Source organism: Deinococcus yavapaiensis KR-236 (assembly GCF_003217515.1).
In the GTDB taxonomy this organism is placed as follows: domain Bacteria; phylum Deinococcota; class Deinococci; order Deinococcales; family Deinococcaceae; genus Deinococcus_A; species Deinococcus_A yavapaiensis.
In genome coordinates this window covers 1-48,429 of sequence record NZ_QJSX01000025.1, presented here as the reverse complement: position 1 = coordinate 48,429, position 48,429 = coordinate 1, and the positions used below count along the sequence as shown (strand labels likewise).

Genomic DNA, 48,429 nt, shown 5'->3' with positions numbered 1-48,429 from the left:
AAAGGCAGGCGTCTAGGCTGTGAGCGATGACTGGGGTGAAGTCGTAACAAGGTAACTGTACCGGAAGGTGCGGTTGGATCACCTCCTTTCTAAAGCGCTTCCTCACCCACCTTGCAACACACATCCACTGTCCCCCGGCCAACGCTGGGGGACATGCTTTTGTATCCGCGCAACAAGAAGGAGGCACTGGACTTCTTTGCCCAGTGCCTCCTTCTTGTTGCTATCACTGCAAGAACAACTTGTACGCGGGATTGCTCGTCTCGTCGTGAGACGGATAGCCCAGGGTGTCGAGAAACGTTTGGAATTTGGCGAGGTCGCTCGGCGATACCTGAATTCCGGCGAGAACTCGGCCGTACGCGCTTCCGTGATTACGGTAGTGGAACAAGCTGATGTTCCAGTCTTCCTGCATGCACTCCAGAAAGCGTAACAGGGCACCGGGACGCTCCGGAAAGGTGAAGCTCAAGAGACGCTCGTCGTGCGCTTCCGGCGCACGGCCGCCCACCATGTGCCTCAAGTGAACTTTCGCCAGCTCGTCCTCGGTGAGGTCGCACACCGAGTAGCCGTGCTCGACGAGGTGCTGAACGAGCTCCTCGCGCTCTCCCGGACGGCTCAGCTGCACACCTACAAACACCGTCGCGTTCGCACGCGGGGCGTAACGATAGTTGAACTCCGTGATGCTGCGCGCGCCGATCGTACGGCAAAACGCCTTGAAGCTTCCGGGACGCTCGGGAACCGTGACGGCCAAGACGGCTTCCCGCCGCTCGCCGACTTCCGCGCGCTCCGCTACATGACGAAGACGATCGAAGTTCACGTTCGCTCCCGTCAAGATGGCCACGAGGGTGTCGCCCTGCAGACCGTGCTCGCGCGCGTACTTCTTGAGGCCTGCCACCGCGAGCGCACCGGCCGGTTCCATCACGGCGCGCGTATCGTCGAAGACATCTTTGATGGCGGCGCAGACTTCGTCCGTCGAGACCCGCACGATTTCCTTCACGTGCTGCCTGGCGAGGTCGAAGGTGTGCCGCCCCACCTGCTTCACGGCCACACCATCCACGAAGATTCCAACTTGGGAAAGCTGAACCCGCTCGCCGAGCAGCAAGCTTTGATACATGGCGTCCGAATCGTCGGGTTCGACACCGATCACCTCGATCGCCGGATCCAGTGCTTTCAAGAAGACCGCGATGCCTGCCAGCAAACCCCCGCCCCCGACGGGAACGAACACTTTCAACGGGCGTCCCGAAACTTGGCGTAGAAGCTCCAAGCCGACCGTGCCCTGCCCGGCGATCACGAGCGGATCGTCGTAGGGATGAATGAACGTCAATTCACGCTCGGCTGCGAGTTGGAAGGCGTGTCCCTCGGCGTCGCTGTAGCTGTCGCCGAACAAGACGACCTCCGCGCCACGGGCTCGCACGGCGTTCACTTTGATGTCGGGCGTCGTGGCGGGCATCACGACGACGGCTTGCACGCCGAGTTTTTGTGCGGCGAAAGCGACGCCCTGAGCGTGGTTCCCGGCGGACGCGCAAATCACCCCGCCTGCTCTTTCCTCCTCGGACAGGTGCGCCATCTTGTTGTAAGCGCCACGCAACTTGAACGAGAACACGGGCTGCGCGTCCTCACGCTTGAGCAGCACCGAGCAACCGAGGCGGCGCGAGAGGCTCGGCGCTTCCTGCACCGGCGTCTCGTTGGCCACCTCGTACACGCGGGACGTCAAGACGAGGCGCAGGGCGGTCGCCGTATCGAGGGTTGGTTCGAGGGTCGAGGTCATGTTGGTTCGGCGTCACTTTCTCGCCTTGCCGAATTGTGCCGCGCTCGCTCGCCTTCGCCGCTGCGAGGTCTAGGTGTACGACGAACGGAAAAGCGCCCTTTCGGGCGCTGATAGAGACAAGACGGCGCGGAATGGATCGCGGGCCGACTCTATCCAATGGTCGTGCTCGGCGATGCTGGCGAGTCACTCGCTTGGCCTGGAGCGCTTCATCGCCGGGGCGCGTATTGGCTTTGGGGCCGAGCGAGTCTCGGAGCACGCTGCAAGGCCGCTGGCGCCGACTGAGCAGGAGTACGGAAGGTCGCGGGCCTTGGAAGGCCGATCCGGAGGAGCTTCGACCGAGCGGTCTCGCGGGCAGCCTCGACGAACGAAGCGCCCTTTCGAGTGCCGAAAAAGAAAAATTAGCGTGCGATGCGCGGCAATTCTATTCAGTCGGCAGCGAGGCTGACGACGCTTTCGAGGGCGCGTTCGATGTCGAGAACGAGATCCTCGGGATCCTCGATGCCGACTGAAAGACGTACGAGGCCCGGCGTGACGCCTTGGCGAGCGAGAATGTCGGGCCCGAGAAGCTGATGGGTCGTGCTCGCCGGGTGGCACGAGAGGCTCTCGACGTCTCCGAGGGACACGGCCTGCACGAAGAGCCGTAGGTTGTTCAAAAACGCCTTGGCGGCGTCGTAGCCGCCCCTCAAGTCGAAGCTCACCATGCCGCCGAAGCGCTTCATTTGACGAGCGGCGATCTCGTGGCCCACGTGCGACGAAAGCCCCGGGTAGTACACGCGGGCGATGGCCGGGTGGCCGTCGAACGTGCGCGCGACGATTTCGGCACCGTCGCAGTGGGCGTCCATGCGAAGCGGGAGGGTCTTGACGCCGCGCAAGAACAGGTACGCTTCCTGTGGCCCGAGGCTCGCACCGACGTGCCGCAAGCCCGTGACGCGTAACTCCCGAATGGCGTCCGCTCGGCCCACGACCACGCCGCCGATCGCGTCGCCGTGCCCGCCGAGGTACTTCGTGGCGCTGTGCAGCACGACATCGAAGTCGTGTTGAAGGGGCCGCGTGAGGTACGGGGTGGCGAAGGTGTTGTCCGTGACGGCGAGGGCGTCGACAGAATGCGCGATACGCGCCGTGTTCCGCAAATCGGTGATGCGCAAGGTGGGGTTGGTGGGCGTCTCGACGTACACCATCTTCACGCGGCGAGTGACGCGCGCTTCGAGATCGGCGAGGTCCGACGCTTCCCAAGCGTGCACGCCGAACTTCTCCAGAACCTCGTGGAAGAAGCCTTCGGTGCCGCCGTACAGAGGCCCGAGGAAGGCGAGTTCATCGCCAGGCTTCAAGAAGGTGAGGGCGAGCGCGCTGATGGCCCCCATGCCGCTCGCGAACGCGACGGCGTCCTCGGCTCCCTCGAGGCTCGCCACTTTTTCCTCGAAGGCTCGCACCGTCGGATTGCCGAGGCGCGTGTAGAAGTAGCCGCTTTCCTGCCCTCCGAAGAGGCGTTCGCCGCGATCGGCGTCGAAGTAACCGAAAGTCGACGTCTGGTAGATCGGCGTGGCATGCGCTCCCGTGCGCGGCTCGACACCGCCGCCCGCGTGGACGGCGCGCGTCCGGAAGCCGGACGTTCGGTTGTTGTCGCTCATGCCTCAGTGTAGGCACGAACGATCGTTAGGAAACAAGACCTTCTTCACGCCCTGCCCGATCGGGCGGCGTGCCGCCGAGAACGCGGCGGTACACTGCTCCTCGTGCGTTCCCCTCCTGCTCCCGTTCCCACGCCCGTGCCCGGCATGCGGACGCGCGATTTCCTCGAGACGCTGCGCCTCGCGTGGAGTGCCAGCCCACGGCACGCCTCGCAGTTTGTCGCCGCGAACCTCTCGTCGTCGTTTTTGCCCGCCGCGAACTTGTACGTCTCCAAGCTTCTGCTCGACGGCGTGGCCGCCGCGACGCAAGGGCGCGAGACGTACGAACAACTGCTCGGCTTGCTCGCCGTGCAAGTCGGGCTCGTGATCGCCGGGAGTCTCCTGAACACGATTTCCAGCGCGGCGCAGCAACTGCTGGGAGACAGCTTGCAGCACAGCATCAGTCGGCACATTCTGCAAAAAGCGTCGGGCTTGCCCGTCGACGCCTTCGAGAACGCCGAGACGTACGACTCGTTGCAGCAGGCGTACCGCGAGGTCGGGACGCGACCTTTGGGCGTGGCGACGCAGCTCGTGTCGCTCGCCGGCGCCGTCGTGACGTTGGCGTCCGTCGGAGCGTTGATGGCACGACTCGGCTGGGCGGTCTTGCCGCTCGTGCTGCTCGCGAGCCTTCCGGGCGTGTGGGTGAGCAACAAGTACGGCATCGAGAACTACCGCATGCTGCGCCGCCAAACGCACGATTCGCGCGTGCAGAACTACCTCGGCAGCATCCTGACGTCCGACCAGCTCGTGAAGGAAGTGCGCTTGTTCGGCTTCGAGCCGTACCTGCTCACGAGGTGGAGAGAGTACTACGTCGGTTTTCGTCGGCAACTCGAAGGCTTGATTCGGGCGCGTAGCGGTTGGAGCCTTCTGGCGGCCCTCGTGTCCGCCCTGCTCGTCGGGGCGGCGTCCGCGCTCATCTTGCGGCGCGCGGCGGCGGGCGAGATCACCGTCGGCGACTTCAGCGTGTTCGTCCTCGGCGTGGCGACCGTGCAAGCGCAAGTCACGAGCCTTCTGACGGGCGTGACGGGCGTTTACCAGAACTTGCTCTACATGCGCAATCTCTACGAGTTCCTGGAGCTTCCCGCCCGAGACCTCGACGCGGGCGACGAGTGGCGCGGATCGATCGAGTCCATCGAGTTTCGCGACGTGAGCTTCGCGTATCCGTTCACGAAGCGCGACGTGCTGCGCGGCGTGACCTTCACGGTGCGAAGAGGTGAGAGCCTCGCGCTCGTCGGAGAGAACGGGGCGGGCAAGACGACGATCGTGAAGCTTCTGACGCGTCTGTTCGAGCCGACGGGCGGCACGATCCTTCTCAACGGCCAAGACGCCTCGAAGTTCAGCCCACGCTCGGTGCAACGCGAAATGAGCATCATCTTCCAAGATTTCGGCCAATACCAGATGAGCGTGCGCGAAAACGTCGGTGTGGCGGACACGACCCGCTTGCAAGACCACTTCGGCGTGGAGCGCGCCGTGGAACGCGCGGGCGCGGAGTTCGTCGAGGAACTGCCGGAGCGGGAGGAGACGATGCTCGGTCGCCTCTTCACGGGCGGGCGGCAGCTCAGCGGGGGACAGTGGCAACGACTCGCCCTCGCACGCCTGTACTTCCGGGACGCGTCGGTGCTGGTGTTCGACGAGCCGACGGCGGCCCTCGACGCCCGAGCCGAGTTCGAGACGATGGAAGCTTTGCGGCGTCAAGCGGGGGAGCGCATCACCATCTTGATTTCGCACCGATTTTCCACGGTGCGGCCCGCCAGTCGAATCATCGTGCTCGACGGCGGCGTCATTACCGAGCAGGGCGCGCACGACGACCTCGTGCGCCTCGGCGGAAAGTACGCGGCCCTCTACGAGTTGCAGGCGAAAGGTTACGCGAGCTGACGGCGAAGCCTCGTACGTAGCCGTACGTAGGAAGCCTCCACTGACAAATCAGGTTCGACCGCGAAACGGCCGTCATGCGGGCCTCGGGAGGTTGCCACCACTCGCCGAACGACGACGAAGCTCCCCGGTCGTATTTGCAAGGTGACCGCGCGCGTCCCGGTCGGCACCGGCGACCACGTGAAGACCGCCCCTCCCGGTTGGAAGGAGCGGTCGACGCGAAGAGCGCTTACTCGAGAGCGGGCGGGCCGCCTTGGCCGCGCTTGCGAAGCGGAAGTTGCGGCAGCAACAGCGTCACGAGGAAGCCCAGCACGACGATGAAGATGCCGACGCGGAAGACGCGCGTGACGCTGTCCGTGAACGCGGTCTTGACGCCCGCGCCGAGGTCTTCGAGGGCCCTGAAGACCTTCGGTTCGGCGGCCGTGATGCTGTCGCTCGCCTCGCGGACGATCGAAGCCTTCACCTGCTCGACGGTGGTCTCCTCGACCTTGTCGATTCCCGACAGCGCGTTTTGCACGGCGACCTGACGAGCGTTCCGAACCGCGCTTTCACGTGCCACGTCAAGGTTGCCTCGAATCTGCGACAGGACCGCTTGCCGACCTTGGGACGTCGAGATGGTTCGCGCGGGAAGGCCCGCCAGGTTTTGGCGCAGAGCCTCGGGCAGTTGCGGATTTTGGGCGAGGGCCGAGAGGCGCGCGGGATTGCCGCTCGTGACCGCTTCCTCGACCGACTTGAAGATTCGGTCGAAGCCCGCGTTCACGCTCGCCGCCACGCCGCCCGCTTCGAGGACGTCACGAAGTTGCTTCGGTGTCCGGTCGCTCGCCAGGAGCTTCTTCACGCTGGCCGGGTCGTTGTCGCGCAGGGCTTTGACGACCACCTCTTTTTGTTCTTGCAGCGACGCGTGCACGCTCGCCGCCACGCCGCCCTTTGTCAGCAAGTCGCGCAGTTTCTTGGGCGTCGAGTCGTTGGCGAGCAGCCGTTTGACGGCCGCCGGGTCCTCGTCTCGAACGGCGAGGGTGAGGTCTCGTTTTTGATCTTCGAGCTTGCGGCGAGCGTCGCTCTTGAGCTTTTCGAGGTCGAAGTTCGTGGAGGAAGCGCCTTCGCCGCCCGTCGTTCCGCCGCCGAACGTCAAGCCGCCGCGTGCGCCGCTCGGGAGTTCCGCTTCGACCTTCGCCTTCGTCGCGTCGAGACCCGCCGAGAGGGTGTTCGCGAAGACGGTTCCGAGAATCGCGACGCCCACGACTTGCCCGAGCGAGCGGAAGAAGGTGATGCTCGACGTCACGGCGCCCGTTTGCCGTGGGTCCATGGCGTTTTGCACGGCGAGGGTGTAGAGGGGAATGGACGGCCCGAGTCCGAGGCCGACGAGGATCATCTTGAAAGTCACGCTGGCTTGCGACGCGTCGGTAGTGAGGGTGAACGCCATGACGAGGAAGCCGACGATCAGCAGCAAGAGCGCGCCGATCATGATCGGCTTGTACTTCCCGAGGCGCGATACGAGCTGCCCGGAGATGACGTTGCTCGCGACGAGCGCGAGGGCGAGCGGCGTGATCGTGAGGCCGGAGTTCGTGGCGCTGAGCCCCACGACGTTCACCATGAACAGCGGCAGGAACACGATCGGTCCGAGGAAGGCCATGCCGAGGACGAATCCGGCGAGGCTGCCGATCGAGAAGACGCGATTCTTGAAGAACTTCAGCGGAATGATCGGGTCATGCGCTCGGCGCTCGGTGTACAAGAACGCGGCCGTGCCGACGAGGGCCGTGCCGAACATCGCCAGGATCTGCCAAGACGTCCAGAGGAAGCCCGTCTGTCCCTCGGCGACTTGGCTCTTGCCGAGCGTGAGGGCGAGCAGCAGTGGAATCACGGCGACGGCGAGCAGGAAAGCCCCGACGAAGTCGATGCGCGGACGCTCCTCGCTCCCCGTGTACAAGTGCCGCAAGGCGGGCATGCGCGTGATGATGAAGAACAAGGCGAGCGCGCCGACCGGAAGGTTGACGTAGAACACCCAGCGCCACGACAAGTGATCGGTCAGGAAACCGCCGATGAGCGGCCCGAGCACCGAGGACAAGCCGAACACGGCGCCGAACAAGCCCGAGTAGCGGCCGCGCTCGGCAGGTGAGAAGAGGTCGGAGATCACGGCGAAGGCCGTCGTGAACAAGGCGGCGCTTCCGAATCCTTGCAAGGCGCGGAAGGCGATGAGTTGACCTGCCCCGCCGCCGAAGAGGCTGCCGAAGAACGGCTCGCCCGCCGCGCCGCACAAGAACGAGCCCGCGAGAAAGGTGATCACGCCGAAGAGCAGCACGGCCTTGCGTCCGTAAAGGTCGCTGAGCTTGCCGTAGATGGGCACCATGACGGTGCTCGCCACGAGGTACGCCGTGGTGATCCACGTGTACAAGCTCGTGTCGATGTTCAAGACCTTTTGGATTTGCGGTCCGGCCGTCGCGACGATCGTCTGGTCGAGGGCGGCGAGCAGCAGGCCCAGCAGGGTTCCGACGAGGGTGAAGACCTTTTCTTGCCGGGAAAATTCCGGGGCGGGCGGAGCGTCGGAAAGCGTGGTCGGTGTGCTCATAAGGATTCCTCCTGCGAGGAGGGCTGGGCCATCAACTCGGCGAGCCGCGACAAGGTGTGCGTGAACGACTCGACTTGCTGCGGTGGAAAGTGCGCGAGGCTTTCGTCGAGCAAGGCGCTCATCGTGCTGCGCGCGGCGTGCAGTACGAGGTGGCCTTTCTCCGTGATTTCGAGCCGCACGCGGCGCGAGTCGTGACGGTCGAGGTGGCGCGTGACGAGGTCGCGCTTCACGAGATCGTCGAGCATGCGCGACACGCCGCTTGGCGTGACGGCGAGGCGATCGCAGACGAGGCGCGGGTAGTTCGCTCCGCCCGAGATGGCCTCCAGCGCCACGAAGTCCTTGAAATCCACGCCGTGTTCGCGCGCGAGCAACGGGGCAACGTGCCGCTTCATGGTTTGCGTGAGCTGCCACCACGCTTCGAGCAAGCCCGCGCTAACGGAGGGAGGAGGAGATCGTTCCATTCGGCAACAATTCACTTCTAAAATAATTACCTGCTGAAACCACCCGGGTTAGACAGCGTACGCGTCTTGGCACGCGGAGCGTGTTTCGATTCGTGTATGACCGACACGACTGCTTCCGTACCGACCGCCACCGCCGACATCGGCCTCGTCGGCCTCGCCGTGATGGGCGAGAACCTCGTGCTGAACCTCGAGAGCCGCGGCTTCACGGTCGCCGTGCACAACCGCACCGTCGCCAGGATCGACGATTTTCTCGCGGGACGCGCGCAAGGGCGGCGCATTCTCGGCGGCCGCTCCGCCGAGGAGTTCGTCGCTCTCTTGAAAAAGCCGCGCGCCATCATGATCATGGTGCGCGCCGGAAGCGCCGTGGACGACACCATCGAGTTGTTCACGCCGTACTTGGAGCCCGGCGACATCCTTATCGACGGCGGCAACAGCCACTACTTGGACACGGAGCGCCGCGCGAGTCGACTCGCCGATCGAGGGCTGCTGTTCGTCGGGACGGGCGTCTCGGGCGGCGAGGAAGGTGCGCTCAACGGCCCGAGCGTCATGCCGGGCGGCCACGAAGCCGCTTGGCCGCACGTCGGGCCGATGCTGCAGGCGATCGCGGCGCGCACGCCCGACGGAACGCCTTGCTGTGATTGGGTGGGGGCGGGCGGCGCGGGGCACTTCGTCAAGATGGTCCACAACGGCATCGAGTACGCCGACATGCAGATGATCGGCGAGGCATACCATCTCATGCGGGACGTTCTGGGCCTCTCGGCGCCCGAGATGAGCGACGTCTTCGCGCGCTGGAACACTGGCCGCCTTGGCTCTTACCTCATCGAGATCACCGCGAACATCCTCGCGAAGACCGACGACGTGACGGGCTTGCCGCTCGTCGACCTCATCCTCGACACGGCGGGCCAAAAGGGCACGGGCAAGTGGACGTCCGAAGCGGCCCTCACGCTCGGCGTGCCTGCCGCCACGATCGCCGAGGCCGTCTTCGCCCGCGCCATCAGCGCCCTCAAGGACGAGCGTGTCGCCGCGTCGCGCGTCCTAGAAGGGCCCGCGACGAGCTTCGAAGGCGACAAGGACGCGTTTCTCGCCGACCTCGAACTCGCGCTGTATGCCTCCAAGATCTGCTCGTACGCGCAAGGCTTCGCCTTAATGGGGGGAGCCGCCAGAGAGTACGGATGGCGCCTCGACTTCGGCCGCATCGCGCACCTGTGGCGTGAAGGCTGCATCATTCGCGCGGTGTTCCTCGACGACATCCACGAGGCGTACATGGAAGAGCCGCGACTGCCGAGCCTGCTGCTCGCTCCGTTCTTCCAGCGAGCGACGAGCGAGGCGAGCGCCGCTTGGCGCCGTGTCGTGTCGCGGGCGGTCTTGTCGGGCGTGCCCGTGCCCGCCTTTTCGTCGGCCCTGTCGTACTTCGACGCGTACCGCTCGGCGAAGCTGCCCGCCAACTTGCTGCAAGCGCAGCGCGACTACTTCGGAGCGCATCAGTACGAACGCACCGACGCGCCGCGCGGCCAATTCTTCCACACGGACTGGACAGGCGAAGGTGGCGTGACGGCGAGCAGCACGTACAACGTGTGACGACGTGGCGGGGGTGGGCCGTGACGGTTGACACTCCGCCCCCTACACCTTAGGATGTTAGGGCCTCTTTGAGGCTGCGTGGTGGGTTTAGCTCAGCTGGTTAGAGCGCCGCTCTGTGGAAGCGGAGGCCGTGGGTTCAAGTCCCATAACCCACCCCAACAATTTGTCCAGGTCGTGCGCATTCCCCTGGGGCCGGGTTCGCTCGTACGCGAGGATGGCGGAACTGGTAGACGCGCCAGACTTAGGATCTGGTATCGAAAGATGTGAGGGTTCAAGTCCCTTTCCTCGCACCAATCAGCGGCCCCTAACATCGGGGCCGTTGTCTTTTTGAATTTCCAGCACAAGAAGTTTCGCTCAACGCGACGGGAGTGTTATGGCAGAACTGCTCAAGAGAGAAGGCAACCAAGTCGAGTTTCGCGTGACGGTCGGCAAGTCCGATGTGCAAAGCGCGTTCAACCAAGTGTGGAGCGCCGTGTCGCGCGACGTACGCGTTCCGGGCTTCCGCCCGGGCAAGGCGCCTCGCAGCGTCTTGGAGAAGCGCGTCGGCCGAGGCTACGTCGAAGGCGAGGTGCGCGACCGCCTGCTCGACACCTTCTACCCCCAAGCGGTTCGCGAGCTGCAGCTCAACATCGTGGACGCCGAGATCACGCCCGAGACGCCGCAGGACGGAAACGACTTCTCGTTCACGGTGCGCGGCGAAACGTACCCCGCCGTCACATTGCCCAACTGGCGGACCTTCAGCCTTACGGCGAGCGCGCCTGACATCACCGATGACGTCCTCGAACGTACCTTGCGCGACTTGCAGGAGCGCAACGCGACCTTCGAAAGCGTCGAGCGGCCCGTCGAAGCGACCGACATGGTCACGATCGAGGAACGCGGCGAGGACGCCGACGGCGGCACGTACCCCATCTACCTCGACGTCGCCGAAGAGCACGTTCGTGACGCCCTGGTCGGCAAGAACATCGGCGACGAAGTCACGATCACGGTGCCCGCGCACAGCCACGGCGATCACGAGCACGCCGAGAGCTCCGTCTCCGTCAAGATCATCGACGTCAAGCACAAGCAACTGCAAGACTTGAACGAAGAGTTCGCCAAGAGCCTCAACTTCGAGTCGCTCGAGCGCCTGCGCAAGGATCTGCGCTCGGAACTCGAACGCCGCGCGAAGAACGAAGGCGAAAGCGCGCGCCGCGAGCAGTTCGTCAGCCAACTCGCCGACGACATGACGGTCGACGTGCCGAGCGCCATGATTCGCCGCCGTCAAGAAGCGATGCTCGACGAAATCAAGGACGACTTGTCGCGTCAAGGCGTGAAGTGGGACGAGTACGAGAAGTTCATGGACGAGCAAGGCAAGCTCGACGAGTTCGTGGCGGATTTGCGTAAGAACGCCGAGACGCGCGTCAAGCGTGACCTCGCGCTCGAGCAACTCGCCGAGGACCTCGGCGTGCGCGTTTCGCAAAGCGAGTTCGACGCGAGCCTGCGCGCCCTGGCGACCGCCAACCGCCTCAGCATCGAAGAGCTGCGCAAGCAACTCGGTGAAAACGGCCTCAACGGCTACCTCGCGACCCTCGTGCGCGACAAGGCCCTCGCGCGGGCCGTGGAACTCTTGACGGCCACCCAAGCCGACGCCGCGAACGCCGCCCAAGCGACCGAAGCGGCGCAAGCGAGCGCCGAGACGAGCTCGGAAGGCTCCGAGGCGAGCGCCGAGCAGGAAAACGCCGCCGCGATCGACGCGTCGGACGAGCCCGTGACGGAAGTCGGCTCGGGCGCCGTGGCTCAGACCGAGGCGAGCGACGAGCAGAGCGAGCTCACCCAACAGCCCATCGCCGAGTTCGCCTCCGACCAAGAGGGCGCCTCCGGCGAAGAGTCCTCGGGCGAGGCCAAGAGCGAGTAATTCGCAAACACGATTCCAAAGAAAAGGCTCCCCACGTTGGGGAGCCTTTGTCGTTTCCGACGTCAATCCATAGCGGCGGGCAGGGCGACGTTCGTGAAGTCCACGCGTGCGCCCAGGCGGCGCATCTTCGGCAAGAGGTCCTCGTAGCCGCGTTGCAAGTACGCCACGCCCTCGATGATGGTCTCGCCTTCGGCGGCGAGGCCCGCCACCACCAGCGCGGCGCCCGAGCGGATGTCGGCGGCCGTGACGTGCGCGCCGTGCAGCTTGCCGCCTTGCACGATCATCGTCTGTCCCGGCACCTCGATGTTCGCGCCCATGCGAATCAACTCGGCGACGTGCGTGGTGCGCGCGTAGATGCGGTCCGTCAGGACGCTCGTGCCCGGCACGGTCGCCAGAAGGGCGCCCATGATGGGCTGCAAGTCCGTGGGGAAGCCCGGGTACTCGGTGGCGGTGACGCTTACAGGCCTCAAAAGGCGTTGGCGAGCGTCCACCGTGAGCGTCGTCTCGTCGTGCTCGATGACGTCCGCACCGATTTCGCGAAGCTTGGCGCTCACGGCCCGCAGGTGCTTGGCGCGCACGCCGCTCAAGGTGACGTGGCCGCGTGTCGCCGTCGCCGCGATCATCCACGTGCCCGCGTCGAGTCGGTCCGGAATGACGCGGTACTCGCCGCCGCGCAACGCCGAGACGCCGCGCACGATGATCGTCGGGGTGCCCGCGCCGGTGATGTCCGCGCCGAGCGAGTTCAGGAAGTTCACCATGTCGACGACGTCGGTGTCGGCACTGGCGTTTTCCAACGTCACCTCGCCCTCGCCGAGCACGGCCGCGAGAATCGCGTTTTGCGTGCCGCCCACGGTCGGCATCTCGAAGAGGTAGCTGCCCGTGAGCGTCTTGGGCCGCGACGCGAGGAAGACGCCGCCTTCCTCGCGAACGTCCGCGCCGATTGCCCGCAAGGACTTCAAGTGCTGATCCACGGGGCGAAGGCTGAAGGTGCAACCGCCTGGCAATCCCACCTTGGCTTCGCGTGACCGGGACAGCAGCGCGCCGAGCAGCGTGATGGACGCGCGCAGTTTCGCGACGAGCTCGTGCGGCGTCTCGATCGACGTCAACGTCGGGGTGTGCATCGTCAAGCTGTGCGGCCCGGTCCACGCGAACCGCGTGCCGAGGCCGCTCATGATGCGCAGCAAGGTGTAGACGTCGCTGAGCTGCGGCACTCCGTGCAGCGTCACGGGTTCGGGCGTGAGAAGGCTCGCGACGATGATCGGAAGGGCCGCATTTTTGCTCGGCTGCACCGACCACTCGCCTTGCAAGGGTGTGCCGCCGTAAATCGTGACAGACGTATGTTGACTCATCAATGACTCCTCGTGATTCCGTTCGCCCGCAGACGTACCGGATGTGTTTTGAGTATCTTACACATCATACTCAACGCACCTCGAAATGCCAGGCCTCTCGGCGGCCCGATGATCCTCATCGAACCGGATTTCGCCCGTAGGTGTGTGAGGAGTGCTAGCAACACAACCTTCACACACCCGCCCGACAGCGCGAGTGCCGAGGCGACGCGCGTCACCTCGGCACGGAAACCGACTCAGAGGCCGAAGAACTCTTTGTTCTTGGCGATGAAGGGCGTCTCGTTGGACGGAACGTCCTCTTCGGGGAAGATCGCCGAGACGGGGCAGGCGGGCACGCACGCGCCGCAATCGATGCACTCGTCGGGATGGATGAGGTACTGATCTCCGCCGTCGTAGATGCACTCCACGGGGCACACTTCGGTGCAAGCTTGATCTTTGACTCCAATGCACGGGTTCGTAATGACATGCGGCATGGTGTTCAGACTACACGAACTCCGGTTCGGCAGCCAACGCCTGTCCAGAGCGCTCACGCCTGCAGCGGCTTGCCACCTCCACGCTGTCCCCACTGCGGCTTTTGCGGCGCGAAGCGTGCCAGAATCGTGCCGTTGTCGTACGCGAGGTACGCCGACGCCCACGCCCGGAACATGTCGTTCACGACCCTCAAGGCCCCCGCCCCTCCGAGGCCCTTGTCGAGCTGATACGTCACGTACTGCTCGCCCGCCAGGAAGCGGAAGTACGTCGGCAGGCTGCCCGCGTGTTCGTCCACCACGCTTTGGAACTCCGCGAGGTCCTCGGGCGTCGCGGAATCCAAGTCGATGTCGACGTACATCACCTTGGGAATGTCCGCCAACTGCTCGATCAGCACGACTTCCTCGGCGATCGCCCGCAAGCCGCCGTCCTCGCTTTCGAGCTCCACGATCACGAGCGCGGGCGTGTCCGCCACGAGCTTCTCGTGAATGCGTTCGTACGCACGGCTGAACGCCACGAGCTCGATCGTCGCCGACTCGTCGGCGAGGTTGAAGCGCGCCATCATTCCCCCCGACTTCGTGGGCTTCTTCACCACCGCCTCGATCATGCCCGCCAACACCGCCCGCACGCGTCCCTTCGCGTTTTGCGCGAAGAACCACGACTCGAGGTCAGCGATGCGCGTCGTGGCCGCCTCGCGAAGCCCCTCGTGCTGCTCGAGCGGGTGTCCCGAGATGTACAGTCCCAACGACTCCTTCTCGAGCGAAAGCCGCTCCAACTCGCTGAGCGGCGCCACGCCCGAGCGCAACTTCGGCTCGGGCGCCACGGTCGCCGCTCCGAACAGCGAGTCCATGCCCGAGTTGAACATCTGCGCCGCGCCTTGCGCCCACGCCACCGCGTCCTCGAGGCTGGCCAGCAACTGGGCGCGCTCGCCGAACGAGTCGAAGGCGCCGCTCTTGACGAGCGCTTCGAGACCCTTGCGGTTGCACGTCTTCGAATCGACGCGCTTGCAAAAGTCCGCCAGAGACTTGAACGCTCCGCCGCGCGTCCGCTCGTCGAGAATTCGCAAGACGGCGTTCTCGCCGAGCCCCTTGATGGCGTACAAGCCGAAGTAGATCTCCTCGCCTTGCACGCGGAAGTCCGCGCCCGACTGATTGATGTCGGGCGGCAACACCGTCACGCCCATCTTCCGCGCGTCGCTCACGTACTCGGACACCTTGTCCGAATCACGGCGCTCCACGGTCAGCAAGGCGGCCATGAACTCGACGGGATGATTCGCCTTCAGCCAAGCCGTTTGGTAGGTGATCACGCCGTACGCGGCGCTGTGCGACTTGTTGAAGCCGTAGTTGGCGAACGCTTCGAGCAAATCGAAAAGTCGGCTCGCTTCGTCTTTCGGCACGCCGTTGTCGACCGAGCCCTTGGTGAACAGCTCGCGTTGACGCTGCATCTCCGCCGCGTCCTTCTTGCCCATCGCGCGGCGCAGCAAGTCCGCGCCGCCCAAGCTGTAACCCGCCACCTCGGACGCGATCTGCATGATCTGCTCTTGATAGACGGGAATGCCGTACGTCTCGGCGAGAATCTTTTCGAGCCATGTCGCGGCGTTCGGAAAGCCGTCCTTGACGTAGTCGACTTCCTCGACACCGTGGTGACGACGCACGTACGTCGGAATGTTCTCCATCGGTCCCGGGCGGTAGAGGGCCGAAAGGGCGATGATGTCGGCGAGTCGACGCGGCTTGAGGCGCCTCGACGCGTCCGCGATGCCCGCGCCTTCGAGCTGGAAGACGCCTTTCGTGTCGCCGCGCGACAAGAGCTCGTACGTGCGCTCGTCGTCGAGAGGAATCTCGTCGAAGTTCACGTCCAAGCCCTTGGACTCCTTGAGGATGCGGTGCGCTTCTTCCAAAAACGACAAGGTGCGCAGGCCCAGGAAGTCCATCTTGATGAGGCCGATGTCCTCGACGGCCTTCATGTCGAATTGACAGACGATGCCTTCGCCCGACGTGTCGCGCATGAGGGGCACGAGGTCCGTGAGCTGCGTTCGCCCGATCACGACGCCCGCCGCGTGCACGGACGCGTGGCGCGTGAGGCCTTCGAGCTTCTGCGCGAAGTCGTACGCCTCGGCGAGCTCCTTGTCGGCTTCCAGCATCTGCTGGATGTCCGGAACGCTTTCGCGCGCCTGCTCGAGACTGTAACTCTTGCCGAACTTGATCGGAATGAGCTTGCTGACCTTGTCCACCTTGGCGTACTCGACGCCCATCACGCGCGCCACGTCCTTGAGGCACGCCTTGGACGCCATCGTCCCGAAGGTCGCGATCTGCGCGACCTTGTCGTCGCCGTACTTGCGCCGCACGTACTGAATGACTTCTTCGCGCCGCGCGTCGCTGAAGTCGATGTCGAAGTCGGGCATCGAAATACGGTCGGGATTGAGGAAGCGCTCGAAGAGCAGCTCGTACTCCAACGGGTCGAGGTTGGTGATGCGAATCGCGTAGGCGACGAGCGATCCCGCGCCCGATCCGCGGCCCGGGCCTACGGAAATTCCTTGATCCTTTGCCCAGTTGATGTAATCGGCGACGATTAGGAAGTAGTCGGGAAAGCCCATGTTGTTGATGACGCTCAGCTCGTACTCGGCGCGGCGCATGAGGACGACGGCGTGCTTGTACGCCTCTTCATCCATGCCAGGCAAGACGAACGCCTCGTCTTGCTCGATTCGCTCCAAGGCGGGGTACTTCGTGTACTTCTCGCCGCACGCCTTGCCAAGCGCTTCCCAGATGCTGCCCATGAAGGCGAGCGCCGTGTACAGGGTCTCGAGATCGGCGGTGTCGGAGTCGAACGTCGCCAGACGCCCGTGAAGGTGGGCCGCCATGCCGAGAAAGTCGATCGCGTCGAACTTCTCGCGGGTGAACTTGTCGCCGTCGATCTTCGGAGTGAAGATCGCTTCGCAGTACGCCCTCAAAGTCTGTGTGTCGCGGACGGCTTCCCAGGACTTGGCCGTGTAGAAGCGCACGAAGCTTTCCGTGAGGTGCGCGGGGTAGCGCTTCACGGCGCCTCGGTACGTTTGCACGCGCAGCTCCTCGGCCATCGTGCGGCCCTCGGGAATGGGCAAGGCGGGCATCTGGTACACGCGCTTCTTGCCGACGGGCAAGTCGACGTTGCACATGGCGGCGATGCGGGCGGTGTTGTCGAACGGTTCCTCGCCCCAGTCGCTCACGGGCAAGGCGGATTGCATCTCGTCGAGGCTCTTGACGTAGAACTCGTCGCAGGGGAACTTGAAGCGGTTCTCGTCGGCGAGGGTCGCTTTCGTCTGGATGGCGAGCAACGTCTCGTGGGCGGTCGCGTCGGTCTTCTTGACGTAGTGCCCGTCGTTCGTGGCGACCAAGCCGATGCCGAGCTCCTGCGCCCACGCCCTCAGAATCGGGTTGTTCTTCTTCTGCTCGGGCAGGCCGTGGTCTTGGATCTCGATGAAGTAGTTCTCGCCGAAGAGGTCGCGGTACCACAGCAGGCGCTGCTTGGCTTCGTCCTCGCGGCCTTGCATCAAGAGCTGCTGGACTTCCGAGCCGAGGCAACCGCTGAAAGCGACGACTCCTTTCGAATGCTCGGTGAGCAGTTCGTGGTCGATGCGCGGCTTGTAGTAGTAGCCTTCCGTGTAGCCGCGCGAGGAGAGGCGGCAAAGGTTTTGGTAACCGTCGAAGTCGCGCGCGAGGAGCGTGAGGTGGAAGATGCCCTTCTCGCTCTTGTCTCCCGCCTTGCGGTCGCGGCGCGTTCCGAAGCCCGGCACGACGTACGCCTCGTAGCCGAGGATGGGTTTGACGCCCATGGACACCGCGTAGTTGTAGAAGTGCACGGCGCCGTGCATGTTGCCGTGGTCGGTGATGGCGCACGCGGGATCGTCGGGCGTGACTTCCTTGACCCACTTCAAAAGGTCCTTGAGCTTCGCCGCGCCGTCGAGGAGGCTGTACTGCGTGTGCTGATGAAGGTGCGCGAACTTCTTCGGAGCGCAGCAACTGCCGTCCGGGAGGTGCACGAGATGATCGGGGGCGGGCGAAGACATGCCGATCATTCTACGGCGGCAGCAGAACGCGCGACGTGTCGAGTTCCCTTGACTGTTCGGCGTGGCGGGAGATCACTTCACGCCGAACAGTCGATCGTCCGTTTCTCGCCACGAAGGCCGAGAGACAGGAAACGCTCGCGGGCAGAATCGCGCCGCCACTTCCAGGGAGGACGCCTCGCGAACGCCTCGAAGGATGGGATCGCACCGTGCGGCCTTAGGCGGGTGGCCGCTCGGCTTTACAAGGGCCGAGTTGCGCGCTCGCCGCGCGAGAAGGACGCGAGCTCACCGTAGCCCGCTTCGCGCAGCAAGGCGGCGGCCCGTGGAAAGTCCGCCGCGACGTCCTCGGGGCGGTGCGCGTCGCTGCCGAGCACGACGGGAATACCGCGCTTCGCCGCGAGCTTCAGGATGGCCAGGCTTGGAAAGCACTCGTTCGCGCTTTTGCGCCACCCGCTGGTGTTGAGCTCCATGGCGACGCCGAGGTCGGCGACGGCGTCGAGCGTCTCGTGCAGCCTCGGGGTGTCGACGCGATCGGGCAGGTGCCCTTTGGTCTTAAGCACGTCGAGGTGCCCGAGAATGGAAAAGAGGCCCGTCTCGGCCGCTTCACGCGTCAAGACGAGGGCGCGGTCCCACAAGTCCTCGCGCGTCACGCCGTCGGGACGCTGTTCTTGAAAGAGGTGCCAGCCGTCGATGAAGTGAACGCTGCCGATCACGTAGTCGAAGTCGCCGCCCGCGAGCAACGCGCGGTAGTCGTCCACGGACCCGGGCACGTAGTCGGCCTCGACCCCGACGTTCACGACGACCCGCTCGGCGTACTCGCTCTTCAGGTCGTGCATTTCACGTACGTACGCGCCGAACTCCGACTTGGCCATGGCCGTGCCGGGCTGCGGATGGTCGCCCGGCAAGAAGAGCATCGGCGCGTGGTCGCTGAGGCCGATCGCGTGAAGATTCTGTTCGAGCGCGGCCTCCACGACGTCTCTCAAAGAGCCGCTCGCGTGACCGCAACGACGGTGATGGGTGTGGTAGTCCTCGAAGTTCACTCGCTCAGCTTATGCCGCCGCGGCTTCTCGCGTTCAACCCTACGAGCTCGGCTGCATGTACACGAGTTCGCACGCGCCGCTTCCCGAGTCCGTTCGCGTGAGCGAGGAGCGCCACGTCCACCCGTCGAACCGCGCAAGGTTCACGAGCAGGCCCGTGAGGTGAACGAGGTGGCCGGGTTTCAAGCGGCCGAGTTGCCGCGCGACCGTGTCGCGCGCCGGAATCAGGTGCATGTTCGCGGCGCACGCCGTGAGCTCGTCGGGCGTGAGCGGAGGCTCGCCCGACCACTCGACTCGGAAGAATGGCACGAGTTGCGAGACGTCGAAGCGCCGCACGACGCCGCAGTCGAACAGGCGACTCCACCCGAAGGCGACGTCGATGGGAGCGTACCTCGCGCCTTCGTCGGCGAGCGTCTTTTGAGAGAACGCGCGCGGTGAGGTCGAACGTCGCTCGCGGCCACACCGTGGTTTCCTTCAGGACGGGCGGGCGCCTTCCAGCGCGCCTTGGATGGGCGCGTCGAGTCCGTGATGCCGAACGCGCAGCGTGAGAAACGCGGCCAAGGCGAGCGTCACCAGAATCCAGACGGCCTTCATGCTTCACGGTACGCGACAATAGACACTTCCGCTTCGTTCGAGCGGGCTTAAGCTGACGCGGTGTCGTCTTCTTCCGCTTCGCCGAACGTGACGCGCCGTCTGTACGGACTCGTCTTGCCGTACAAGCGCACCGTGGCGCTCGGCATGCTGTGCCTCGTGCTCGCCGTCGCCGCCGAACTCTCGCCGCCTCTGATCTGGAAGAACGTCGTGGACGTCGGGATCGCGAACCGCGACGTTCGGTACATCGCCGTGCAACTCCTGCTGCTGCTCGGCGTCATCGCGCTGGGGCAAGTGCTCTCGGCGTGGCGAGGCGTGCTGCTCGAACGGGCGGGACAAGATCTCGTGTACCAACTTCGCTTGCGCCTGTACCGCCGCCTCGCCGCGCAATCGGCGTCGTTCTACGGCCGCAACCAGACGGGCGACCTCCTCGCGCGCCTCACCGGGGACGTCGAGAGCGTCCAAGACGTCCTCGTGCGCGGCACGGACGCGGTGATCGCCAACGCGCTTCGCATTCTCGGCGTCGCCGCCATCTTCATCGCCTTGCAGCCTTGGCTCGGCGTCGCGACGATCTTGCCGATGATCGCCGTGGCGTTCTTGCTGACGCGTTACAACAAGAACGTCCGCCCGACGTACCAGCGGGCGCGCAATCGCCTCGGGCAAATCGGAGCGCTCTTCGCCGATCAACTCGGAGGAATGCGCGTCATCCAGGCGTTCGCGCGAGAGCGACAATCCGAGAGCAAGGTGGAGGTTCTCGCCCGTGACCTCTACGATCAGCAGATCGAGGCGGTGCGGCTGCGCAACAAGACCTTCCCGGTCATCCGTTTCGTTGCGAACCTCGGCAACGTCATCATGATCGGCGGCGGAGCCCTGCTCGTTCTCGCGGGGCAGTTCACCCTCGGCGGGCTCGTGGCGTACCGCGGTTACGGACGCTACTTTCTCGGGCCGATCGACGACCTCGTGGGAATCAGCGACCTCGTGCAGCGGGCGGAAGCGGCGGGACGCCGGGTGTTCGAGGTGCTCGACGCGCCGCTCGACGTCGTGGACGCCGAGGATGCCGTGAACCTTGCGGCGCTCGACGGTGATGTGCGGTTCGAGCGCGTTTCCTTCGCGTACGACGGCGAGCGGCCCGTGCTGCACGATCTCGACCTTCACGTGCGCCCGGGCGAGCGGGTGGCGATCTTGGGCTTGTCGGGCGCAGGTAAATCGACGCTGCTGGGCCTCTTGACGCGCGCCTTCGACGCGACGGGAGGGCGCGTGTTGATCGACGGACACGACGTGCGGAGCGTGACGCTGCACAGCCTGCGCTCGAACATCGGCGTGGTGCAGCAAGAGCCGTACCTGTTCTACGCTTCCGTGCTGGAGAACGTGCGCTTCGCTTGCCCGAACGCGCCGCTTCGAGACGTCGAGGACGCGCTTCGCTCGGCGCACGCCCTGAACTTCGTGCGCGAGCTTCCCGAAGGGCTGGAGACGATCGTGGGCGAGCGCGGCGTGAAGTTGTCGGGCGGGCAACGTCAACGCGTGGCGATCGCGCGGACGCTGCTCGCCAAGCCGAAGGTGCTGCTGCTCGACGAGCCGACGAGCAGCGTCGACCCCGAATCCGAGGAGATCATCGTGGCGGCCCTGACGGCGCTCATGCGGGGCCGCACGTCCCTCGTGGTGACGCACCGCCTGTCGCTCGCTCGCGCCGCCGACCGCGTCGTCGTGCTGGAAGGAGGGCGGATCGCCGAGCAGGGCACGCCAGCGGAGTTGCGGCGCCTCGGAGGGCGGTACGCGTCGTTCGAGTGCGCGGGCTCCATTCCCATCGAAGTATGACGTTCGACGAGGACGAAGCGCCGCGCACTCGAAGCGGTCAGTTGAGCGGTCGGGTGTTGGCGGGAAGGACGCCGCCGCCGAGCAGGGCCGACGCCGCGTCTTGCAGCGCCGTGAGGGCGACGCGTTGCGTGAAGGGACCGGTGGAGACGCGGGCGACGCCGAGCGCTTGAAGTTCCGAGGCGGGCAAGCTCACGCCGGGCACGCTGATGACGGTGAGCTTGCGAGGCCCGAAGGCGTCGGCGACCGTTTGGATCTCGTCGCGGGCGACGAGGCCCGGCACGAACACGACGGGAGCGCCCGCGTCGAGGAAGGCGCGGCCACGGCGAATGGCTTCATCGATCACCTCGGTGCGGGGGGCGTTCTTGTCGGCGCGCACGACGGCGTCGGTGCGGGCGTTGAGGACGAAGTCGATGCCCGCGCTTCGTCCGGCTTCGAGCACCGCCCGAACCGCTTCGACGGCTTCGTCCAGGGGCTTCATCTGATCTTCGAGGTTGCCGCCGACCACGCCGATTTCGATGGCGCGGCGCGCCGTCTCGCCGGGGTTGCCGTAGCCCGCCTCGAAGTCCATCGTGACGGGCACGTCCACGGCTTGCACGATGCGGCGCACCATGTCGAGGTGCAAGTCGAGCGGGATGTTCTCGCCGTCCTCGTAGCCGAAGGAGGAGGCGATGGAGTGGCTGGCGGTCGCGAGGGCGCGGGCGCCCGTCGCGGCGACGACTTGCGCGGACACGACGTCCCAGACGTTGGCGAGCGTCAAGATCTCGGGCGCGGTGTGCAAGTCGAGGAGGGTGCGGGCGCGGGCGGCGAGGTCGTTCTTGGTCATGGCGAAGCTCCTTGGAAGAATCTCGCGGCGTGCAGGGCGGCGGTGGCGTGGCGAACGACGAGGTCGAAGCGCGCGGGATCGTGCGCCGACCGGGCGAGCAGCATGGCGCCTTCGAGCGTGGCGAGAAAGGCGGCGGCGGCGGCCTCGGGCGATCCGTCGAAGCGAAGTTCACCTTCGGCGCGTCCCTCGGCGAGGACGCGCGCGAGCCAGCGCTCGTTGAAGTCGAGGAAGGCGCGCACTTCGGGTCGCAGAGTCTCGGGCAGGGCGGGATCCTCGGCGGCGAGAACGGTGCACAGGCAGACGCGGCCGTCGTCTCGGACGACGTCTCGGTAAGCGTCGACGAAGCGGCTCAGACGCTCGGCGGGCGAGGAAAGGACGTCGAGGGCGGCCAGCGTGACTTGCAGGCGTTCGCGGTAGCGCCGCACGAGCGCGAGGCCGAGGTCGGCCTTGGAGGGAAAGTGATAGTGAATGCTGGCGTTGCGAATGCCGAGTTGCTCGCCGACGTCCTTGTAGCTGACGGCGTGGTAGCCGCGATGCTGCACGAGGCGTTGGGCCACGTCGAGGATGCGTTCACGGGTGTCGGCTTGCTCGGTCACACTTCGATTATCTACCTACATGTAGGTAGGCGTCAAGAAGCTCCTGCCCTGCGAGCTTGGAGGTGCCTTCGAACGCTTTGCCGGGTCCGAAGCCAACCTTCGGTTCGAGCGCCGCGTGCCGCGCTCGAACCCCTGCTCAACCTCGGCTTCGCGCTTGCGCGGAGATCGCCCCCGCCAAAATCAGCAAGCCGCCAAGCACGACGCTCGGCCTGGGGCGCTCGCCGAGCATGAGGGCGGCGAACGCGATCGCCCACAGCGGATCGGTGCTCACCAACAAGCTCACGCGCGCCGCCCCGATCCGGCGCACCGCCCCCGCGAGCGTCGGCAAGGCGAGCAACGTCGGCACCACGATCATTCCGAGCACCAGCCCCCACTGCGCGGGAAGGGTCGGCACGCTCAAGGTACCGCCGAGGCTTCCGAGCACGGCGAACACGGCGGCGCACGCGAGCGACACGTGTGCCGTGAGCGCCAAGGGCGCCGCTCGGCTCGCCAAGCGCCCGCTCGCGAACAGGTACGCGCCATAAGAAGCGCCCGCCGCGCCGCCGAGAAGCAAGCCGAGGCCGTCACGGTCGGCGGCGCTCGGCCAACCGATCACCGCGCCCAGACCCAGCAAGGTGCAGGCGAGCGCGAGCAACGCGCGAAGCGTCGTCCGCTCTCCGCCGAGCGCGGCGTAGAGAACCACGAAGGCGGGCGCAAGGTACACCAGCAACGCGCTCGTGCCCGCCGTGATGCGGGCGAGGGCCGCGAAGTACAGCGCCGTCGCCACGGCGTACAAGGCGCTCAAAAGCAGCAGCGAGATACGCTCGCTCCTCGAGACTCGAAAGGCGCCGAAAGCGAGCAGCAGCGCCGCCGTGAGCCCGAAGCGCCAAGTGAGCAGGGTCGGCACGTCGAGGTCGACGCGCGCCGCGAGCTTTCCCCAAACACCGAGCGTGCCCGACGCGGCGGCGGACGTGAGCGCGAGGACGATTCCGACGGCGTCACGGCGCGGCGCAGGCGAGGAAGGCGAAGGAGACGGCGCTTCGAGCATCCCTCCAGGGTAAACGCAACGCGAGAGGTGACCTCGCCGCTGCCTTTTGCGGACGTCGAGGTCGCCTTTCGTCGCGGTTCGTCTCCGACGGCGCAAGATCACTCGAGGATGGTCGGCACGCGAAACGCGCCGTCCACGTCACGCGGTTCGTCGCGCGTCAATCCTTCGCGCTTGCCGCCCGCCGCGAAGCTCTCGTGCTCGTACTTCTCGGCGGTTTCCGCGTGCTCCAAGGGTTCACGGCGCGCTGCCGTCCGGTCTCGCCGTCATGCCGTACTTGCTTCACCGTGGCGATTCGGGCGCCCGCGCCACCGATCGAGGGAACGAGTTCGTCGAGGTCCGGGAACGGTCAAGCCTCCTGCACGAGGACGAGGTCGAGGATGCGCGGTCCGTGTACGCCTTCGACTCGGGAAAGCTCGATGTCGGAGGTGGCGCTCGGTCCGCTGATCCACGTCAGCGGACGTCCCGTCAAGACACTGCCTCGCAGGCACGCGACGGCCTCGGGGACGCTGTCGACGACTTGCGACACGCGGATGACGCACACGTGATGGTCCGGCACGAGCGTCAGGGCTCGTCGTCCTTGTCCCGGCCCGTGGTCGAGGGCGACCGTGCCCGTCTCGGCGACCGCGACCGCGCACGTCGTCAGAACCGCCTGCATCGTGTCGAGCACCTCGGTGTCGAGGTCTTCGTCGCAGCGAACGTGAACGCCCTTCGGGAGGAACTCGGCGGGAAAGTCCGGCGGCGTGACGACGCGGACGTGATTTCGCCGCCGCAGCAAGGTCTCGACGACGTCCCCGACGTTCAGCCTCGACGCGTGCACCACGGTCGCGCGGTACTCCTCGGCAAAATGCGCGAACTGCTCGACGACGTCCGTTTGGGCGCGCTCCGAAGGCGAAACGGCGCGCCGGTCGAGAGATGTTGGGGTCGCTCGCGCGCGCGCGATCCTCGTGAGGATGTCGAGCTTCGCTTCAGCGCTCACGGCTCGCCCTCCACCACTCGCGAAACGACTGCTTCGGAAAGGCGGGCAAGTCACGAGCGTCCGTCCACCCGCTCAGCAAGCCCGGCAAGGCGTGAATGGCCCCGTCCTTCACCAGCGGTCCCTGGCCGGTTCTGGCCAGCTTGAGAGCGCCCTCGAATCGATGCGGTTCCGCCATCACCCAAGCCACCGTCTTGAAGGCGACCGCCTCGGCGCTCAAGGGCTTGGCCTCGTTGATCTTGCCGCGCAGGTACAGCAGCACCTCGGGAATGTTGATCTTCACGGGGCACGCGTCGTAGCACGCGCCGCACAAACTGCTCGCCCACGGCAAGGTGTTCGCGTTCTTGTCCTCCAGGTGCAGCAGTTGCGGCGTCAGGATCGCGCCGATCGGGCCCGGGTAGACGCTGCCGTACGCGTGCCCGCCCGTCCGTTCGTAGACGGGGCAGACGTTGAGGCACGCGGAGCAGCGAATGCAGCGCAGCGTCTGCCGTCCCACGTCGTCGGCGAGAACGTCGGTCCTTCCATTGTCGAGCAGCACGAGGTGGAATTCCTGCGGGCCGTCCCCCTCGGTGACCCCCGACCAGAAGGAGGTGTAGGGGTTCATGCGCTCGGCAGTCGAACTTCTCGGCAACAGGCGCAGGAACACCGCCGCGTCCTGCCAGGTCGGCAGCACCTTCTCGATGCCCATCACGCTGATCAGCACGTCGGGCAGCGTGACGCACATGCGCCCGTTGCCCTCGGATTCCACGACGCACACCGTGCCGCTCTCGGCCACGGCGAAGTTGGCGCCCGACACCGCGACCTTCGTCGTCAGGAACTTCTCGCGCAAGTACACGCGCGCCGCTTCCGCGAGGTGCTTCGGGTCGTCGGTGAGCAACTCCGCGCCGAGCTTGGCTCGAAAGAGATCGCGAATCTCCGCGCGGCCTTTGTGAATGGCGGGTACGAGGATGTGACTGGGGCGATCGTCGGCGAGTTGCACGATGAGCTCGGCGAGGTCCGTTTCGATGGCGCGAATACCGTGGCGTTCGAGCGCGGCGTTGAGTTCGATCTCGTCGGTGGAGATGCTCTTGACCTTGATGACTTCGCGCGCGCCGTGCGACGCGGCGATCTTCGCGACGATCTCGCGCGCCTCCTCGGCGTCGCGCGCCCAGTGCACGTGTCCGCCTCGGCGCTTCACGGACGCCTCGAGATCCAGCAGGTACTCGCCGAGATTCGCGAGGACGTGGTCCTTGATTCGCGCGCCCTCGTCGCGAAGCGCTTCCCAATCGGGCAACTCCGCCACGGTACGCAGGCGCTTGTCGCGAATGGTCGTCGTGGCGTGACGGAGGTTGCGGCGCATCTGCGAGTTGGCCAGCGTGACTTTGGCGGCCTGTTGGAAGGTCGTCTTGGGTTTGATGCCCCCGGCGCTCACGCGAACACCTCCTGTTCCGTGCTGGCGAGGATCTCGGCGAGATGCACGACCCGCGTGCCGCTTCGAAGCCTCGAAAGGCCGCCGCCGATGTGCATGAGGCACGAGTTGTCCCCGGCGGTGCAGGCTTCGACGTCCGTGCTCAACACGTTCTGCACTTTGTCGGCGAGCATGGCGGTGCTGGTGTCGGCGTTCTTCACGCTGAACGTTCCGCCGAAGCCGCAACACTGCTCGACGTTCGGCAACGCCACGAGCATTAGGCCGCGCACGTTTTGCAGCAACTTCAAGGGAGCGTCCCCGACGCGCAGAACGCGCATGGCGTGGCACGTCTGGTGGTACGTGACGCGGTGCGGGTAGTACGCGCCGACGTCCTCGACGCCGAGGTGATGCACGAGGAATTCGCTGAGTTCGAACACGCGCGGAGCGAGCAGGCGAACTTCACGCAGCAGCGTTTCGTCTCCGGCCCACTCGGCGGCCTTGACGTACAAGTCGCGGACCATGCCGACGCACGACCCGCTGGGCGCCACGACGACTTCGGCGTCGCGAAACGTCTCCACGAAGTGCCGCACGAGCTTGAGGGCGTCTTCTTGATAGCCGGAATTGAAGTGCATCTGCCCGCAGCACGTCTGCGCGGCGTTGAAGCGCACGTCGCACCCGAGGCGCTCCAAAAGTCGCACGGTCGCTTCGCCCGTGCGGGGAAAGAGGGCGTCGTTGAGGCAAGTGATGAAAAGATCGACGTTCAAGCGGCCTCCCGCTTCGATTCTGTCATGCCCGAACCGCCGAATTCGCCGGTTCGTACACGTGCACGGCGAACGTGCGCGCGACGACTTCTCGGGGCGTCACAGCGCCCGAAGTTCCGCTCGCGCGAGCTTGCAAGAGCAGATTTCCGACGAGCGTCGCGTCGATCGGTCCGGCGACGACCGTTTTGCGCGTGGCGTTCGCCGTCCATTGGCACAACGGGCGATTGAGCGACCCGCCGCCCACGACGTGTACCGTGGACACCGTTCGGCCCGTGACGCGTTCCAATTCGCCGAGGACTCGCGCGTACGTCGCCGCGAGGCTCTCGAACACCACGCGGGCGATTTCTCCGCGAGTTTCGGGCACGCGCTGTCTCGTTTCACGGCACAGTGCCTTCACGCGTTCGGGCATGTCGTCGCCGGGCGGCAGGAAGCGAGGATCGTCCACGTCGACGATCGCGCCGCCCTCGGCGACTTCCGCTTCGTTGGCGAGGGTCGCGAAGTCCACGTCCGCCCAAGCGCGGCGACATTCCTGCACGATCCACAGGCCCATGACGTTCTTGAGAAAGCGTGTCGTGCCGTCCACGCCGCCTTCGTTCGTGAAGTTCGCCTCGAGCGCTTCTTTCGACAAGACGGGCCGCGAAAGCTCCGCTCCGACGAGGCTCCACGTGCCGCTCGAGATGTACGCGGCGTTCTCGTCCGTCAAGGGCGCGGCGACGACGGCCGACGCCGTGTCGTGCGAAGCGGGCGCGATGACGCGCGCCCCGTGCAGGCCCGTGGCCTCGGCGATCACGGGCAGAAGCTCGCCGAGGTCGGCGCCCGGCTCGACGATGTCGGGCAGGATGCCTTCGGGAAGGTCGAAGGCGCGCAGCACCTCGCTCGACCATTGGCGCGTACGCGGATCGTAGAATTGCGTGGTGCTGGCGTTCGTGCGCTCGCACACGGCGCGGCCCGACAGCCAGAAGTGCAGCAGGTCGGGCACCATCAGCAAGGTGCGCGCCCGCGCCAAGACCCCCGGAGCGTCGTGCTTCGACGCCAGCAATTGGTACAGGGTGTTGAACGGCAGGAACTGCACGCCCGTCTTCGCGTACAGGACGTCGGCCGGATGCGTTTCGAACGCCCGTTTCATCACGCCGTCGTTGCGCGCGCTGCGGTAGTGGTGCACTCCGTCGAGCAGCACGCCGTCCGCGTCGAGCAAGGCGAAGTCCACCGCCCACGAGTCCACGCCGACCGAGACCACACGTCCGCCGAGGCTCGCCGCGCGGCGTCCGGCGAGGGCGAGGCCGTGCAGAACTTCCTTCCACAGCCCCAGGACGTCCCAGTACAAGCGAGCTTGACCGCGCCACGGCACGAGGACGGGACCGTTCGGAAAGCGGTGCAGCATCTCGATGTCGAGCTGCCCGTCCACAACGCGTCCCATGGCGACGCGTCCGCCGGAAGCGCCGAGGTCCACCGCGACGTGCCAAGCGTCAGCGGACATAAGCGATCGGCACCCCGCCGTCCACGGTGAGGATGCCGCCCGTCGTCTTGCTCGCGGCGGGCGTCGCGAAGAAGTACACCGCCTCGGCGATGTCTTCGGGCAGGATGTTGACTTTGAGGGTGTTGCGTTGGCGGTAGAACTCCTCGAGTTGATCTTCGCGAATGCCGTACGTGGCGGCGCGCTCGGCGCGCCACTTGCCGTCCCAGATGGCCGAGCCGGACAAGACGGAGTCGGGCAGCACCGAGTTCACGCGAATGCCGGACGCGCCGCCTTCCTCGGCGAGACAACGCGCGAGGTGTACTTCGGCCGCTTTGGCGGCGCTGTACGCGGCGGCGTTCTTCCCGGCCGCCAGCGAGTTCTTGCTGCCGATGAAGACGAGGTTTCCGCCGACGCCTTGCGCCTTGAGGATTTTGAAGGCTTCGCGGGCGACGAGAAAGTACCCGGTCGAGAGGATCGACTGGTTCTTGTTCCACATGTCGAGCGACGTCTCCTCGATGGGCGCGCTCGAGGCGATGCCCGCGTTGTTCACGACGATGTCGACGCCGCCGTACGCGAGGACGGCCGTTTGGTACGCCGCCGCGACTTGCTCTTCGCTGGTGACGTTCATGCCGACGCTCGTGGCGCGCCGGTATCCGCGCTCCGCCGTGATTTCCTCGGCGACTTGCCGTCCACCGTCGGCGTTGAGGTCGGCGATGACGACGTGGGCGCCGTCGGCGGCGAGGCGGCGGGCGATGGCGCGGCCGATGCCGCTCGCCGCGCCCGTCACGAAGGCGACGTGCCCTTCGAGCGTCTTCGGCGCGGGCTTCTGGGCGAGCTTGTACAGTTCGAGCGGCCAGTACTCGACGGCGTAGCTTTCGGCGGGTGTGAGGCTCACGAAGCCGCCGAGACTCGTCGCTCCCTTCATGACTTGAATCGCGCGCAAGTACAGTTGGCGGCTCACGTCGGCGAGGGCCGCGTCGAAGCCGGAAGTGATCATGCCGACGCCGGGCACGAGCGTCACGCGCGGCGCGGACGAGAACATCTTGTCGCCGGGCCCGCGGTGCTGCTCGAAGTAGTGCTTGTACTCCAGCTTGAAGGCCGAGACGCTCTGCCGAGCGATGTCCAGCAAGGCTTCCTCGCCTTGCTCGGGCGTCCAGTCGAGGAAGAGCGGCACGCGCTTGGTGTGCACGAGGTGATCCGGGCAAGCCGCGCCGATTCCGCTGAGGACTTTCGCGTCACGGCTGTTCACGAACTCCATGACCTCCGCGCTCGTGTCGACGTTCAGGATGACGGGTCGGTCGCCTTTCATCGCGCCGCGCAGCACGGGCAGCAAGCGTGACAACAGACGCGCGCGCGTCTCGTCGTCGAGCGACGTCACGACTCCACCGCCGAAGGGATGCGCTTCTCGACGCTGATCGAGGTACGCTTGCGCTTCGCCGATGATGCGCAGCGTCGTCTCGTAACTTTCGCGCGCGGTGTCGCCCCACGTGACGAGGCCGTGCTTGCCCATCACGACGCACTCCAGATGGGGGTTGTCGCGGACGGCCTCGCCGATTTGCTTCGACAAGGTGAAGCCCGGGCGGATGTACGGCACCCACGCGGCGCGCTCACCGTAGATTTCGCGCATGATCTCTTCGCCGTTCGGCGCGCAGGCGATCGAGATGATGGCGTCGGGGTGGGTGTGGTCGACGTGCTTGGCGGGCACGAAGGCGTGCAGCAGGGTCTCGATGGATTGCCTGGGACGGCCCGGCTCGAAGACGGTGCGTTCCAGGAACGACGTCATTTCCTCGTCGGTCATGCTGGGGCGTTCGAAGAGGGGCAGCACTTCGTCGAGCTTGAGGCCCGCGAAGCCTCGCTCGGTGATGCTCGCGATGTCCGAACCGCTGCCCTTCACCCACAACACCGTCACGTCGCGCCCGAGGTGATCGCGTTCGACGCTCTTGGTGGAGGTGTTGCCTCCGAAGATGTTGACGAGGGTGCGGTCCGCGCCGAGCAGGCGCGAGCGATAGGTGAGCGCGGCGAGGCCGTCGCTGCTGGGCGCGTCGGCGTCGTTCCAGAGGTTGGCAGGCAGGGTCGACTTGGATTCGGTGGCGGTCATGCTGCTCTCCTTGAGGTGTGAGTTACCGCGTCCCGCCGAAGCGGGACGGAACGGACGAAGGGGGGTCGGACGGTTTCGGGATCAGCTTTTGACGGGAAAGCCGCCTCCGGCGACGGCCAGACCGCGCTCGCGCGCCACCTTCTCTTGGTAGCCGCTCGCTCGGTGCGCTTGGATGGGGTCTTCGGGAAGGTTCCTCGCGCGGCGCCACTCGGCGAGGCGCGGGCGAACGTCGGTGCGAAAAGCGTCGGTGAGGGTGCGGTGCGCTTCGAGCACGTCGCCCGCCGTTTGCGCGTCGGCGAGACGGTCGAAGTCGATCAGGAGGGCCTTGGCGTACGCTTCTTGGCAGTTCAGCACCGACTGCAGCATCGCTTCGACCTTCGGCTCGATGTTGTGGCTTTGGTCGATCATGTACGCCACGTTCTGGGCGGTGGCACGCGTGACGTCATCGCCGGATCGCTCGGCGGCGACGAGCTCGGCGTAGATGCAGAAGAGCTCGAAGGGGTTGGTGGTGCCGACGATGAGGTCGTCGTCGGCGTAGCGGCGCGCGTTGAAGTGAAAGCCGCCGAGGCGCCCTTCGTCGAGGAGGAACGCGACGATCTGCTCGATGTTCACGCTTTGGGCGTGGTGCCCGAGGTCGACGAGCACTTGCGCCTTGCTTCCGACGGCGAGGCAATGCGCGTACGCCGCGCCCCAGTCGAACAGGTCGGTGGCGTAGAAGGCGGGCTCGAACAGCTTGTACTCCACGAGCATCCGCGCGCCTTCCGGCAGGGCGTCGTGCACTTGCCGCAAGGCCTCGCGCACGCGCCTCTTTCGGGCGCGCAAATCGTCTTGCCCCGCGTAGTTCGTGCCGTCGGCGAACCACAAGGAGAGGTCTCGCGAGCCCGTCTGCTTCATGATCTCGACGCAGCCGAGAAGGTGGTCGAGGGCCTTGGCGCGCACGCCCGCGTCAGGGTGCGCGATGGAGCCCAGCTTGTACGCGTCGTCTTGAAAGACGTTCGGGTTGATCGCGCCGAGCGTCACGCCCCGGTCCTCGGCGAAGGCGCGCAACTGCGTGTAATCGTCGACTTCGTCCCAGGGAATGTGCAGGGCGACGCTCGGCGCGATGCCGGTGAGGCGGTGCACTTCCGAGGCGTCCTCGATCTTTTCGCGCACGTCGCGGGCGGCGCCGGGAGCGGCGAAGGTCTTGAAGCGCGTGCCGGAGTTGCCGTAACCCCAGCTGGGCGTTTCGACGCGCTGACGGTCGAGGGCGGCGAAGAAGTAGGTCGTGTTCACGGTTCCTCCTGAGCGATGACGAGCTTGATGTCGGCCGCTTCGATGGCGGCGCGGACGTCGTCGGAAGGCGCGGCGTCCGTGACGAGCACGTCGACTTCCGAGAGGGTGGCGATGGTGGCGAGGGCGCGGCGACCGAGCTTGCTGGCGTCGAGCAGGGCGATGCGGGTGCCGCCCGACGAGATCAAGGTTTGCTTGGCGCCGACTTCGGGCAGGTGCGGATCGGTGAAGCCCGTCTCGACCGAGTAGGCTTTGGCCGAGAAGAAGACTTTGTCCGGATGGAGGCGGCGCATGGTGTCCATGAAGAACGCTCCGACGAAGGAGCGGGCAGGCGCGTGAAAGTTGCCGCCGACCATCAAGAAGCTCACGCCGCTTGCGGCGAGGATGTTGGCGGCGTCGAGGCCCGTGACGATCGCCGTGACGTTGCGGGCGTGTAAAATCGCGGCGAGGGCCAGGGCGGTGGTGCTGGCGTCGAGCGCGACGACGTCGCCGTCTTGAATGAGGTCGAGGGCGGCGCGCGCGATGCGCGCCTTGGCCTCCGTGTTCTTCGCGGCGCGCAGGTGATGGCTGAGTTCCTCGCTGGTCTTGTCCTTGACGCGCGCGCCGCCGTGCACGCGCTCCAAGAGGCCTTGCTCGGCGAGGGCGTCGAGGTCGCGGCGAATGGTCATCTCGTGCACGCCGAGTTCGGCGGCGAGGTCTTTGATTTTGATGATTCGCTCGGCGAGGGCGCGCCGCAAGATGAGGTGCTGGCGTTCCCCAGTAAGTTTGAGCGCTTCGCTGGCCACGCTCATATCTAACACCAAAACAACACGATCTAACAACCCCTTGCAAAATTGTGGGTGCTGTTGTTAGATGTGAGGCGCAACGGCTTCTCAAATCTTTTCGCGCCGACTTCGCTTTCGTGCGTTCTCGGCGACGTTCTCCCTCGCTCAGGAGGTTCCGTGTCGTCCGATTCGCCCCCTATAACTTCACAACGCGTGTGCTTTTTGCTTCACGTCAAACCCGAGCGTCTCGACGAGTACAAAGCGCGTCACGCCAACGTCTGGCCCGACATGCTCGAAGCGCTGCGAGAAACCGGCTGGCACAACTACTCGCTGTTTCTTCGCGCGGACGGCCTGCTCGTCGGGTACTTCGAAACGCCCGACTTGCCAGCCGCGCTTCAAGGCATGCGCCAACGGGAAGTCAACGACCGCTGGCAAGCCGAGATGGCCTCCTTTTTCATCGATTTGGGCGGCAAACACCCGGACGAAGGATTCTTGCGGCTGGAGGAGGTGTTCCACCTTGACTGACGCGCCCATCCTCTCGCTCTCGCACGCCAGCAAGAGCTTCGGACCCGTTCGCGCCCTCGTCGATGTCAGCCTCGACTTGTACGGCGGCGAAGCGCACGCGCTGCTCGGCGAGAACGGCGCGGGCAAAAGCACCCTCGTCAAGATCCTCGCGGGCGTCCACCGCGCCGACGGAGGCGAACTACGCGTCGACGCCCAACCGCGCGTGTTCCACAATCCCGCCGAGGCGCGCGACGCGGGCGTCGCCGTCATCTACCAAGAGCCCACGCTCTTTCCGGACCTCAGCATCGCCGAGAACGTCTTGATGGGACGCCAACCCTTGAAAGGCGGCCGCATCCACCATCCAGCCATGCGCGCCCGAGTCGCCGAGATTCTGCGCGACCTCGTCGTGCCCCTCGACCCGGCCAGACCCGTGCGCGGCCTCAGCATCGCCGATCAGCAAATCGTCGAGATCGCCAAGGCCCTGTCCTTCCAAGCGCGCGTCCTCATCATGGACGAGCCGACGGCGGCGCTCACGGGACAAGAAACTGAGCGACTTTTCCGCGTCGTTCGCGCTTTGCGCGCCCGAGGCGCGGCCGTACTGTTCATCACGCACCGCTTGGAGGAAGCGTTCGCCGAGTGCCAGCGCCTCACCATCATGCGTGACGGACGCTGGGTGGATTCCGGTCTCACCGAGACGTACACCGTCGACCGGGTCGTGCGCGGCATGGTCGGACGCGACGTCAGCGACTTGTACCCCAAAGTGCCCGTGCAACTCGGCGAAGTCGCCCTCGACGTCCGGAACCTCACTCGTCGCGGCGTGTTCCGCGACGTCAGCTTCACCGTTCGCAAAGGCGAAATCGTCGGGCTGGCGGGCTTGGTCGGCGCGGGCCGCAGCGAAGTCGCGCGCGCCATTTTCGGCATCGATCCGCGTGACGCGGGCGAAGTCCGCGTGAACGGGCGGCCCGTGCCGCCGCTCGACACGAACGCCGCCATGAAGGCGGGGATCGGCCTCGTTCCCGAAGATCGGCGTCAGCAAGGCCTCGTGATGGACATGAGCATCGAGCGCAACGCCACCCTCGCCGTGCTCAAGGACTTGCGCAAAGGCTTCTTGATGGACCGCGCGCGCGAGTACCAAACCGCGAGCGACTGGACGAGCAAACTGCGCCTCAAGGCGCACCGCCTCACGGACGCCGTCAGCACCCTCTCGGGCGGCAATCAGCAAAAGGTCGTGCTCGCCAAGTGGCTCGCGACCGGCCCGAGCGTCCTGCTCGTAGACGAACCCACGCGCGGCGTGGACGTCGGCGCCAAAGCTGAAGTGCACCGCACGCTCGCCGAACTCGCCGCCAGCGGTCTGGCCGTCGTCATGATCAGCTCCGACCTTCCGGAAGTGCTCGGCATGGCCGACCGCATCCTCGTGATGCGCGAAGGCGAACTCGTCGGGGAAGTGGCGCGCGAAAACGCGTCCGAAGAAGCCGTGATGTACCTCGCGACCGGGCAGCGACCCGTCATCGGGGGCGCGGCGTGACCGAGCGGCTCTCCAGCAACGCGGCCACGCCGCCTACCGGCCCGAACCTGCTCACCCGCCTTCTGCGGGCCCGCGAAGCCAGCCTCGTCTTGATTCTGCTGGTCCTCGTCGGCACGACGGCCGCGCTCAATTCGCGCTTCCTGAGCGCGCAAAGCTTGCGTGACCTCGCGCTCAACGTCGCCATCGTCGCGCTCGTCGTGGTCGGCCAGACGCTCGTGCTGCTCATGAAGCACGTGGACCTCAGCGTCAGCAGCGTCCTTGGACTCACCGCCTTCCTGTCCGGCTCGCTGTTCGTCACGCACCCGAACTTGCCCGTCCCGCTCGCGTTCCTGGCGGGAATCGGCATCGGCGCGCTGCTCGGCGTGGTCAACGGCTTGCTCGTCGCGTACGGCAAGGTCCCCGCGCTCGTCGCGACGCTCGGCACGCTCTACGTCTTCCGAGGCGTGGATTACGCCATCGTGCACGGCGGTCAAATCACCGCCAGCAACCTCCCGGCGGCCTTCAGCACCTTCGCGAGCGGCGCCGTCCTCGGCGTGCCGTTCCTCGTGCTGCTCGTGCTGGCCGTGATGATCGCGTTCAGCGTCTACCTGCGCTCGTACCGCTCGGGCCGCGAGTACTACGCGGTCGGAAGCAACGTCGACGCGGCCGTCCTCGCGGGCATCGACGTGAATCGCCGCGTCCTGACGGGCTTCGTCCTGTCGGGCGCCATCGCGGGGCTCGCCGGAGTCTTGTACCTCGCGCGCTTCGGAACGGTGGACGCCGCCGCCGGGTCGGGCATCGAGTTGCAGGTGATCGCGGCGGCCGTCGTGGGCGGCGTCGCCATCACGGGCGGCGTCGGGACCATCGCCGGGGCGGGCATCGGCGCGTTGCTGCTCGGCGTGATCGGAAGCGCCCTCGTCGCGCTGCGCGCCCCCGCCTTTTGGCAGCAAGCCATTCAAGGCGCGCTGCTGCTCCTCGCCATCAGCGTCGACATCATCCTCGCCAAGCGGGCGGCCCGCGCCATGCAAGAAAGGAGCCACCGTTGAGCGTTCCTCAAAAACCCGCGCGCAGCCTGCTCGGCTGGGAAGCCGCCATCCTCGGCCTGGTCGTCGTGGCGTTGCTGATCGGCTCGCGCCTCCACGAAGCGTTCCTGACCGGCCCGAACCTCTCGAACCTCTCGTCGAACCTCGTGGAGATCGCCCTTATCGCGCTCACCATGACCCTCGTCGTGGTCGCCGCCGAAATCGACTTGTCGGTCGCGTCGACCGTTGGCATGTGCAGCGCCCTGCTCGGCGTGCTGTGGGCGGCGCACGCGCCCATGCCGCTCGCGCTCCTCGCGACCCTCGCGCTCGGCGCGCTCGCCGGTCTCTTCAACGGTCTGCTCGTCACGCGCCTCGGCTTGCCGTCGCTCGCCGTGACGATCGGAACGCTCGCCTTGTACCGCGGACTGGCGTACGCGCTGCTCGGCGACCGCGCCGTCGCCGACTTCCCCCCGTTTTGGACGAACCTCGGCTTCGGCCTCGTGCCGGGCACGCAAATTCCGATTCCCATCGTCGCCTTCGCCGTGCTCGCCGTGATTACCGCCGTCGTCCTGCACGCGACGCCCTTCGGACGCTCCTTGTACGCCATCGGCGCGAACGAACTCGCCGCGCGGTTCGCGGGCTTGCGCGTCGAACGTACGAAGCTGCTGCTGTTCGTGCTGTCGGGCCTCATGAGCGCGTTCGCCGCCGTCGTGTACACCTTCCGCTTCTCCAGCGCCCGCGCCGACAACGCCGTCGGTCTGGAACTCGCCGTGATCGCGGCGGTGCTGCTCGGCGGCGTCAGCATCTTCGGCGGGCGCGGCAGCGTCATCGGGGTGATCGGCGCGGTGTTCCTCATCGGCATCATTCAAAACGCCCTCACCCTCGCCGACGTTCCCAACGAGATCCTCACGATCGTCACCGGCTTGCTGCTGATTCTCTCCGTGCTCGGTCCGAACCTCGCCGCGCGCGTCCGAACCTCGAGAGAGCGCCGCGTCGCCCGCTCGAAAGGAGGCGCGCCGTGACGAGTTGAACCGCGCCGTCCGCGACGCTTCACGAACTTCGCGATCCGCTCTCTCTTTCCAGGAGGAACCTTATGAAGAACCACAAGATCTTGCTCGCCGCCCTCGCCCTCTCGCTCGGCGCGGCCGCGCTCGCCCAAGGCGGCATCCAGAAGGGCATCACCATCGCCTTCTTGCCCAAGCAAGTCAACAACCCGTACTTCGCGACCGCTTGGAAGGGCGGCCAAGCGGCGATCAAGGAGTTCGCGGGAATCGGCAAGCAAGTCGGTCCGTCGGACGCGGGCGCCAGCAGCCAAGTCAGCTACATCAACACCTTGCTCGCTCAACGTCAAAAGGCCATCGTGGTGTCGGCGAGCGACCAGAACGCGCTGGTTCCTTACCTCAAGCGCGCCATGCAACAAGGCGTGAAGGTCGTGACGTACGACAGCGACGTCGCGCCCGACGGCCGCAACGTGTTCGTGAGCCAAGCGGACAACGACACGATCGGTCGTGACGAGGTCAAGATCCTCGCCAAGCAGATCGGCTACAAGGGCGAAATCGCGATTCTGTCGGCGACGCCGAACGCCACGAATCAAAACGCGTGGATCAAGGTGATGCAAGACGAGTTGAAGAAGCCCGCGTACAAGGACATGAAGCTCGTGAAGATCGCGTACGGCAACGACGACGACCAGAAGTCCTTCACGGAGATGCAAGGCCTCATGCAAGCCTACCCGAACCTCAAGGGCGTGATCTCGCCGACGACGGTGGGCATCAGCGCCGCCGCGCGTTACCTGTCCACGAGCCCCTACAAAGGCAAGGTCATGCTGACGGGCCTCGGCACGCCGAACCAGATGCGCGAGTTCGTGAAGAACGGAACGGTGCAAGGCTTCGCGCTTTGGAATCCCGAGGACCTCGGCTACCTCGCGTCGTACGCCGCTGCCGCGCTCGTGAGCGGGCAGATCACCGGCAAGGAAGGCCAGAAGTTCAAGGCGGGCAAGCTCGGCGAGCGCACGATCGGCAAGAACGGCGTCGTCATCCTCGGCCCCCTCACGGTGTTCGACAAGAGCAACATCGACAAGTTCAGCTTCTGAAGCAAGGCGCACGAACGAGCAGCATCCCGTGTAGAGGGCCGCGAGGTCCTCTACACGGGATGCTGCTCACGGGAAACGCCACGGGCGTGAAGCGACGAATTTCGAAACGGCTTCCGAGATCTCTTCGAGATTCGATCCACACCGCTTCACGGCCTCGACGCCTGAAGGTGGAGACTGGGAGCGGCGCCTTGTAGTTGCCGACGGCCATGCCGGAAGCGGTGTTCAAAGCACGCTTCTCAATTTCTCATCCCTTGGCGCTCGACGACTTGTATCTTAATGGGATTATTCACGTTTTTCGGCTGGTTCTTGCCTGAGAGGAGCCGACACGATCGTATGACCGATGTAACCGGACTGCCCGCCGTCGCACGTCCCTTGGAAGCCGAGGCGAATCGAACCTTCGAATGGTTCGTGCGCCCCGCTCCTGTCACGCGTCTGCTGTTCGCCGTGACGATCGTCCTCACGGCGCTCAACTTGATCGCGCAAGTCGCGGTGTTCTTCCTGCCCGACTTCATGCTGCGCGACTGGTTCGTGTACCGCTTCGACGTGAACCGAGAAGCGAACATTCCCACCGCCTTTTCCGGCGTGTTGCTGCTGCTCGCGACCGTGCTGCTCGGCGTGATCGCACACTTGAAGCGGCGCTCCCGCGACGCTTTCGCGTTGCATTGGCGTGTGCTGACGTTCGTGATGGGCTACTTGTTTCTCGACGAGGTCGCGCAACTGCACGACAGCCTCAGCGAACCGCTCGTGCGCGTGTCCCACTTGGGCGGGGTGCTGAAGTACGCGTGGGTGGTGCCGTACGCCCTGCTCGTGGTCGGACTGCTGCTGGGCCTATGGCGCTTTCTCGCGCACTTGCCTCCGCGCACGCTTCGCGCCTTCCTCGTCGCAGGCGGCATCTACGTCATGGGCGCCCTCGGTTTGGAAGTCGTCGAGGCGTGGGTGAACGCCGTGGCAGGCCGCGTGACGTTCGCGGAGATGATGGTGGTGTCCGTGGAGGAACTGCTGGAGATGAGCGGCGTCGTGCTGTTCATCGGAGCGCTCATCCACTACCTGAACGTCACCGACTTGACGTTGAAGTTCCGAGCCGACCCGTTGAGAACGAGGAGGCCGTAACGATCGTGACGCGGCGTCCGCACGTACCATGACGCCGCCCACGCCTGGCCGGGAAGGGATGTGCGCTTGGAAGGTGAAGACGGCGGTCGTGCGCGATTCCGAAGCCGTCGATTACAGCCGAATCCAGTAACGGCAGATCGGCTTGGCGTACCACTCGAGCTTCACGACGCCCTCGAGCACGCCGCCGTTGTGCTCGATGACGCCGCGCGATCCGAGATTGTCCTCGTCGCACGTGAGCAGTACTTCCGAAAGGCCGAGCGCTCGCGCTTCGTCGAGGGCGAGTCGCAGCGCGAGCGAGCCGAGACCACGGCGACGCTCGGACGGGCGAATCTCGTAGCCGATGTGACCGCCGAACTCGCGCAGACGGTCGTTGAGTTCGTGGCGAATCTTCACTCGGCCGAGCACGCGCTCCTCGTCCACGAGCCACTTCTCGGTTTGCGGAACGAAGCCCGGCCCGAGGTTCTCTCGGCGCTCGAAGGCGCGGCGGTCGCGGACGTGGGCGGCGAAGTCCGCCTCGAGGTCCTCGATCTTGAGCTCGCGTGTATCCCCGAGACCGCTGCCGTGCTCGTGACACTCGCGTACGAAGTCGATGAACGAGGCGCGGAGGCGAACGTCGGGCAGGGCCAAGTGCGTCATGCAGGTAGGATAGCGCCGTTGCCCCGCAGCGCATTTTCGTCGCGTGGGGGACGGAGAGCGAGTCGAGGTCACTCGCTATTGCTCCACTTGCAGGCGGTGAGGCAAGGCGCTCGGGCGTGCCGGGAGCGTGTCCGCGCGGAGTTCGCCTCCACGTTCCCGCGCATCCTTCAACGGCGCGGCAAGGATTCCCTCAAGCGCGCGAAGTCGCCCTCGACGCGGCGCGCGGCGGGCAGGACGAAGCGTTCGAGCACGCCGAGATTCACCTCGTCCTCCTCGTCGCGCGTGTTCTCGCGGACGATGGCCCGGACGTCCACCGCCAAGTCCTCCAACACGCGGCGGTACAAGTAAAAGCCGAGGGTGCCTCCATGAGGCGTCACCCGCCGACCGAGCGCGGCCTCGTAAGCGGGCAGCACCTCGCGCAGTCCGTCGTGCAACATCCAGAGATCGTGCTCGCGAGGCGCCAAGCGCGCGGTTTCCCAATCGATGAGCCACAAGTCGCCGTTCGCGTCGCGCAGCACGTTGCCGCCGTGCGCGTCGGTGTGGCACACCACGAAGGCATTGGAGTGCGACCTGGCTTGCTCGGCGAAGGCGCGCGCTTGCTCGAACAAGCGCGTGAGGTGGCGCTCCATGGGGCGAAGCAGCACCCGCAACGCCCGCGATCCCCGCCGCTCCGAAAGCTGCCCTCGCCGCAAGCGATCGAGGTCGAGGCGCAAGTCCGCCTCGAAGGGCAACGCGAAGTCTTCCGGCGGCGTCGGGAAGCGAGGCACGACGGCGGTGAGAACGTCGCTGGCGGCGTGAAGCCGCCCGAGAAGCCCGGCGAGCTCGTCGAGCGTGTTCGACCACTGCTCACCGAGAGGACGCGCGTCGATCCACTCGTAAGCGAGGACCGTGACGTCCTCGAAGCGTTCGAGGGTGCGTCCCGCCTTCGACGAGACGACCTTGGGCACGCGGTTCAAAACGCGGTGACGCCGAAGGGCCTGAAGCAGCGGCCCTTCTGCCTCGAGACGTCCGAGAAGCATCTTGCCGAACGGCGTGCTCTGCACGAGCTTGACGAAGAGTCGCCGCTCCGGCCCGACCGCTCGATACGCGGGCGTCGTTCCCAAGGGTAGGAACTCGAGGTGATCGAGCGCCACGTCGTACGTTCGGCCGAGCCAGGCAAGAAAGGCCGCTCGATCCAGCAGAGGCTCGGCGCTCATCGAAGCCCATTGTAGGGGCGTTCGGCGAGCTCGCACGACGGCGTCGTCCGTCGGCAACTGCTCCGAACTGCGCCGCGCCGAGAAGGGGCGACGCCAATCGACCGAGGCGGCCCAGCAGGCGCGACTGCCGTTGGATGCGCGTGACGTCTTGCCTCGTACGCGCTTCGCGGTCAACCAAGAGTCGCCGACGAGGCACGACGAGCCGAGGGAAGCGGTCGCGAAAGACGACTTTCGATCCGCTCAAGGACGCGGGGCAACTTCACCATCGCCGTTCACTCGCGGCCTACACTGAAGTCAGGCAAAGCACATTCGGACTTTCCGCGTTGGTTCCGAACGCCGAGCCTCGTCGGCGTTCGGAGGTGAGGCGCAAGCTCATGGACGATCACTCGACCGCGCATCTTCTCGGTGACGTTCACCTCGACGTCCCGACCGGACGCGTGCCGTTCTCGCCCGACAAGCGCCACGTGCTCCTCGCGTTCCTGGCCCTGCATCAAGGCGGCGTTCCGCGCGATCGGCTCGCGACCCTGTTCTGGCCGGACACGTCCACGAACTCGGCGTTGCAGAATCTGCGCCGATTGCTGTACCGCACCCGAGAACTCGACTGGGCGCGCGATCTTCGCGTCACGTCCACTCGAATCGCTTGGCCCGTCGCGACGGACGTGCAGCACTTCGAAACGGCCGCCGCCCGACACGATCCCGCCGCCCTCGATTGGTACGGCGGTGATTTGTTCGAAAGCTTCGGCGCCGCTCTCCCGCCTGAAATCGAGGCGACGATCGTGCCGACGCGCGAGCGGCTGCGGGATTTGTGGCGAGCCTGCCTGCTCGGTCGTTGCCGCGCCCTCGCCGACGAAGGACGGCCCGACGAGGCGCTCGCGTTGCTGCGTCCCCTGCTGCACGACAGCTACGACGACGAGGCGTTCGCCTGCTTCGTGCAGTTCGCGCGGCGCGCGGGCCGTTCGCGCGAAGGACTCGACGTGTTCGAGACGTACACCCGCCGATTGGCAACGGATCTCGACCTCCAGCCGTCGTCGCAACTCGCGCCGACCGCTCGGACTCGGGACGCCTCGGCGCGGGAAGCGACAGAGTCGGACGTCGCTTCCCGCGCCACGAACTTCGTCGGACGCAAGCGTGAAGTGGCCGCCCTCGTCGCACTGCTGCGAGGCGAAGCGCGCTTCGTGACGGTGGTCGGGCCGGGCGGGGTGGGCAAGACGCGGCTCGCGACGAGGGCCGTACAAGACCTCAATAGGGACAGTGACGTGGTGTTCGTGCCGCTCGAGCGCGTTCGCTCGGGCGCGGAAGCGCTCACGGCCGTCGCGCTCGCGCTTCACGCGCCGCTCGATCAAGTCACGGCCGCGACGCTGACGCGGTTCGTCGCGCACCGCTCGGTCGTCTTGGTCCTCGACAACGCCGAAGACCTCCGCGATCCCGAGGTGCTCTCGCAACTCCTCGCGGCGCCCGGCGTGCGGTTGCTCGTCACGTCTCGCAGCCCCATGCGACTGAAAGCCGAAACCGTCTTCCGATTGCAAGGACTCGACCACTCGGTTGATGGCGAGCCGTGGAGCGCCACGTGCGACGCCGCGACGCTCTTCGTCGAACGCGCTCGGCACGCCGACCCGACCTTCCGACTCACCTCCCTTGACGAGTCGGCGCTTCGCGAACTGTGCGCGCTCGTCGACGGGTTGCCGCTCGCGCTGGAACTCGCCGCGACCTGGGTGCCGACCCTGTCGCCGAGCGAAATCGTGGACGTCGTTCGCGTGAATCCCGGCGAGCTTCGCGCGGATCTGCGTGACCTGCCCGGTCGTCACGCGAACCTCGGCGTCGTCCTCGCCCACACGTGGTCGTCGCTCTCGGAAGCCGAACGAAACGCGCTGCGCGCACTGGGCGCCGTCAACGCCTCGTTCAGCGCCGACGACGCTCGCACCATCGCGCACCTCGACCTTGCCGCGCTCAAGGCCCTGCACGACCGCGGACTGCTGCGGCGTCAGGACGGCGTCCTCACCCTCCACCCGCTCGTGCGCCACGTCGCCGCCGCGCACGCGAACGACTCGGAATTCGCGGCCGAAGCGTTGCGCGAACGGCACGCTCGACACTTCGCTGCGTTGCTCGCCCGCCATCCTCGCCGCCTCGACGACGGAGTGGCGCGCGCCAAGTTCCTCGACGAAATTCATACGTCGCTCGACCACGTGCGCGCGGCGTGGACTTGGATGACGTCACGCGGCGTCACCGACCTCGTGGACGAGTGCATGGACGCGTGGTGGTGGTACTTCGAGATGCGCGGCGCCCACTCGGCGGCGCTGGAGGTTTTTGGCGACGCGTCGCGCACGCTGCCGGAATCACCCGTCCTCGGCCGGGTGCTCGTTCGGCTCGGCATCGTTCACCTGCGCCTCGCCGAGCCACCACACGAACGAAATCGCAACGCCCCTCTGCTTCGCCAAGCGCGCGCACTTCTACAGCGAGGTCTGCGATTGCTTCCCACGGACGCGCCGTCCACGATCACCGCGGATCGTTGGCTCGCGATGCTGCATCTCGGCGTCGTCTTGGAGCTGCAAGGAACTCCCCGGCGAGCCCGCACGCTGTTCGAGACGGGCCGACGCGAAGCGCGCCGCGCGGGCAACGCCCAGTTCGAGCGGGCCTGCACGACGCGGTTGGCGCTCGGTCATCAAGCGCGCGGCGAATTCGACCGAGCCGAGGCGCTGCATCTCGAGCGGCTACGGCAAGACGAGCGGTCGGGAGACGTGTTCGGATTGGCCATCGGCACCGGCTACCTCGGCGGCCTGATGCTGCTCGCCGGACGACCCGCCGAGGCGCACGCGTACTTCGTGCGCGCCGTCGCGTCGTGGACGCTGCTCGGCAACCGCGCCGCGCTGCCGTGGCTGCTTCGCCACGAGGGAGACGCCCTGTACCTCGCGGGCCGCTTTCCGGACGCGGCCGACGCGTTCGAGCGAAGCCGAGACGCCTCCATGGACGCGGGACGCGAGGACTTGGCGTGGCAGGCACAAGTTCGCGCTCTTCACGCGCGTGTGCGCGCTCCTTCCCCCGGTACGCGGACACGCCTCGCGCCGCTCGACGACCTCGTGGCCGGGTTACGAGACGACACGCCGCCGTGGCATCGGTTCGAACTGCAGGCTCTCCGCGCGTTGGTGGACGCGCCCGCCGAAGTTGCCTTCGTTCGGCAGATTCGCCGCGATCCTTCGTTCACGTCGTGGCCGATCGTCGCCGAAACCGTGTTCACTCGCGCGGTCGCCGCCTACGTCACGCTCATCGCCGCTTCTCCGACAGATTCGGTCGAAGAGACCGCCGGCGTCACCCCTTGACCGTCACGTCCACTCGGGCGGCGAGCGTGACGCGGGCGTCACGGCCACGTCACGCCGAGCGGCGCATCCTGCTTCGTGAAAGGAGCGTGATGTGATGGAAAACCTCGGGATCAAGCAGGAAGGGCGTGAGCATCGCGAAGTTTCACGAAGGGGTACGAGAAGCGCGGCTGGAAGTCGCGCTCGTCTGCTCGCGGCGAGCCTGACTGCGCTGATCGGCACGGGCGCCGCGCAAGGACTGAACGGCGCGACGTCCATCGATGTCGGCGGGTACAAGCTCTACGTCGAATGTGACGGAACCTCGAAGAAGCCGACCTTGCTCTTTCTGAGTGGAACGGCCCCCATGATGGGCGCGTGGCTTGCCTCTCCCGCCGCGAGCCGGACCGACGCGCGCACCTGCTGGTCCACCACGGCCGGCGTCCTGCCCAGCGAGGCTCCGCCACGCGTCACCGACGGCTTGACACGAGCGGAAGATCTCGCCCGTGCGCTCGAGCGAGCGGGCGAGCGAGGCCCGTTCGTGCTCGTGACGTACGGCTTCGGAAGTCAAATTGCCCGGCTGTTCGCCGATCGCCACGCGAATCAGGTGGCAGGCATGGTACTCGTCAACCCCTGGCAGGAAGACACCGCGCAGGCGATCGCTCGGTTCTTCTCGCAGCATCCCTGGAAGGCCAACGGGACGCTCGCGCCCGCCTTGCAGGACGTGGCGTTCCTTCAAAGCTTCTCGCGCTCGTACGCGTCGCCGAACGGCGGGATCCTGACCGACGCTCGATGGAATCTTCGAGCCGGAGACGAGCAGACGCGCCGCGCCAAGAGCCTCGGGTCGCTGCCGCTCGTCGTGGTGACTCCGATGCTCGACGCTTTCACGATCGCGCAGGATACCGCGAACGTCGCGGCAGGTCAGCAACTGTGGAAGGTGTTGGCCGCACAGCAGACCAAGCTCGTCAAGCTGTCGACGCGGGGAACGCAACTGTTCTCCGACCGATCGTGGGACATGGTGCAAAACGAAGACCCGGACTTGGTGACGCGCGCCATCGACCGCGTGCTGAGCCAGGTGACAACCACCTCGACGTCGCGGTAGGGCCCCTGCGAGAGGAGGGACGCGAAAGCCTTTCGCGTCCCTTCTGCGCGAGTCGACTCCAGCGTCCTGTCCTTTCACTACGCGGCCCAAGCGCAGGCGAGCAACCGGTCCCGCACTTCCGATCTCGCGTCCTTGAACGGCCCCTCGATCGCCACGAGTCAAAACCACGCCGAGAACGGTGGAAGCGGGTCGGGTGAGGTGTTGGACAATTCGCCGAAGTGAGCACATCGGGTGTGGCTTCACGCACGGCGATGGCGGGCACGGTTATGAGGGTGCCTCCGCTATCAGCGGCAACGGGGCACCTCGCGGACCGCGAAGCTTCGAGGGATCGTCGGCCCGTCGAGAATCCTCCACGGTCGCATGTCGTGCGTCTTCACGTTTACACCGAGGGCCTCACGCGACGAGCGACCGACAGAAAAACAGTGGCCAGAATCGCACACACGAAGATCACGCTTGCCATGGGCAGGGCCGTGCCGTTGGCGAGGACGCCGACGAGACTGCCCGCGAGGCCCGAAAGCGCGAACTGTACCGTGCCGCGAAACGCCGACGCGCTGCCCATGTTCGTCCGAATCGACTCCAACGCGAGCGCGGTGGTGTTCGGAAACGTGAATCCGAGCGATGTCAGCAAGCCGAACAACAGTGCGGCGAACACCACGGCGTTCGCCTGGCCGAGCAAGGTGACGAGCAGCAGCAGCGACGCGAACAGCGCGAGCGCGAGGGTCGCGAACGACGCGATGACCTCGATCGGGAGGCGCCTCAGCAGCGCACGATTGACTTGCGACGCCACGATGAGACCGAGCGCGTTCAAGCCGAACAGCAAGCCGTACGTTCCCGGCGCGACGCCGAAGAGGTCGACGAATACGAACGACGACGCCGTGATGTACGCGAACATGGTGGACGACGCGAACGAGCCCGCCAAGGCGTACGTGACGAAGCCAGTGTCGCGCGTCAAGAGGGCGTACGTTCGCAGGCCGTCGCGCAAACGGCTGGATTTCCCGGGCGTTCGCGGCGCCGTTTCGGGCAGCGCCGAGATGGCCGCGAGACACAGCGCTCCGAACACCGCGAGAATCCAGAACACCGCGTGCCAATCGAAGTGGGCGAGCACGATGCTGCCGAGCAGCGGTGCGAGGATCGGCGCGACGCCCATCACGAGCATCAACAAGCTGAAGCGGTCCGCGGCGGCTTTGCCACTCCACACGTCACGCACGACGGCGGTGGTGATGACGGCCCCGGCGGACGCGCCGAGCGCTTGCAGGAAGCGCCCCAGAATCAGGACGCCCACCGAGGGCGCGAGCGTGCACAGCACGGACGCGATCACGTACAGCACCACCCCGAAGCGCAACGGCGATTTGCGTCCGTACTTGTCGGTGATCGGGCCGTACACTGCTTGCCCGATGGCCATGCCGATCAGGAACGCGCTGAGGGTGAATTGCGCGGTGCCTTCCGAAGCGCCGAGATCACGCGCGATGGCCGGAAGGCCTGGAAGGTACATGTCGATGCTGAGCGGCCCGAAGGCTTGCAAACCGCCGAGGATGACGGTGAGGAGGGCGCTTCGTCGCGGGTTCGATTCCGTGGACACGGCTCTTATCGAAGCATCTTCGAGTGAGGAGGGCGTGGTCGGCGAAGGCTCGGAAGGGCGGCGACTCCTCAACGCTCGTCGGGCAGCTCGGGAACGTCCTTGAGGCGCCGTACAGGCGACAGCAGCACGGGCAGCACCGCCAACGCCTGCCCGAGTGCCGCGAAGAACAGCGTGGTTCGCAAGTCGAGAAGCGTGCCGAGGGCTCCGCCCAAAAGCGCGCCGAGCGGCATGGTGCCCCATACGAAAAAGCGCATCGTGGCGTTCATGCGGCCCAGCAAGCGGTGCGGTGTGATCGCCTGCCGCAAGCTCACCTGCACGACGTTGTACACGACGATTCCCAAGCCGATGACGAATTGCGACACGCCCACCAGAATCACCCCGGCGAGACCGGGCGTCGAGAGCGGCACGAGCACACTCGCGAGCGGGAACAACGCGGACGACAGGACGATCACCGGCCCCATGCCCAGCCGAGCGGGAAGTCGCCCGGCGAGCAGCGCTCCGAGCAACGCGCCGCCACCTCCGACGCCGATGACCGTACCCAGGAGACTGGGGCTGAAGTTCAGGTCGCGGGTGACGAACAGCACGAACACCGCGCCGCCCGCGCTCGAAAAGAAGTTCGAGATGCTGGTGCACGCCGCGATGGAACGCAGCACCGGGGAGCGGGTCACGACCTTCAAGCCTTCGCCGATTTCTCGCCAGACGTTCGGACGCTCGGCGGGTTGCGGCGCCTCCTCGGGAACGCGCATTCCCCCGAGGAACGCGGCGGACAGAACGAACGTCAAAGCGTTCACGAAGATCGCGATCGGCGCCGTCACGAGTTGCACGAGGCCTCCGGCGAGGCTCGGGCCGAGCACGGTCGAGAGTGCGCGGCTCGTTTCGAGCTTCGCGTTGCCGTCTGCGAGTTGCTCGCGCTTCACCACGGACGGCAGGAACGATTGGTACGCCACGTCGAAAACCAGCGTCGCGATGCCCACGAGGAAGGCCACGACGTACAACACTTCGATGTGTAAGGCGTTCAGCAGGGCGGCGGCGGGCACGGCCGCGAGCAGCATCGCGCGTACGATGTCGGCACGGACCATGAGGGGACGTCGGCGCACGCGGTCCACGAGCGCGCCCGCGAACAGCCCGAACAGCAAGAACGGCGCCGTTTCGAGCGCGCCGAGCACGCCCATCTGCGCGGGCGTGGCGCTGAGGGTGATGGCCGCCGTGAGCGGCAAGGCGAGGCCCGTGATTTGAAAGCCGAACACCGAAACGGTTTCCGCTGCCCAAAGCTTCAAAAAGTCCGGCGAGGACGCCAGGGAAGTCGTGCGTGCGCTCATGAGGATAGTGTGCGCGTACACTGCTTGGCATGGAAGGACGTTCTTCAAGCAGCGGCTGGCACGTCGTGTACGACCGTAAAGCGGCGCAGGCTTTGGAACGGCCGGAGTTGCGCGACGTCATGCACTTCCTGCTTGGCCGGGAAGGTACCGCGTCGAGCGTCGCGCAGGCGTTGGATCTCACTTTGAACGCCGCGTACTTGAAGTTGCGAGCGCTGGAGCGCGTCGGTCTGATACACGTCGTGAGGCAGGAACGGCGCGCGGGCCGCGCCGTGAAGTACTACGCTTCGGTCGCGCCGCGCTTGTTCGTGCCGTTCGAAGCGATGAGCGCGTCGGACGTGGAGGAATTGTACTTGCGAGATCACGCCGAGCAAGCGCGCTTGTTCGTGGGCGCCTTGCTGGGCGCGTACCGTCGCGCGTGGGGCGAACCGGTGTCGCTCGGCCGAAGTCACTACCGCAACGAGCGCGGCGACACCCTCAGCACCTTCGGCCCGCGTCCGGGCGAAACCTGGTCGAGTGTTGACGACCTTTCGCCCGCGACGCTGTTCAACTCCGGTGAAGTGTGGTTGACCGTCGAGGAAGCCAAAGTGTTGCAACGGGAGTTGTACGCCTTGCACGCCCGTTTCGCAGACGAGCGCGGGGGACGGCGGGCGTACAAGTTGACGCTGGGCTTGGCCCCCGTGTCCTGCGAGGAGACTTTGTAAGCGTCCTGAGGAGCGCACGAGGAAGGACGACGAGACGTATCTAAAGTGCGTTTGATAAGCCTCAGGACGTACTTTTGACCAGTCGGCGCACCATCAGTCGAATCATGACCTCGTACACGAGATTCTCCGCCGTCTC

General features: G+C 66.0%; 37 protein-coding genes, 2 tRNA genes and 1 rRNA gene. 16 read left to right on the top strand and 24 right to left on the bottom strand.

Going from position 1 to position 48,429, the window contains the following annotated elements; all coding sequences use genetic code 11:
• A 16S ribosomal RNA gene (locus DES52_RS20935) occupies positions 1-89 on the top strand; the annotation flags it as partial.
• Positions 90-223: 134 nt separating this feature from the next.
• On the opposite strand, the gene ilvA is transcribed toward DES52_RS20935, so the two are convergent.
• Together ilvA and DES52_RS20925 are read right to left on the bottom strand one after the other, a co-directional pair.
• The gene (gene ilvA / locus DES52_RS20930; protein ID WP_110888777.1) at positions 224-1,762 is read right to left on the bottom strand and encodes a threonine ammonia-lyase, biosynthetic; all 1,539 of its coding nucleotides are present in this window, start codon (positions 1,760-1,762) and stop codon (positions 224-226) included.
• 425 nt (positions 1,763-2,187) lie between these two features.
• The gene (locus DES52_RS20925; protein WP_110888776.1) at positions 2,188-3,390 is read right to left on the bottom strand and encodes a trans-sulfuration enzyme family protein; all 1,203 of its coding nucleotides are present in this window, start codon (positions 3,388-3,390) and stop codon (positions 2,188-2,190) included.
• Between the two features lie 102 nt (positions 3,391-3,492).
• On the opposite strand from DES52_RS20925, the gene DES52_RS20920 reads away from it, so the two are divergent.
• On the top strand, positions 3,493-5,301 hold the full coding sequence (locus DES52_RS20920) for an ABC transporter ATP-binding protein (RefSeq protein ID WP_245901210.1): 1,809 nt from the start codon (positions 3,493-3,495) through the stop codon (positions 5,299-5,301).
• 226 nt (positions 5,302-5,527) lie between these two features.
• On the opposite strand, the gene DES52_RS20915 is transcribed toward DES52_RS20920, so the two are convergent.
• On the bottom strand, positions 5,528-7,864 hold the full coding sequence (locus tag DES52_RS20915) for a DHA2 family efflux MFS transporter permease subunit (protein WP_110888775.1): 2,337 nt from the start codon (positions 7,862-7,864) through the stop codon (positions 5,528-5,530).
• The gene (locus DES52_RS20910; RefSeq protein ID WP_110888774.1) at positions 7,861-8,325 is read right to left on the bottom strand and encodes a MarR family winged helix-turn-helix transcriptional regulator; all 465 of its coding nucleotides are present in this window, start codon (positions 8,323-8,325) and stop codon (positions 7,861-7,863) included. The genes DES52_RS20915 and DES52_RS20910 overlap by 4 nt, the downstream gene beginning before the upstream one ends.
• 96 nt (positions 8,326-8,421) lie before the next feature.
• Between DES52_RS20910 and gnd the strand changes: the two genes are divergently transcribed.
• The 4 genes from gnd to tig all read left to right on the top strand — a co-directional run bounded on the left by gnd (position 8,422) and on the right by tig (position 11,794).
• Positions 8,422-9,903 (top strand): decarboxylating NADP(+)-dependent phosphogluconate dehydrogenase, encoded by a 1,482-nt coding sequence (gene gnd, locus DES52_RS20905; protein WP_110888773.1) that lies wholly within the window; start codon positions 8,422-8,424, stop codon positions 9,901-9,903.
• A gap of 81 nt (positions 9,904-9,984) precedes the next feature.
• Positions 9,985-10,061: transfer RNA gene (locus tag DES52_RS20900), tRNA-His, on the top strand.
• 50 nt (positions 10,062-10,111) lie between these two features.
• Positions 10,112-10,196 (top strand) — tRNA-Leu (locus DES52_RS20895).
• Between the two features lie 80 nt (positions 10,197-10,276).
• Positions 10,277-11,794 carry a trigger factor gene (gene tig / locus DES52_RS20890; protein WP_110888772.1) on the top strand — a complete coding sequence of 506 codons (1,518 nt, stop codon included), beginning with the start codon at positions 10,277-10,279 and terminating at the stop codon, positions 11,792-11,794.
• A gap of 62 nt (positions 11,795-11,856) precedes the next feature.
• Here the strand turns inward: tig and murA are convergent, their stop codons facing one another.
• The 5 genes from murA to DES52_RS20865 all read right to left on the bottom strand — a co-directional run bounded on the left by murA (position 11,857) and on the right by DES52_RS20865 (position 19,020).
• The gene (gene murA / locus DES52_RS20885; protein ID WP_110888771.1) at positions 11,857-13,143 is read right to left on the bottom strand and encodes a UDP-N-acetylglucosamine 1-carboxyvinyltransferase; all 1,287 of its coding nucleotides are present in this window, start codon (positions 13,141-13,143) and stop codon (positions 11,857-11,859) included.
• Between the two features lie 233 nt (positions 13,144-13,376).
• Complete coding sequence (locus DES52_RS20880) at positions 13,377-13,613, bottom strand: ferredoxin (protein ID WP_110888770.1); 237 nt, start codon at positions 13,611-13,613, stop codon at positions 13,377-13,379.
• Between the two features lie 53 nt (positions 13,614-13,666).
• On the bottom strand, positions 13,667-17,650 hold the full coding sequence (gene dnaE, locus DES52_RS20875) for a DNA polymerase III subunit alpha (RefSeq protein WP_110888782.1): 3,984 nt from the start codon (positions 17,648-17,650) through the stop codon (positions 13,667-13,669).
• A gap of 236 nt (positions 17,651-17,886) precedes the next feature.
• Positions 17,887-18,687, bottom strand: coding sequence for a histidinol-phosphatase (locus DES52_RS20870; RefSeq protein WP_110888769.1), 801 nt, complete (start codon positions 18,685-18,687; stop codon positions 17,887-17,889).
• Positions 18,688-18,726: 39 nt separating this feature from the next.
• Positions 18,727-19,020: a hypothetical protein gene (locus tag DES52_RS20865; protein WP_110888768.1), complete on the bottom strand. Its 294-nt coding sequence runs from the start codon at positions 19,018-19,020 to the stop codon at positions 18,727-18,729.
• Positions 19,021-19,338: 318 nt separating this feature from the next.
• Between DES52_RS20865 and DES52_RS20860 the strand changes: the two genes are divergently transcribed.
• Positions 19,339-21,090 (top strand): ABC transporter ATP-binding protein, encoded by a 1,752-nt coding sequence (locus DES52_RS20860; RefSeq protein WP_245901209.1) that lies wholly within the window; start codon positions 19,339-19,341, stop codon positions 21,088-21,090.
• Between the two features lie 37 nt (positions 21,091-21,127).
• On the opposite strand, the gene DES52_RS20855 is transcribed toward DES52_RS20860, so the two are convergent.
• The 11 genes from DES52_RS20855 to DES52_RS20810 form a co-directional block, all read right to left on the bottom strand.
• The gene (locus tag DES52_RS20855) at positions 21,128-21,913 is read right to left on the bottom strand and encodes an isocitrate lyase/PEP mutase family protein (RefSeq protein WP_110888767.1); all 786 of its coding nucleotides are present in this window, start codon (positions 21,911-21,913) and stop codon (positions 21,128-21,130) included.
• Complete coding sequence (locus DES52_RS20850) at positions 21,910-22,509, bottom strand: TetR/AcrR family transcriptional regulator (protein ID WP_110888766.1); 600 nt, start codon at positions 22,507-22,509, stop codon at positions 21,910-21,912. The genes DES52_RS20855 and DES52_RS20850 overlap by 4 nt, the downstream gene beginning before the upstream one ends.
• 136 nt (positions 22,510-22,645) lie before the next feature.
• On the bottom strand, positions 22,646-23,536 hold the full coding sequence (locus tag DES52_RS20845; RefSeq protein ID WP_110888765.1) for a DMT family transporter: 891 nt from the start codon (positions 23,534-23,536) through the stop codon (positions 22,646-22,648).
• A gap of 98 nt (positions 23,537-23,634) precedes the next feature.
• Positions 23,635-23,766, bottom strand: coding sequence for a hypothetical protein (locus DES52_RS23645; RefSeq protein WP_281268594.1), 132 nt, complete (start codon positions 23,764-23,766; stop codon positions 23,635-23,637).
• 116 nt (positions 23,767-23,882) lie between these two features.
• Positions 23,883-24,512, bottom strand: coding sequence for a LutC/YkgG family protein (locus DES52_RS20840; protein ID WP_110888764.1), 630 nt, complete (start codon positions 24,510-24,512; stop codon positions 23,883-23,885).
• Positions 24,502-25,920, bottom strand: a complete 1,419-nt coding sequence (locus tag DES52_RS20835; protein ID WP_211317976.1) for a LutB/LldF family L-lactate oxidation iron-sulfur protein — start codon at positions 25,918-25,920, stop codon at positions 24,502-24,504. Before DES52_RS20835 ends, DES52_RS20840 begins: the two co-directional genes overlap by 11 nt.
• Complete coding sequence (locus tag DES52_RS20830; RefSeq protein ID WP_110888763.1) at positions 25,917-26,660, bottom strand: (Fe-S)-binding protein; 744 nt, start codon at positions 26,658-26,660, stop codon at positions 25,917-25,919. The genes DES52_RS20835 and DES52_RS20830 overlap by 4 nt, the downstream gene beginning before the upstream one ends.
• 22 nt (positions 26,661-26,682) lie before the next feature.
• The gene (locus DES52_RS20825; protein WP_110888762.1) at positions 26,683-28,134 is read right to left on the bottom strand and encodes a rhamnulokinase; all 1,452 of its coding nucleotides are present in this window, start codon (positions 28,132-28,134) and stop codon (positions 26,683-26,685) included.
• On the bottom strand, positions 28,124-30,211 hold the full coding sequence (locus tag DES52_RS20820; protein ID WP_110888761.1) for a bifunctional aldolase/short-chain dehydrogenase: 2,088 nt from the start codon (positions 30,209-30,211) through the stop codon (positions 28,124-28,126). Before DES52_RS20820 ends, DES52_RS20825 begins: the two co-directional genes overlap by 11 nt.
• 81 nt (positions 30,212-30,292) lie before the next feature.
• Positions 30,293-31,483 carry an L-rhamnose isomerase gene (rhaI, locus tag DES52_RS20815; RefSeq protein ID WP_110888760.1) on the bottom strand — a complete coding sequence of 397 codons (1,191 nt, stop codon included), beginning with the start codon at positions 31,481-31,483 and terminating at the stop codon, positions 30,293-30,295.
• Entirely contained in the window at positions 31,480-32,271 is a 792-nt protein-coding gene (locus DES52_RS20810) for a DeoR/GlpR family DNA-binding transcription regulator (protein ID WP_245901208.1), read from the bottom strand. The genes rhaI and DES52_RS20810 overlap by 4 nt, the downstream gene beginning before the upstream one ends.
• A gap of 150 nt (positions 32,272-32,421) precedes the next feature.
• Between DES52_RS20810 and DES52_RS20805 the strand changes: the two genes are divergently transcribed.
• From DES52_RS20805 to DES52_RS20780, 6 genes are all read left to right on the top strand, one after another.
• Positions 32,422-32,769, top strand: coding sequence for an L-rhamnose mutarotase (locus DES52_RS20805; protein WP_110888759.1), 348 nt, complete (start codon positions 32,422-32,424; stop codon positions 32,767-32,769).
• Entirely contained in the window at positions 32,762-34,273 is a 1,512-nt protein-coding gene (locus DES52_RS20800; protein ID WP_110888758.1) for a sugar ABC transporter ATP-binding protein, read from the top strand. The genes DES52_RS20805 and DES52_RS20800 overlap by 8 nt, the downstream gene beginning before the upstream one ends.
• Positions 34,270-35,298 carry an ABC transporter permease gene (locus DES52_RS20795; RefSeq protein ID WP_110888757.1) on the top strand — a complete coding sequence of 343 codons (1,029 nt, stop codon included), beginning with the start codon at positions 34,270-34,272 and terminating at the stop codon, positions 35,296-35,298. Before DES52_RS20800 ends, DES52_RS20795 begins: the two co-directional genes overlap by 4 nt.
• The gene (locus tag DES52_RS20790; protein ID WP_110888756.1) at positions 35,295-36,296 is read left to right on the top strand and encodes an ABC transporter permease; all 1,002 of its coding nucleotides are present in this window, start codon (positions 35,295-35,297) and stop codon (positions 36,294-36,296) included. Before DES52_RS20795 ends, DES52_RS20790 begins: the two co-directional genes overlap by 4 nt.
• A 71-nt stretch (positions 36,297-36,367) precedes the next feature.
• Positions 36,368-37,363: a rhamnose ABC transporter substrate-binding protein gene (gene rhaS / locus DES52_RS20785; RefSeq protein WP_110888755.1), complete on the top strand. Its 996-nt coding sequence runs from the start codon at positions 36,368-36,370 to the stop codon at positions 37,361-37,363.
• A 333-nt stretch (positions 37,364-37,696) separates the two neighbouring features.
• A complete protein-coding gene (locus tag DES52_RS20780) occupies positions 37,697-38,473 on the top strand; it encodes a hypothetical protein (RefSeq protein WP_110888754.1) in 777 nt (258 codons plus the stop codon).
• Between the two features lie 111 nt (positions 38,474-38,584).
• On the opposite strand, the gene DES52_RS20775 is transcribed toward DES52_RS20780, so the two are convergent.
• Both DES52_RS20775 and DES52_RS20770 read right to left on the bottom strand, forming a co-directional pair.
• Positions 38,585-39,109 (bottom strand): GNAT family N-acetyltransferase, encoded by a 525-nt coding sequence (locus DES52_RS20775; RefSeq protein ID WP_110888753.1) that lies wholly within the window; start codon positions 39,107-39,109, stop codon positions 38,585-38,587.
• A gap of 167 nt (positions 39,110-39,276) precedes the next feature.
• Complete coding sequence (locus DES52_RS20770) at positions 39,277-40,305, bottom strand: phosphotransferase enzyme family protein (protein WP_146237417.1); 1,029 nt, start codon at positions 40,303-40,305, stop codon at positions 39,277-39,279.
• A gap of 374 nt (positions 40,306-40,679) precedes the next feature.
• Here DES52_RS20770 and DES52_RS20765 point away from each other — a divergent pair, with 374 nt between their 5' ends.
• Positions 40,680-43,619, top strand: coding sequence for an ATP-binding protein (locus tag DES52_RS20765; RefSeq protein ID WP_170131208.1), 2,940 nt, complete (start codon positions 40,680-40,682; stop codon positions 43,617-43,619).
• A 94-nt stretch (positions 43,620-43,713) separates the two neighbouring features.
• Positions 43,714-44,694: an alpha/beta fold hydrolase gene (locus tag DES52_RS20760; protein ID WP_110888750.1), complete on the top strand. Its 981-nt coding sequence runs from the start codon at positions 43,714-43,716 to the stop codon at positions 44,692-44,694.
• 379 nt (positions 44,695-45,073) lie between these two features.
• Here DES52_RS20760 and DES52_RS20755 read toward each other — a convergent pair whose 3' ends face one another.
• Together DES52_RS20755 and DES52_RS20750 are read right to left on the bottom strand one after the other, a co-directional pair.
• Positions 45,074-46,273, bottom strand: coding sequence for a multidrug effflux MFS transporter (locus tag DES52_RS20755; protein WP_245901207.1), 1,200 nt, complete (start codon positions 46,271-46,273; stop codon positions 45,074-45,076).
• Positions 46,274-46,341: 68 nt separating this feature from the next.
• On the bottom strand, positions 46,342-47,592 hold the full coding sequence (locus tag DES52_RS20750) for an MFS transporter (RefSeq protein ID WP_146237416.1): 1,251 nt from the start codon (positions 47,590-47,592) through the stop codon (positions 46,342-46,344).
• A 29-nt stretch (positions 47,593-47,621) separates the two neighbouring features.
• Here DES52_RS20750 and DES52_RS20745 point away from each other — a divergent pair, with 29 nt between their 5' ends.
• On the top strand, positions 47,622-48,293 hold the full coding sequence (locus DES52_RS20745; protein ID WP_110888748.1) for an ArsR/SmtB family transcription factor: 672 nt from the start codon (positions 47,622-47,624) through the stop codon (positions 48,291-48,293).
• Positions 48,294-48,429 lie beyond the last annotated feature (136 nt).

Excerpts from the sequence above, each read along its gene's own strand:
- DES52_RS20810 (WP_245901208.1), bottom strand. The coding sequence starts at position 32,271 with ATGAGCGTGGCCAGCGAAGCGCTCAAACTTACTGGGGAACGCCAGCAC.
- gnd (WP_110888773.1), top strand. The coding sequence starts at position 8,422 with ATGACCGACACGACTGCTTCCGTACCGACCGCCACCGCCGACATCGGC.
- dnaE (WP_110888782.1), bottom strand. The coding sequence starts at position 17,650 with ATGTCTTCGCCCGCCCCCGATCATCTCGTGCACCTCCCGGACGGCAGT.
- DES52_RS20845 (WP_110888765.1), bottom strand. The coding sequence starts at position 23,536 with ATGCTCGAAGCGCCGTCTCCTTCGCCTTCCTCGCCTGCGCCGCGCCGT.
- ilvA (WP_110888777.1), bottom strand. The coding sequence starts at position 1,762 with ATGACCTCGACCCTCGAACCAACCCTCGATACGGCGACCGCCCTGCGC.
- DES52_RS20820 (WP_110888761.1), bottom strand. The coding sequence starts at position 30,211 with ATGACCGCCACCGAATCCAAGTCGACCCTGCCTGCCAACCTCTGGAAC.
- DES52_RS20825 (WP_110888762.1), bottom strand. The coding sequence starts at position 28,134 with ATGTCCGCTGACGCTTGGCACGTCGCGGTGGACCTCGGCGCTTCCGGC.
- DES52_RS20750 (WP_146237416.1), bottom strand. The coding sequence starts at position 47,592 with ATGAGCGCACGCACGACTTCCCTGGCGTCCTCGCCGGACTTTTTGAAG.
- DES52_RS20775 (WP_110888753.1), bottom strand. The coding sequence starts at position 39,109 with ATGACGCACTTGGCCCTGCCCGACGTTCGCCTCCGCGCCTCGTTCATC.
- rhaS (WP_110888755.1), top strand. The coding sequence starts at position 36,368 with ATGAAGAACCACAAGATCTTGCTCGCCGCCCTCGCCCTCTCGCTCGGC.
- tig (WP_110888772.1), top strand. The coding sequence starts at position 10,277 with ATGGCAGAACTGCTCAAGAGAGAAGGCAACCAAGTCGAGTTTCGCGTG.
- DES52_RS20880 (WP_110888770.1), bottom strand. The coding sequence starts at position 13,613 with ATGCCGCATGTCATTACGAACCCGTGCATTGGAGTCAAAGATCAAGCT.
- DES52_RS20855 (WP_110888767.1), bottom strand. The coding sequence starts at position 21,913 with ATGACCAAGAACGACCTCGCCGCCCGCGCCCGCACCCTCCTCGACTTG.
- DES52_RS20925 (WP_110888776.1), bottom strand. The coding sequence starts at position 3,390 with ATGAGCGACAACAACCGAACGTCCGGCTTCCGGACGCGCGCCGTCCAC.
- murA (WP_110888771.1), bottom strand. The coding sequence starts at position 13,143 with ATGAGTCAACATACGTCTGTCACGATTTACGGCGGCACACCCTTGCAA.
- DES52_RS20765 (WP_170131208.1), top strand. The coding sequence starts at position 40,680 with ATGGACGATCACTCGACCGCGCATCTTCTCGGTGACGTTCACCTCGAC.
- DES52_RS20745 (WP_110888748.1), top strand. The coding sequence starts at position 47,622 with ATGGAAGGACGTTCTTCAAGCAGCGGCTGGCACGTCGTGTACGACCGT.
- DES52_RS20910 (WP_110888774.1), bottom strand. The coding sequence starts at position 8,325 with ATGGAACGATCTCCTCCTCCCTCCGTTAGCGCGGGCTTGCTCGAAGCG.
- DES52_RS20770 (WP_146237417.1), bottom strand. The coding sequence starts at position 40,305 with ATGAGCGCCGAGCCTCTGCTGGATCGAGCGGCCTTTCTTGCCTGGCTC.
- DES52_RS20760 (WP_110888750.1), top strand. The coding sequence starts at position 43,714 with ATGGAAAACCTCGGGATCAAGCAGGAAGGGCGTGAGCATCGCGAAGTT.
- DES52_RS20780 (WP_110888754.1), top strand. The coding sequence starts at position 37,697 with ATGACCGATGTAACCGGACTGCCCGCCGTCGCACGTCCCTTGGAAGCC.
- DES52_RS20915 (WP_110888775.1), bottom strand. The coding sequence starts at position 7,864 with ATGAGCACACCGACCACGCTTTCCGACGCTCCGCCCGCCCCGGAATTT.